Genomic DNA, 57,671 nt, shown 5'->3' on the forward strand with positions numbered 1-57,671 from the left:
ATTAGAAAACCGAATAAACAGGAGTGGTTCTGGCCGTAAATTTGTAAAATATAGAAAGGTAATTACCGTTAGACCGTTTCAGTGCATAGAAATGGATTTAAAGATGGTTTGGATTCCTAGTGTGGGTAAATTTTAGGCTACTTTTGACTGCAAAACATAAAAAAACCCCAACATCTGTTGGGGTTTTGTGACCTTGACTGGATTCAAACCAGTAACCTCTTGAGCCGTAATCAAGTGCGCTATTCAGTTGCGCCACAAGGCCTTTTGCTAATCGTTATAATAACCTGATTGCGGGTGCAAATATAGGGATAAATGTGTAATTTGCAACTGTAAAATTGTAAAAAAATAAAAAAAAATGTCATTAGAAAAGTATATCCGTGATATTCAGGGTTTTCCTAAGGAAGGGATTTTGTTTAAAGACATCACTCCCTTGTTAATTGACACTGTTGCAAGGAAAAAATGTCTTGAAATATTGGTTTTATCGCTGAAAGATAAAAAAATTGATAAGGTAATAGGGGTGGAGAGTCGCGGTTTTTTCTTCGGAATGCTGCTCGCTCAAGAATTAAATGTAGGTTTTATTCCAGTTCGAAAACCACACAAGCTGCCGTATGAAACTATTTCAGCAACGTATGATTTAGAATACGGAACCGATACGTTAGAAATTCATACTGATGCGATTCAAAAAGGAGACCGAGTCCTGATTCACGATGATGTTTTGGCAACTGGAGGTACAGCAAAAGCAGTTTGCGAATTGGTAGAACGGTTGGGTGGCGAAATCGTGCAATGCAATTTTCTAATGGAATTAACTTTCTTAAATGGAAGGGCAAAAATTAAAGGGAACGAGATTTTTGCGGCAATAACGTATTAATTTAACGCACGTGCAGTGACGAAATATCTAAATCCAATAATGGCCATTTGCCATTTTGATGCTTTAGCCAAATCCAAGCGTTGTTTGGTAAAGCTGGGTAAGATCATTTTGTTGATTTGCGCTAGAATTTTGTACATACTTTTTTTTCAAAGATATAAAAAAAGACGGTCTTGTTACAGACCGTCTTTTTTGGGGATTACTATCTATTTCTCTTTCATTTTGGCGTGGTAGTCTTCGAGTTGCTTTTCATAGATTTTCATGTTTTTTTCAAAAAGTTCCATTTTAGCAGTAAAAGGTTTGATTTGTTGATCAAATTCAGCCATTTTCTGATCAAAAGCCTCTATTTGAGGGGCCATCGCCTCCATTTTTTTATTGAAATCTTCCATTCTTTCGTTAAAGCTTGCCCATGCTTTTTTATCACCGTTTATTGGCGAACCTTTTGGTGCTATTGGCGCCTTTGGAAAATTAAGTGCTTTGGGTGCTTTGAAGTTAAAAGTCGGAGGTGTTGGTGGCGTTGGTGGTTCTTGCATATTGCCTTTACTTGCAACATAGCTTTTAGTAACGATGCGGATTGAATTTTTATTTGAATTAGCCTCTTTTTTTACATCCACGCTACTGATGCGATCCGGACTCATACTTTCAGCTTCAAGTGGAGATACCCGTTTCCCATCAATATAAACTTCGGTATCCTCTGGAATTCCATTTTTCTCTCTTGTTACAATTTTGACAGTAGTAGTGCTTTTCGTTTTTTGCTGTCCATTTAAGTAGGATGGATCTGTTTTTTCTAATTCTAATTGGGTAGCGTTTCTATTTTGACCAAATACCATCACTTTGCTCTCATTTGGTATTTCGCTTAGTTTATCATTAATCCATACACGGCTTTCTGGACTAAGACTATTTTTATTAGTTTTAATAGTTATAGTAGATTGATCATTATTTTTACTAACATCCATTGTTTTAATATCATTTGGATCTAATTTATCTAAATCTTTTTGACTTGCTTTTACCCCATTGATAAAAATTTCTTTGGTTGTAGACAAAGGTGCGTTAGGAGAAATTAAAACACTTTTTTTATTCAATTGAATATCATCTTCAGCAAAATCTATGGTAAGGATCCCGTTTTCATTTTTAGAAATTATGATTCTAAATGTATTGATAGCTTCAGTTCCTTTGATTGCCATTTCCTGATTCTTTTCCTCTCCTTTTTGTAAATTAACTTTAATAGCGATTAACTCATTTTTTGAGTTTCTTTCTAAACTAGAAAAAATAGCCTTTATTCCATAATTCTTGTTTAAAGCAGTAGTTTTTTCTTTAAGTTCTTCATCTGTAGTATTTTTATTTATTTTGTACACATCCACTGAATTTTCAATTGCTGTGGAAGATTCGATTACCTTTCCTTTCGAACTTTTTTCCTGTGCAATAGTTTCTATTTGGAAGAATAATACAAAAGCAACTAATGCAGGAAGTACGAGTGCATATTTCCAAGAATTCCTTTTGCTAGATTGATTTTTGTTTAACATAACGATTCGTTTTTTGATTAATGATTGATAAAAATGATTGGTAATGGCAACACAATTTTCGTGTGTTGTTATTTTTAAAAGTGTGCGTTGATACGCTTTTTTGTCGGATATTTTTTTTGTTGCTTCGCTATCAGCAATGAATTCTAAGTTTTGTAGAATTGCTTTTTTGTACATCCAAATGAATGGGTTGAACCAAAAAATAACGCAAAAAATTCTGGAAATCAACACATCTACGGTATGATTTTGTTCGCTATGTACCTTTTCATGTTCTAAAATATTCTGTAATTCAGAACTGCTGTATAAGGAAGAATTGTAAACGATAGTATTGAAGTACGAAAATGGAGCTAGGTTTTCTGAGGTATCTATAAATTTAAAATCAGCCTGACGTTCTATTGTTTTTCCTTTAAAAATCTTTCGCAGGCTATAAAAATCAAACCCAAATTTGGTCAACAAACCTAATGTGATTATGCAGTAAGTCAAAGCCAACCCTAAATAAATATACTCCTTGGTGTGATCTTCTTCAGACACGGTTCTTATCGGTAAGGAAGACCAATCATAATCTACAGGTGTAGGTTCTACCCAGATTATTTGGGTGAAAACTACTAATGGGAAAACAGTAGCAGTTAGTAATCCTGCTAAAAGGAACCAACGATTTGCAGTAAAAAAAGTTTCTTTGCGCAACAGAAAATGATACGCTATAAAAAACAAAAAAAGTAAACCGCAGGATTTAATTAGGTAGATTGCTACTGATTCCATAAATAATTATTTAAAAAAATGGTACTTATAAACATACAACTATTTTGCTTCTTGATTTTCAATCATGGCTAAAATCTCTCGTAATTCCGCAGCCGAAATTTTCTCTTCTTTTGCAAAATGCGATACCATATTTTTATAGGAACTATTGAAGTAATTATCGATTGCCGTGTGCATAAAGCGTTTTCTATAGTCCTCTAAACTCACGATTGGATAGTATTGGTGGGTGTTTCCAAAAGCATTATGGGATACAAAACCTTTTTCTTCCAGATGCCGCACAATAGTCGAAAGCGTGTTGTAATGCGGTTGCTCTTCCGTAATTTCTGCCAATACTTCTTTTACAAATGCTTTTTTAAGCTTCCATAAAATGTGCATGATTTCCTCTTCTTTGTTGGTCAGTTTTTGCATGATTTTTTTTATTTGAATCAAACATACAACTATATTTTTAGTTTGCAAACTACTTTTATAGTTATTTAACTAATTTTTTAGTTTTGGATACCATTTTACTATATTTCAGCAAACCTAGTTTTTTATATAAGCGTGTCCGCGTGAGGGATAGCAATGGAAATCCTTTTTACGGCGGTAGCTGGAAAAAGATTGAAATGTATAGCCCGACTCCATTTATAAAAGGGGCTAAGTAACCTACTTGTTGCTTAGCCCCTTTTTTAAATGGGGTCACGCCCAAAAAATAATTATTTGTGTTCTTCTTTAACTAATCGTTGCAGCCAGATACAACCCGCAACCGAAAGTATTCCTAATGTTCCCATGACAAACCAGTTGGTTTGATAGCCAAATGTGGCAATGATTTCCAGTCCAGTCTTTGAACTAGCAATGTGTGCTAAGCTGAAACTCATCGTAAACAAAGCCATATAGCGACCTTCATGGCCTTTTGGTGCCCGACTTAAAGCAAAAGAATTGGAAAAAGGGAAGATGAACATTTCGCCAAAAGTGATAAAAATAATACTTACAATTAGTATTCCTGCCCACATATTGATCATTAAGACATAAAAACTGAGGGACATCAGAAAGGAACCCCAAAGAATAATTTTAAGTGTATCAATGCCTTTTCTTTGGCTAAAACTGACAATTGGCATTTCCAGAAAGAAAATTAACAATCCATTTAAGGACAGTAAAAGTCCGCTTTGAAACTCTGTTAATCCAAATTTTTCATTATGATACAAAGGTAAAGTGGTGAAAAGTTGAAAGAAAAGCATGGCCGTTATAAAACAAATAAACAGGAAAATCCAGAATATCTTATCTTTGAAAACAGATGCTGGAATTTCGGTTTCGCTATTTGCAGCGTTTAAATCAGCTGGTTTTTTGCGTTCTTTTACCAGTAAAGTGAAAATTAAAATGGATACGATACAGGAGCTTCCGTCGACCCAAAATAAGCCACTATACCCTAAATTCATAATAATCAATCCGCCCAAAGCAGGTCCTGCGGTAAAACCTAAATTTACTGCTAATCTTACTAAAGTCAATGCTCTGGTGCGATTTTCAGGTTTAGCATACGTCGCCAGAGAAACAAACATGGCGGGACGAAACATGTCAGCAACGGTCATTATAACAAACATTCCAATACACAATCCCCAGAAAGTCCGAATGTATTGTACCAAAAACAGTAAAATTCCGCTGGTGAATAAACTGAAAACCATGATTTTATAAAAACCTATTTTGTCCGATAATTTACCGCCCAGCCACGAACCCAACATGGATCCAAAACCAAAAGCAACCATGATCCATCCTACTTGCGCATAGGAAAAACTCAAATCCTCCTTTAAATACTTGGATAAAAAGGGCAATACCATTGTACCCGCGCGATTGATAAAGGTGATTAGCGTTAGAATCCAAATTTCTCTGGTAAAGCCTTTGAAGTTATTGATGTAGCGGTGCAAGGCAGTTTTAAGCATAAGGTAAATTTCTATGCTGCAAATTTACAATGTTTTTTAGGAGCTTTATCCAGCTATTCGCTACAATCTTCTATTTTTTTAAAGAAAAAAAATAGAAGGATTTTCACTGCTATCTGGGCTAGGAATCAGAATCCAGCACTCATTTATTCCACATATTAACTTTGTCGCTACGTAACTTTAAACTATTTTTGCATAAAATGATACAAATAAAAATTCTTCTGCTTTTTATGCTTTTGGTACAAGCAAATATAGCGTTTGGCCAAGAAAAATTTGACGCTTCGGCGGTTGCTGAATTTCAAAAGGAATTAAATGCAGAGTATGCCGATGCTAAAACTAGTCCTTTGATGGCAAACGATTTAGCCGCATTCAAAAGCCTAGATTTTTATCCCGCAAATGAAATGTTTTTTGTAGTCGCACAATTTAGGAGAACAGAAGAGGAGAAGCCTTTTAAAATGGAAACATCAACGGATAGAAAACCTTTGTATGTAAAATATGGGGAGATTTCTTTTGCAATTCAAGGAATAAATTTAAAATTGAATGTATACAAGAATATGGAACTTTCAAAAAAAGCGGAATACAAAGACTATTTATTTTTACCATTTTCTGATTTGACTTGTGGAAAGGAAAGTTACATTGGAGGGAAATATATTGATTTGAAAATCCCAAAAGGCGAAACTATAAGCATTGACTTCAACAAAGCCTACAATCCCTATTGCGCGTACAATTCCAAGTATTCCTGCCCAAAAGTACCTTTAGAAAATGATTTGGGCATCGAAATCAAAGCGGGAGTTAAAAAATTCCACGACTAATGCATTTCTTTAATTTACATACTCATAAAGCAACTAATCAAGCCAATATTTTGGAATTAGTCAATCAATATCCACAGGAGTTTGATGCAACCATTCCGTTTTATTCTATTGGGATTCATCCTTGGTTTATAGTCGAGGAACGATTAGAATCTGATTTGGCACTACTAAAACGTAAAGCGCAACAACGCAATTGTCTCGCTATTGGTGAGTGTGGGCTGGACAAACGCATTGAAATTCCATTAACATTGCAGCAGTTCGTGTTTGAAAAGCAGTTGCTCTTGGCACAAAAATACAGTAAACCAGTTGTGATTCATTGCGTCGCTGCTTTTCAGGAATTAATCGCTATCAAGAAAAAAATGAATATTTCAGTACCACTGTTGATTCATGGATTTTCAAAAAACGAACAAGTAGCCAAGCAACTGATAGAAAATGGTTTTTATATTTCGTTTGGGAAATATTTATTATTGAATCCTGAATTAGAAACAGTTTTTAAAACCATACCAAACAATCGAATTTTCTTGGAAACAGACACCGTCGAAGCAGGAATAGAAGCTGTTTATGAATTGGCAGCAAAATACAAAGGAATTTCAGTGCAGGAATTGCAGGAAGTAGTTCATCGTAATTTTTTGGAAGTATTCAAGATTGAACTATAATAGATTTAAGAATGATGAGTAACAATTTTTGATTTCAGATTTTTCTGGAACAATTAATAAAAAAAGTGATTTAAGAAGTTTTATAACTTAAAAAAAAATAATAATGGCAGAATGGACAGAAAGAGCCGAACTTTTATTCAAAAAAGAAGGTTTAGATAATTTAAAAAAGGCAAATGTGCTGGTTGTAGGATTGGGTGGTGTAGGCTCTTTTGCAGCTGAATTTTTGGCACGAGCAGGAGTGGGAACGATGACTATTGTAGATGGTGACGTAGTTGATATTACCAATATTAACCGACAATTACCCGCTTTGCATTCTACGATCGGACAACCTAAAATTACGGTTGTTGGTGATCGATTGATGGATATTAATCCAGAACTGAAATTGACCCGCGTACAAGAATTCCTTTCGCCAGAGCGTGCTTTCGAAATTGTTTCAGAAGAATTTGATTATGTTTTAGATTGCATTGACAGTGTAACTCCAAAATTGAATTTAATCATTGGCGCTAAGCGAAAAAGAGTGAAAATCATAAGCAGTATGGGTGCTGGTGGTAAAATGGAAGCTTCCAAAGTGAAAGTAACGGACATTAGCAACACCGTGAATTGCTTTTTTGCCAAAACAATCCGAAGACGATTGAAAGAAGTGAAAATTGATAAATTGAAAGTCGTTTTCTCCTCTGAAATTCAAGATGAAGCAAGTCTTAAAATGACTGATGGATCTAATTTTAAAAAATCATTTTATGGAACAAACAGCTACATGCCCGGATTATTTGGTTTGTATGCTGCCGAAACTGTGATTCGGTATTTATTGAAAAAGTAGCATCAGATTTCTGTTAGCGGTTATAGGTTATAGGTTATCTGTTATCTGTTTTCTGTTATCTGTTATCTGTTATCGGTTATCTGTTATTGGTTATCTGTTTTCTGTTATTGGTTATCTGTTATTGGTTATCTGTTATTGGTTATCAGTTATCAGTTATCTGTTATTTGTTATCGGTTATCTGTTATGAGTTTATGCAATTTAAAATGGTGTGATCTTCGACTGTTACGTAAGTGAGTATTGGCTAAAAGCCTTTTAATTAAATAGCTACTATCTATAAATATAATTCAAAAAAAAAATGATAAAAACCGTAATTTTCGATATGGATGGTGTCATCGTTGATACAGAACCCGTACACCGTTATGCTTACTTCAAGCAATTTGAAGAATTAAATATTACTGTTACAAAGGAAATGTACACCTCTTTTACTGGGTTTTCAACTCGAAATACCTTTCAGAAATTGAAGGAAATTTTCGTAATTGAGCAAGACGTAGAAGATTTGATCCAAAGAAAACGAACTATTTTTAATGATGCTTTTGACAGTAAAGCCGATTTAGAATTACTAGAAGGTGTTGAAAATCTGATAAAAGAATTACATCAAAACGGAATGCAATTGATCTTGGCGTCTTCGGCTTCCAAAGGTACTATCGAACGCGTTTTTAGTCGGTTTAAGCTGCATGATTATTTTACACATTTAGTTAGCGGTGAGGATTTTCCTAAATCTAAACCACATCCTGCAATTTTTCTGCATGCTGCCAGTTTATCTATTGCTCAAAAGGAGAGCTGCATCGTTATTGAGGACAGCACCAATGGAATAAAAGCGGCAAAAGCAGCGGGAATCTTTTGTGTTGGTTACAACAGTATTCATTCAGAAGCGCAAAATTTAGCAGAAGCCGATGTCGTAATTAATCATTTCAATGAATTAAGCTTCAATACGGTACAGAATATTCATGCTAAATTAAGAAATAATTAACAATTAGAAATAACTGAATTTGTAAATTTGAATATAATAAAAAACGACTACTATGAAAAAAATACTTATTGTGTTTGCTATTATAATAGCAAATTTCACCATTGAGGCACAAGTTAAAACACCTCAATCCAGTCCAAAAGCGACAATTATGCAAGCCGTTGGTCTGACTGATGTCGAAATTGTTTATTCAAGACCAAGTGCAAGAGGAAGAGCAGTATTTGGTAATTTGATTCCATTTGAAAAAGTATGGAGATCGGGAGCCAATGAAAATACAACAATATCCTTTAGTGATGACGTAGTGATTAGCGGTAAAACATTGAAAAAAGGAAAATATTCTTTATACACTGTCCCGAAAATTGAAAGTTGGGATATAATTTTCTATAAAACCACGGATAACTGGGGTAATCCAGAAGAATGGAAAGAAGAAAATGTAGCCCTTAGAGCCACCGTTAAACCAGAAACTTTAAACAAAAGTGTCGAAACCTTTACGATTGGAATTAGTGGTTTGGACAATAATTTTGCCTTTTTAGAAATGTACTGGGAAAACTCGTATGCAGCGGTGAAATTTGAAGTGCCTACGCAACAAAAAGCAATTGCGAACATCGAAAAAGTATTAGCTGGACCGGCTGCTGGAGATTATTTTTCTGCTGCTCAGTTCTTGTTTCAATCCAATGGCGACAACGCAAAAGCATTGGTTTATGTAAACAAAGCATTGGATATGTCTAAAGACAAACCGTTTTGGTTTAACAGATTGAAATCATTAATTCAAGCAAAATTAGGTGATAAAAAAGGAGCAATCGAAACCGCTAAAGCATCACTTGCCGCAGCTGAAAGTGCTAAAAACCAAGATTATGTAAAGATGAATAAAGATAGCATTGCAGAGTGGAATAAAAACTAATGCACTGAATTATAATGCAAAATCCCGTCTCGGTAATTATCGAGACGGGATTTTTTTTTAAACTTCCGAACGGCGCATGTTCGTTATATTTTGGTTATGAATTTAAATAATTGCAGTCTTGCATGGTATCCGAAACCTGACAGGAAAATCACATTTAATTTGAAATCAACAAATTATACATAAATACAAGCCAATCAAAAATAACCGCAGATGCATATCTTTTATTTTAATACGCTGATAATCTGCGGTTTATTAATAACAGGTCTTAATTATTGGTTTTCCAAGAAAAACACTACTACTTTTCTTTACGCTAAAATTGCTTTCTGTTTCCTGAAAATCGTCCACTGCAACAGCAACGAAATTACAATAGTCAGCATCGCTCCAATGAAATTAAGCCATAAATAACCCAGTTTTTCTTCGCCACTTGGATAAATATAAATAGCATAATAGTAAATGATAAAAATAGTAATTTGACTTACGACTGCACTGTAAAAAATAGCTTTGGATTGTACTTGTTTTATATAGAAACCAACCAAGAAAATTCCCAATACTGTTCCGTAAAATATGGATCCAATAATGTTGACCAGTTGAATTAAATTTTCAAAAAGTGTTCCAATACACGCAAAAAGGATCGCAATAATACCCCATAATAACGTAAAAAATTTAGTAGCATAGAGGTAATGCCTTTCTGATTTTTCTTCTTTTAAATTTCGTTTGTAAATATCAATCGCCGTGGTCGATGCCAATGCATTCAATCCAGAAGCAGTAGATGACATCGCTGCTGAAATAATTACTGCTAATAATAAACCAATAAGTCCTTTGGGTAAATAATTAAGGATAAAGTGAAAAAACACATAATCTTTATCGTTTGTCTCACTGTTGCTATCCGCTTTCAGAATGATGTCTTTAGCTCGGTCTCTTAAATCTTTTTCTTTATTAGACAAAGCCACTAATTCCTTCCGAAGAATTGGATTGTCATAATCTTGGTTCAGTTGATCAATATACAATAGGTTAATCACTTTCTTATCTTCAGATAAATCGTCTAATTTATTCTCCAAAGCATTGTATTCGCCTTTGTATGCTGATTTTTCAATCATGGCTTTATTGTTTGGATTAAAATTCAACGGGACAGGGTTAAATTGGAAAAAAACAAAAACCATAACTCCGGTCAGTAAAATGAAGAACTGCATCGGTACTTTTAAAAGACCATTCATGATCAGTCCCATTTGACTTTCTCGAACGGATCTTCCTGATAAATAACGTCCAACCTGAGATTGATCCGTTCCAAAATAAGCCAATGCTAAGAAGAAACCTCCTGTTATTCCGCTCCAAAAAGTATATTTTTCTTCTGGGTCAAAAGAAAAATTGACAATGTTCATTTTATCATTTGCACCAGCAATATGCAACGCACTGGTAAAAGTCATATCATTAGGCAAATAATGTAATATGAGAAAAAAGGTGATGAACATACCCGACATAATAACAAACATTTGCTGTTTTTGAGTCACGTTTACCGCTTTTGTTCCTCCAGAAAAGGTATAGATGATAACCAGCACACCAATAACAATATTCATGTAGGTAAGATTCCAACCTAATATTGCTGACAAAATAATCGCGGGTGCATAAATAGTTAATCCCGTTCCTAGCCCTCTTTGGAACAAGAAAAGGATGGCCGCTAGGGAGCGCGTTTTTAAATCAAATCTTTTTTCTAAGTATTCATAAGCCGTATATACTTTATATTTATGGTACAAAGGAATAAACGTAACGCAAATCACCACCATCGCAATAGGCAGTCCAAAGTAGAATTGTACAAAACCCATTCCGTCGTGGTAGGCTTGTCCTGGTGTGGACAGAAAAGTAATCGCACTGGCTTGTGTAGCCATTACAGAAAGACCCACAACATGCCAAGGGGTTTCATTATTACCTAAAATAAAATCTTCTACATTTTTACTTCCTTTGGTCTTCCAAGCACCATAAATTACGATAAATAATAGAGTAAAAATGAGTATAACCCAATCAAATAGTTGCATAATTTAAGAGTATAATTTCATAATAAGACAAAAGATCAAAATATAAATGGCATTGGCTACGAGTACCCAGGTGTAGTTTTTCTTCCAGGTTTTTATTTTTTTTGTTTCCATTTTATTTCGGATTAGGGCTTGATTTTTTGAGTAGCAATGGTTTGTGAACTTTTCAGGGAAATAAGATTTGAAATTAATTTATAAGCTCCAGTAACTCCCTCAGGTAATTCTCTAAAAAAACTTAAACCAGTATAAATATAGTACCCTTTTCCGTAAGGAGCAATTAGCAAAGCTCCATTTTTTGGACTTTCACCTTTATCGTTTGAAGATAGAATAGGAATAAAGGCTTTATCGTACTCACTTGGGTAATACAACCCTTGCTCTTGTTTCCATCCCTCAAAATCCTTAGAAGTAATTTTGTTTGGAACATTCAAAACAGGATGGTTTGGTGCTAAAAACCGAACTTCAGCATTTTGTTCAGTTACACGGTCGCGGGATAGTTTCAATGGATACGGTGCTATGTTTCCAGTTATAAGATCTCCAGCCGTGTTGTATTGGACGAGCATCGTTTTTCCTGCCTTGACGAAGTCAAAAAGTATCGTTTGTTTATTCGCTAGTGCCGCTAACGTATTGTAAGCACGAACTCCTGTCATTACCACATCAAAATTTTCTAATTTTTCAGGTGTAATTTCTTCGGGTGTAATTAAAGTGACCGTGTAGCCTAGCTGGGTCAGGCTGCCTGGAACTTCATCTCCAGCACCCATAATGTAACCAATTCGCTCGTTATTTGTCTTTAAATCCGTTTTAATGAGTTTAGCTTCCGCTGGTTTCAAAACTTGTTGTTTTGTAATGTGATCGTAATTAATTATCACTTGTTCTTTGTCAAATCGTTTGTTGCCAATTAGGGCAATACTTTTGGCTACAGCCTCCTCAGACTTATTTGGCGCCGTTACTTCAAAATAAACAATTTGCTCCGTCCCTTTTTTATCGATACTAAAAGGAATAGTTTTCGGGCTTACATTCCAGTTTTGAGGAAGTTCCAATTGTAGATTTCCTTTTACACCCTCTTTTCCGGCTTTGATTTTTACGCCTACGTATTTAATTTTAGTGTCTTTAAAAAGTAATACTTTATCTAAAATAGAAGTCGTCACGTCAGGAACAATATCTAGATAATTATAAACTTCGCCTTTTACATCATCGTTGTATTTATAAATTACGGTGCGCTCAAAGGGGATCTCTATTCCACTGAATTGCAGCGTAAATAATACTTTAACGTCCCGAATAATATCAGGAATCCCTATGTTTTGCTGTTGATTTACCGCATACATACCATCGGTTCCCTTTTCTTCTAACCAATAAGGCTGTGTGTAGTTTATGGATTCGGGCAAGTGTAAATCTAGAGATAGGTTGTTTAGGATATTATTTTTTAAGTCTAAATTTTTAGTTGTTTTGACCTGTTCTGGTAAAGTGGTGATACTAACTAATTCAATAGATACAGCGCTTCTGTTAATAGCTTCGATTTTCAGTTTTACGGTGCTTCCCGGAGTACCTTCTTGATTTTGGGCAACAGCTTCAAGATATAAACCGGAACAGGCCGCTATGATTTCTTTTACTTCGAATAATTTTATGGGTGTCCACTGATTTTCGTCCAAATCTTTGATCATAGAATAGGCTTTCGCCAAATTTGGAATACTAGCCGATGGATTATTATGGTCAAATTCAGCTATAATTGCACTCATTAGTACGCCGATTGCTTTTCCTCCTTTTATACGGTTCCAAGTGGTATCAATTCCTTCAAAAAGAGTTTTCTTTTCTTTTAGGGCTTCTCCGTTTATGAATTCCAGATATTCTGTTTCTTCCCCTCTAACACCAGTGCTTCCAAAGCCTTGCGATTGATGGCGACTGCGACTTAAAGCTGCTATTTCCTGATTAGACTTTCCAAGATCAGAATAATAAACACCAGTTTGCATTGCAATAAAGTTGCTTTTATCAGCAGCATCAAATTTTTCGATAGTTCCATAAAACCACCAGGAGGTATTGAAAAATTGGCGTTTGGCTTGCCAAGGTTGGACAAATTTTAATTGTTCAGGAAAAATAGTTGGATCATTGGTTAAATCAAAACTCTCCACGCTTAACATGGCAGAGGCTGTGTGGTGTCCGTGCGTAGTTCCAGGAGATCTATGATCAAATCGATTAACAATTACATCCGGTTGAAATTTTCTTATGGCCCAAACTACATCAGCAAGTACTTTTTCTTTATCCCAAATTTCTAATGTTTCGGTTGGATTTTTGGAAAACCCAAAATCATTGGCACGCGAAAAAAACTGTTCTCCACCATCAATTTTTCGGGCTTCAATTAGTTCTTGCGTTCGTATCACTCCCAGTAATTCTCTTAATTGTGTACCTATTAGATTTTGTCCTCCATCCCCACGCGTCAAGGATAAGTACCCAGTTCTGGCCTTTTGCTCATTAGACAAATAAGAGATTAGACGGGTGTTTTCATCATCTGGGTGAGCAGCTATGTACAATACAGAACCTAAGAAATTCAGTTTTAGAATTTGATTATAAATTGCAACAGCATTGGGTTTTTTTGGATTTTGGGCAATGGTTATTAGACAACAAAAAAGGAATACTGTAATAGCTAAAAGGTGTTTTTTTTGCATTTTTTTTAATTTAATTTGCAATAGCTTCAAATGTAGGAATTAAATGTTTTTTCCTGAAATGTTTTTTACATTCTTTAAATATAAATTTGGCTTAACATAAAAAGAGAGAAAACTAGGTCTAGTTTTCTCTCTTTTTATTTTTTATCACTGTTGATTAGAAATTAGTCTCTGTCTTTTCCATGCCCGCGTCCGTGATCATTTCCTTTTCCTTTTCCATGTCCCTTATTCCCTTTTCCTCTGTCGTGTCCGTAATTTCTACTTTCCCTGTGATTATCAGATTGTCTGCGGTAATCATTTCTTCCATCATTAACATATACTTTTCGATGGTGGTTGTAGCCTATGTTTCTTTGTTCTCTACCATGATATCCTTTATAATATTTTACTTTATGATTTCTAAAGTTGCTGTAAGGTCTAGAGCCGTGATAATCATTAAGCACCACTTTGTAACCACCGTACAAATCATAGTTTCTATATTGTCCGGGAAGGTATCTTGAGCGCATCCATCTTCCGCTACCAAAATAAATAAATTGTGTAGCTCTTACATCATAATAGGCTTCAACATCTGGAAGGTAATAGTATTCTGCTTCAGCATATCCTACTGGACCCCATGAAGGCGCTCTGCCAATATTTACATTAACTGAAACTTGTGCGTGTATTGTACTTGATGCAAATAGGATAATTCCTATGGCGATTAGTTTTAATGCTTTCATCTTTTTTTAATTTAATTCTGAAATAAATTTATAGAGCTGTGTTTTTGATGGATCTTTTTAGACTTTTTCAACAACTGTGCCAAAACAAAAAAATTAACATTTAATTAAGGGTTGATGTCTCCCAAAAAAAAAGAGAGTTTCCGTATTGAAACTCTCTTTTAACATTAGTTGTGAACCTTATTAATGCTTTCCATTTCCATGACCATTATTTCCTTTTCCACCTTTATTTCCATTGCTTTTGTTTCCATTGCTTTTGTTTCCATTGCTTTTGTTTCCATTGCTTCTGTTTCCATTGCTTTTGTAGGCTTTGCTATTATGATTTCGATTAGATCCAATTGATTTTTGAGGTTTTCCTTTGTATCCTTTGTAATATTTTACTTTGTGATTTTTAAAGTTGCTGTAAGGTCTTGAGCCATGGTAATCATTTAGGACTACTTTATACCCATTGTATAAGTTATAATTTCTATATCGAGTGGGAAGGTTTCTGGAGCGTATCCATTTTCCTCCACCAAAATAAATAAATTGGGTGTTTCTAATATCATAATAGGATTCAACATCAGGTAAATAATAATAGTCTACAGCAGAATATCCTACTGGACCCCAAGCTGGAGGACTACCAATGTTTACATTTACTGAAACTTGCGCTTGTATAGCATTCGCACTTATTAGAAATACTATAGCGACTGCGATTAATTTTAATGTTTTCATGTTTTTCAATGTTTATTTAATAATTATTTGTGTTTTTTTATCTCTATTTTTTTAATAGAGCCAACAACTATGCCATTATTAAAAGATAAGATTTCTAACTAGCTGTAGTCATAAAAAAAAGGAAACGAACAATCGTTTCCTTTTTTTTCTTTTTTATTTTTGAATCGTTTACAACAAAAGAATCAACAAAAGAATAACAATAATAACAGCACCTACAGACAAATATACTCCATTTCCTGTAGATCTCAATTCAGTTTTAATTGCACGAACTTCTTTACGTAACTCTTTTTTCTCTACTGAATTCAAAGAAGATTTGTCCATTGCTTTTATCTCGTCCAGACGATTAAGCAACACTTTAACTTCTGCAGGCACTTCTTTTGGAGTGTTAGCAATTGCTGTTGGATTTTTTTCTGCCGCTAACATTTGAGTAGGAACAACACTTAATGACAATACCATCATCATTAAATAAAAGGTAACTTTTTTCATTTCTTTTGGTTTTAGTTATAAATTTCTATAATATAAAGGTAAACAATATTACTTTACTAAATTTTATACAATTATGGTATTTAATTGTATAATTTACGCTTTACTGTTCTGTTTAATACATTTAAGAGTCTACATAGTAATGCTTTACCTGTTTTTTGTACTTGAAAGTGTTAAATAGATTTGTATTTCGATCATCTGTAAATTACAGTCCGAGGTTTTGCAAGTTCAAAATCTTGAAAACCAAAATCGGTTGTTTCAAATGAATTCGTTTTGAAAATGTTTTCACCATTTCCAGGAATGGATGGATAATAGGAAAGTGAAATTTGGAAGGCGCTAAACACTAAAAAATCATTGTTTATGATTAGTCCAATACCAATTTTAGAATAGACCTTACTTTCAGTTAACCCTTTTGTAGCGTTTCCTAGCATAGCAATAGAATAATTAAAATAAGGATTTAGACGGAAACCCCAAAGATTCCAAGGGCTGTAAAATTGCGTTTGCAAGGTTAAAATAGCTTTTTCAGTTCCATATTCAGCCATCCTAAAGCCATTTAGGCCGTAATTTTCATTAATTGAAAGTTGATCCCCAATGGCATCTACCCGGTTGGAACCGATCATTAGTTGCGGTTTGATGAACTGACGTAGTTTCCATTTTCCAATCTGCATTAAATTCGTAAAATAGTTGGCCTGAAATGAAAATGCGGTTTGCTTAGTTGTTGATTTTTCAAAAAAAGAACCTAGTTCAAAATTAGCACTCAAAAATCCCCAACTGTAGAAATTTCCAAATGCAGCGCGACCGCCCAAATAATAACGTCCAGCGCTATTTTTATGCTGATAACCCGTTGTTATGCCATATATTTTTCCGATTGGCACATCTTCAATAATTCCGTTTTGGAAAATATAGCGGTCTCTGATAAATTTTCGGGATGTAACACCGATGCCTATCAATGCCAGTTTTTCATTGGAATAAAAATCACTACGATCGTAATCAAAAATTGGGCTTTCCAAGTACTGCAGATGTAAAAACCGCCCGGCTGTAATCAGATTTGTTGTTCGCTCCCTTTCCGAATTTCCATTAAAAATTCTAAAAGATCTTCCCACCCAAAAATCATGGGTATTGAATTTAAAGTTCTGAAAAGCAAAAACTAAGTTGGAGTCGGGTAGGGTGTCTTTTCTAAATTGCTGGTCTAAATAGATTCCACCAGCCCATTTTGTCAAAGGCGAGTAGAAAGGACGATCAATAGTGATACTTTTTCCATAATATCCTTCTAAATCAATAGTATAACTAACTTTTGTATTTATAAACGTATTTTTTATATTGGGTACTGTATAAGAAACAGCGTAAGCACTTTTGCCATCACTGAATCTATTTCTGAATTTATTTTCAAACTGATGACCAAATCCTAAGAAATTGCGGTCATTCAACTCAAAACTGGCTCTGGAGCTAGAAAGAGAACCTTTAGGAACAAGGCTCCAAGAGTCTAAAACCCGAATCGAGATGTCAACGGAATCCGAGCTGCTACTAATCAATTTTGGTGCAACATCGACGCGATTAATGAAGCGTTGCGTTCTTATTAAACGCTCAGATTCTCTTACTAATAAGGAATCAAATGGGGTGTTTTTTTTGATGAGCAATAAATTGAGTATGGCGAGCCGGTTTGTTTTAATATGGATTTTATTCCCGTTTCTTTCTGCCCAATTTTTTGGTTTTTTTAAAGTATCAATTTCAGAATATCCAAAGGGATCAAGAGTTACAATGGTAATTTTTCTAATAATTTTACCTTCAAAGAATCCGTATTTTTTTTGAACTTCTTTAATTCCTTCCTTTTTTATTACTGGTGATCTAAAAACTAGCTTGTGCATCAAACGTGTAAACTTGTTCTTCTTGGAATAATTTTTAATATTTGTATAAGCGCCGGATGAATCTTTCTTTTTCGTTGTTTCTTGTGCCACAGAAGTTTGAAAACAACTGAACAATATAAGAAGCAAAATAAGATTTATTTTTTTATACATTGTTTGGATATCAACTGAAAAAAAATGAAAAGGCAATCTTAAGAAAATTTCGTGTCAATTGCATTGAGATTTTAATAAAAATAGAATTTTAAGCTATTTTTTTTACATTATACATCAGTTCGATTACTCGAATTTTCAGTGGTGGTTTCCGTAAACACGGGTAAAGGAAGATCCGTTTTTATTGTGTTTTTTTCAGGTGGTGCTTCTGAATCAAAAAGAGGTAATTTAATTTTTCGCCAAGTATAAGTTTTAGGTAAATGATCTCCCATCAAATAGCCCCATGCTTCTAGAGATTCTACTCGGTCAAAAATCACTTTTAAAACGGCCAGAATTGGAAGTGCTAAAAACATACCGGAAACTCCAGCAATTGCTCCCCCGATGATGATTCCAATAATCGAAACGAACGCATTTATTTCGACTTTAGAACTTACAATCATTGGCACAATAATGTTATTATCTATTAATTGAACGACGATGGTAATCACTATGACACCAATAATTATCGATAAATCCGGTGAGCCTGTTAGCGAAGCAACGATACTTAATAGTCCTGCAAAAAGAATTCCGATATAAGGAATCAGGTTTAGAATTCCTGTAATAATACCCAGTAAAACAGCATATTTAACGCCGATCAGCATAAAACCAAACGTTGTCATTGCTGAAATTAAAATCATTTCTATAATTAGTCCTACAATGTAGCTGTTGATTGCAACCCTAATATTCGTTAGAATATTTTTTAGTTGCTCATGGTTCTCTTTTTTAACTAATTTAGATAAAAACAGTAAAAAATGGGTTCTGTATAAAAGAATTAAAAAAGTATAGATGGGAATCAAAGTAAGATTTACCAGGGTATCCGTAAAAGACATTAAGGTTGTACCAATTATTTCTTTTCCTTTTTCCATGGAATCTTGAGTAGCCGTATCAATATATTTCTTTTGCTCTCTGGAACTTAAATGAAAATTATCTCTTACAAATCCTTGTATATTTCTAAGGTGAATGTTTATGTTTCTTTCGATTTTATCAAAATCGTCGGCAAAATCACTAATTTGGAAAGATAGAAATACAAAAAGGCCAATAAAAATTAAAACAAATAATAGCACAGCGATCATTACTGCCAGCACATGCGGGAAACGGAGTTTTAATTTAAAAAACTGAACCATAGGATACAGTAAGATCGCAAATAGAAAGGACATCATTACTGGAATCAATATGTTCTGGCCAATATAAAAAATGAACACAATTGCAATTAATCCCAACAAAGTCAGCGACAATTTAGCATAAAAGGGAACTTTTAGGATGTCATTCATATTTTCCGGGAGTTGTTTTAAAAGAAACTAATATTAGACTACTTGCAACTGACAAATATGTGGCTTTATAAAAAGTAATGTATTATACATTTTGTGTCAATAGTTATATAATTATCACTTTTTAATCACTAGTTTTATTGCCTAATTATAAACAAGGAGTTAGCATTTCCGACTTCACTACCGCTTTACTTGCTGACCAAAAATGCAAATAAAAATAGTAAAAACAAACTCTCAAGCATCAATAAAGCTCCGACACCAAGTTAACGGACTACTGAATTGAATCTGCTTTTTGTTGTAAGTAATGGAAATATTATACGATACGTTTATATTTTTAAAAATAATTTGAAATGCGTTTGCTCTTTAGATCATTAGACGAGCTATAAATTTATGAATTAATCTACGTATTCTTTATCATTGAATTGTTTTTCTAATATTGATATCCCTTTTTGCAAAAGAAGGTTGTTTGGATATATGATTATTTCTCCATCACTTGTTTTTAAGAAAACATGAAAAGCGCCAATATCTTCTATTTCAGCCATAACGGGAAAATCTTTATCATGTATTTTTATTACATCACCAATTTTAAATGGAAATGAAAAGAACAAAATTACACCCGCTGTAATATTGCTTAAAATGGACCATTGCGCAAATAAAGCCACACCTACAACAGTGGTAATGGAAGAAAGTGCTATGGTAATATCTTTAGTTTGAACTCCCCAAATAATTATTAAAGCAATTATCACTAAAATATTGATAAATAAATGCATGTATTTAATTACTAAATTCGTTCTGTGCTCTAAAGTTTGGTTTGTTTTTGCATAACGCCGCACTAGTTTTGTAGCAACAATTCTCAAAAAAATAAGCAAAATTCCCAAAATTCCAGTGGCAATTAATTCCTTTGTATATTCGTGTATTAATGACATTTCCATCCTTTAAATTAGACTAATTTACGTAAATATTCATATACTTTATCAGTTGGCATTCCCATCACATTAGCATACGAACCTTCAATTTTTGAAACACCTATAAACCCAATCCATTCTTGAATACCATACGCACCTGCTTTGTCATACGGTTTGTAATTTTCTAAGTAAAACCAAATCGATTCATCGCTCAACTCGTTGAAAGTGACTTTTGTTATTTCATACAATACATCTACTTTTTCATTGGTTTTAAAACAAACGGAAGTAATGACTTCATGAGTAGCATTCGACAATGATTTTAGGATTTCATAGGCCTCTTGTTCATTTTTTGGTTTACCCAAAGCTTTGTTGTTGTGCCAAACGATGGTGTCGCTAGTAATAAGAATTTCATGAGACTGTAATTCGCCTTCAAAAGCACTGGCTTTTAATTCGGCCAAATAAGTCGTAATTTCATGTCTACTTAATTCTGGTGGATAGATTTCTTCAATTTCTTTGAGTCGGATTTCAAAATCCAAATCTAAATCTTTAAAGAATTGTTGGCGTCTTGGCGATCCCGATGCTAAAATTAAGCGGTATTTTTTTAATTGATTTCTAAGCATTATATTTCATATTTAAACTAATAACTACAACAGATAAAATTCCAAAAAACAAGATTAATTTCAAAAGTGAACTCAAGTTACGGAATTCTTTTTTAGATGTGGCCGTCCAAATTTTTACGGTAAAAAACAGCAGTGGACCAACAACAAAAATCAACAAATAAATCGTAACAACTACTACTTCGATTAGGTATTTATTGATGTAATACAAAATGAATAAGAGCGGAATTAAACTCAAGACACAAACTATTTTTGCAGTTTTTGATTTTCCTATTGCAATAGGTAACGTATTCATTCCTTGATTGTAATCGCCATTTATATCTTCGATATCTTTAACTATTTCTCGAAGAAGGTTAATCATAAAAGCAAATATAGCATAATCCAATAATATAGAAAAAAAGATTCTCATTTGGTGCTGATTGTCTATTCCTGTAGCAGGATACAAATCAAAAAATCCAATAATAAGTACACTAAAGGAAAGTAAAAAGGCAACAATAATATTACCAATGAGCATCATTTGTTTCAAACTGCTGGCGTACAAATAAAGTGCAGCTGCAATCAGAATAAAAAGGGAGGCAAAGCCTGGTTTTTGTATCACATTCGAAAGGTAAAAACCAATAACCACGCCCGCAACAGTAAATATTCCGTATAAATTGTATGCTTGATTTTCGGAAATACTTTTGCCTACAATTACGGAATTGGGATTATTGCAGTTGTCCGTATCTTGATCATAAATATCATTGATGATATAGCCACCGCCAGCGAGCAAAACCGTAGATAAGACCAATAGCCAATACTGCCAATCGGCTAATGCCAAAGAAACATTTTGAATTTTGAAAAACCCATACCGGAAAATAAGCTGCATAAATGCGAGCATCAGCAGGTTTTGGTATCGGATAAGTTTTAGAAAGTTCATTAAAAAGTTATGAGTTATGAGTTATGCGTTACGAATTATGGGTTGGGAATCACGAGTTTTATCAAAATCTGAAATCTAATCGTGTTTCCCATCAAAATAAGCCATCCATTTTCCTTGCGTTTTCATGACTTGTTCAATGACATCTCTGACAGCGCCTTTCCCGCCGTTTTTATGTGAAATATATTTGGAAATAGCTTTAATTTCTGGGCTTGCATCTTGCGGACAAGTCGGTAATCCCGCCAATTTCATAACGTGATAATCTGGAATATCATCGCCCATGTACAAAACATGTTCTGGATTGATATTGTAAACATCAGTATATTCATCAAATGTTTCTACTTTATTTGATGTGCCTAGGTGGATATCTGTAATTCCAAGATTCCGCAGTCGGACCCGAACCCCTTCATTGCTTCCTCCTGAAATAATGCATACATTATAGCCACTTTCTACAGCGGCTTTCATGGCGTAACCATCACGAATATTCATCGTCCTCAGCATGTCACCTTCATTAGTTACAAAAACGGAACTATCGGTTAATACGCCATCCACATCAAAAATAAAAGTAGTGATGTCATTCATTATTTCTTTATAACTATTTGCCATTATGCTGTATAGATTGTGTTAGTATTTTATAAATATTGAGATGATTTTCATTTGATAAAAAAGCTTCATGCGCTTCAATAGTGACAGCATCAGCGCGCTTTGCAGGACCTGTTTGTGCATCCTGCGGCGAAAGCACCATTATTTTATTTGCAGTTTCAGTAATTAAAGGTTTTAAAATATCAAACGGGACCTGATGGTCCTGACAAATTTCTTCCCCTATTTGGTATAAATGATTTGTGAAATTATTGACAAATACTGCTGCAACATGTAAGGCTTTTCGTTGCTGTGAGTTTATGGCGAAAATGGAGTCTGATATTGATTTAGCTACTTTATTAAGTAATTGAAAATCAGTAGCATTCTCACTTTCTAAACATATAGGAATAGTCCTGAAATCGACCGCTTTGTTCTTGGTAAAGGTTTGTAAAGGATAGAAAACTCCTTTTCGGTTTTCATCATTTAATGCGTTCAACGGAACACTGCCAGAGGTATGTACCACCAATCTATTTTTAAAGGGAAGCGCAGCGTCAACAAGTGAAATAGCATCATCTGAAACGGCAATGATATACAAATCGGCTTCCATCAAGGCATCCCATTCAGTTGTGATTTTAGCCAATTCCACTAAATGAGAAACCGTTGCGATTTGCCTCGAATAGACCTGAACCAATTTGATTTCTGTTCCTGAATTTGGAGCGTTTTGAAATGCTGCAATCAAATGTTGCGCCACATTTCCAGAACCGATAATTACTACTTTAACCATGGGACAAAATTAGCAAAAAAAATATTAAGAGTTTTAGTCAAATTTTACGCTAATAAAAAATTGATATTGTCCCAAAAAAAAGAATACTTAGGCTTGGTCTGTCACACTTAATTTTGGATTAAATTAACAAATGTCCGAATATAGAAGTCAACATTTTTAAGTACTTTTGTGGCACTTTTACAAAACATAATCCCATAAAAATGGATAAAAAAATATTTTCTTTTTTGTTTTCAACACGATTAATGGCTTTTTTATTTATTGCTTACGCAGTGGCCATGGCAACCGGAACTTTTATTGAAAGTAAATACAATACCGATACCGCAAAAATTTTAATCTACAATGCATGGTGGTTTGAAGCCATTCACGTCTTTTTCTTAATCAATTTTATTGGGAATATTAAGCGTTACCAGCTGTTAAAAAAGGAAAAATGGGCTACTTTATTACTCCATTTGTCTTTTATATTGATTATTGCTGGCGCGTTCGTAACCCGTTATATAAGTTATGAAGGAATGATGCCCATTCGCGAAGGCGCAGCTGAAAATCAAATTTTTTCAGATAAAACCTTTTTAACTGTTTTTGTAGATGGTGAATATAAGGGCGAAATGAAACGCAGGATTTTTGAAAAGAAAGTATTGCTTTCCCCAGCGACCAATAATAGTTTTAGTATTTCCGAAAAATTTGCTGATACACCATTTGAAGTAGAATATGAAAACTTCATTATGGGAGCCAAAGAATATATAAAACCCGATCCAAACGGAATTGTATATTTGAAAATAGTGGAAGCAGGAGATGGAGGGCGCCACGAGCATTTCTTGAAAGAAGGCGAAGTGCAAAACATTCATAATGTATTATTTTCATTAAATAAATATACAGATGGTGCCATAAATATTACAACCACAGGAAGTGCTTATACAATTCAAACCCCTTTTGAGGGAAACTTCATGAGGATGGCTGATAAACTGCAAGGCAAAGTCACAAAAGACAATGTACAGCCGCTAATGATGCGTTCTTTATACAGCATTGGCGAAATGCGTTTTGTATTTCCGGATCCAGCGGTTAAGGGCGTCGTAGATTATGAATCTGAAAATGATTTTAAAGCGAAAACCCATGAAGACGCATTGGTACTTAAAGTTAAAGCAGATGGACAAGAAAAAACAGTCACCCTTTTAGGCTCCAAAGGTAAAATAGGAGAGTCTAAAACAGTGAAGATTGGCACTATTGATTATACTTTTTTCTACGGTAGTAAAGCATATATTTTGCCATTCAAGATAAAACTGAATGATTTTATTGCACAGAAATACCCTGGGACAGAGAAAAGTTATTCCTCGTTTGAAAGTAAAGTAACCGTGATGGACAAAGAAACATTTGATGCCAGAATATATATGAATAATGTGTTAGATCATGAAGGATACCGCTTTTTTCAATCTAGTTTTGATCCTGATGAAAAAGGAACAGTATTGTCTGTAAACCATGATTTTTGGGGAACAGCGCTAACCTACGCTGGTTATTTTATGTTGTATTTTGCCATGATGGCCATTATGTTTACTAAATATTCTCGTTTTGCAGATATTAAACGCAAGCTAGAAGTAGTGAAAATGAAAAAAGCAAAATTGTTGACTATTTTAATGCTGTTATTTGGTTTCAATAGTTTTGCGCAGGAACAAGAACATGACCATGCAGATCACGAAGGACATGCGCATACGCAAGCTGAAGCAGCACCTGCAACGCACTCAAACCATATTAAAGAAGTTTTAAGTCAGGACGAGCTTAATGCTCTAATAACTAAATACAAAGTGCCGGAAGGACACGCAGCCAAATTTGGCCGACTTGTGATCCAAGATGGTGGTGGTAGAATGAAACCTATTAATACGTTTTCATCAGAGTTACTGCGTAAAGTGAGTCATGATGATTCTTATAAGGGAATGAATTCCGACCAAGTATTTTTGTCCATGACACAATACGCAAGCTACTGGATCGAAATTCCAATCATTTATATCAAAAGTGGGAATGACAGCATTAGAAAAATTATCGGAATTGATAAAAAGGCTGAATTTGCTCCTTTTGTCTCTTTCTTTGATAAAAAGGGAAATTATAAGCTTACTAAATATTTAGAAGAAGCCTTCAAAGCTGCTAATCCCAACCAGTTTGAAAAAGATTTTATAGAAACCGACAAGAAAGTCAATTTAATGGAATCTGCTTTGAGTGGACGAATTTTAAAGATTTTCCCTATTCCCGAGGATAAAAATAATAAATGGGTTTCCTACTTAGAACTCAATGAGTCTGGTTTCAAAGGAATGGAAGCAACATACACTAAAAATGTACTGCCTTTGTATTTCGGCTCGTTAGCGAATGCTTCCAGTTCCAATGATTTCAAAACTGCCGATGAATTGCTGGAAAGTATCAATGGTTTTCAAAAACGTTTTGGTAGTAAAGTGATACCAAGCGAGGAAAAAATCACTTCAGAAGTACTGTACAACAAATATGATGTGTTCAAAAAATTACCTTATTGGTATATTTTCGCCGCTATTTTGATGTTGATGTTTACCATTATGAACATCTTCAAGGAAAGGAAAGTGTTGCATTATTTGGTAAACTTCATGCACATTGTAGTTATTGCTTTATTTGCCTTGCACACCTTTGGATTAATCGCCAGATGGTATATTTCTGGTCACGCACCTTGGAGTAATGCGTACGAATCAATTATTTATGTCGCTTGGGCAACGATGTTTTTTGGTTTAGCTTTCGACAGAAAATCGAAACTTACTGTGGCTTCATCCGCATTTGTGACCGCTATGATTTTGGCAGCAGCCTACATGAATTGGATTGATCCTGAAATTGCAAATTTGCAACCTGTTCTGAATTCCTACTGGTTAATGATACACGTTGCAGTAATTGTGGCTAGTTATGGTCCCTTTGCTTTAGGATTTATTTTAGGAGCAGTTTCATTATTGTTGATTTTATTTACCAATGAAAAAAACAAAGCCAAAATGGATTTGAATATTCAGGAAATTACCTATATCAATGAATTAGCGTTAACAATTGGTTTGATAATGTTGACTATAGGAAACTTCCTTGGAGGACAATGGGCCAATGAAAGTTGGGGACGTTATTGGGGTTGGGATCCAAAAGAAACTTGGGCCTTAATCAGTATTATGGTATATGCTTTTGTCATTCATGCTCGTTTTGTTCCTTCTTTAAGAGGAAAATGGATTTTCAATTTGATGAGTATGTTTGCTTTTATATCCATTTTATTCACCTATTATGGGGTAAACTTTCACTTGGTAGGACTACATTCTTATGCTAGTGGTGAAGCACATTCCTTAAGTTGGATTTGGTATTCATTAGGAGGAATTGCTTTATTTGGTGCCGTTTCCTATCCAAAGTATAAGAAGTATTATAAGAAATAAAAACTAAATATTTTCCATAAAAAAAGGTTCAACTTTGTGGTTGAACCTTTTTTAGTGGTAGAGAAAAGAAGATTATTTTACACTTTTCCTAAAGCATACAATTGCTCCATTGTAGGAGTTAAACTTCCTCCTGCAGGTTCTAATGTAATTCCAAAAGCTTCAGCTTCATTAGCAGTATTCACTGCAAATAATTTTTGCTCATTCACGTTAAAATTTTCTAATAATCCAATGCTAGTAGGAGTCAACGGGCTTAATTTTAATGCCCAAACCTGATAAACCATTCCTTCAGGAGGTGTTGGTAAATTGGCAGCATCAATGTAAACAGCTTTTGTCTCTTGATTCCAATATACTTTTGCAGAGGATTCAGGTGCCACGGTTTGTCCGCCAAGAGCAACAACCGTATTCTTAGTATCCCTTACAACTGCTAAGCTTGTCTCGATAGCAGAATTTTTTAGTTTCAAGACATTAAATTCTTTTTCTAATGTAGCTTTTTCAACTTCGGCAGTAGCTACTTGAGTTGTAATTTGGTTTAATTGATTGTATTGGTATCCAATACCTACTAATAAGAGCACGGCAGCTGCCCAGCCAATGTATTGAGACCTATTTCTGCTAGGTTCTAATTGTATGACTTCTGTATGCTTAAGTTCTAGTTTTTCTTTGATTTTTTCAAAATTAGCTACAGAATGAAATGGTGAAAAGCTGGATGATAGCGCCACAATTGATTTCTCAATAGCAATAATTTCAGCATGTATTTCCGGGTTATTTTTTGCCATTTTGGCAACCTCCTCGCTTTCAGTTTCACTTAGTGAACCGTAAACATAGAGTTCTAGGATTCCTGATTCAATATATTCTTTTGTTTCCATTATACTTTCAAATAATTTCGTAGATCGTTAATACAGTTTCTATTTTGCGTTTTTACTGTCCCCAAGGGTATTGCCAGTTCATCTGAAGCTTCTTGCTGGGTATATCCTTTAAAAAACAGTAAATCAATTATTTGAATACATTTTGGTTTTAGTCTTTTTACAAATTCCTGTAAACCTATAGTATCCATTTTTTCAGACAATTTAGAACTGTCTTCAAAGTGATTTACGAAATTATCAGTAGAAAGGTTTTTTTGACTGTTATTAAAGTTTTTGGAACGCAATTTATCTATCGATGTATTTCTGGCAATATTAAGAATCCAAGTGTAGAATCTTCCTTTACTCTCATGATATGAATCTATGTTTTTCCAAATTTTAACAAATACTTCCTGAAGTACGTCTTCAGCTTCTTCTCTATTTTTTACAAGAACATTGATAACCGAAAATAAACTTTTGGAATACATATCATATAAATGCGTAAATGCCCTTTCGTCTTTCTTGTAAATTAGTACTAATAACTCTTCTTGACTCATATCTTATTGTTTTTCTTCTACAAACTTATACATTCTTATTTAAAAATACTCGATTTTATGGAATTCAAGACAGTAAATAAAATAAAGTTAAAATAATTGTCTTTTTTTTAAGGATGTAAAGTATTGATTTAATGTGACTTAAAAATTAAATTGATTTTTTTTTATGATTTAGAAAACCAAATCGGAAACCATTCCGTAAATGACTTTATAACCTTTTAAATTTAAACAAAATGAAAAAAACAAAAATGATTTTAGGTCTATCGCTAGTGGCGATTTCGGGCTTGATTTTAGTTGCGGCAGATCACATCGATGCTCCAGGAACAATGTCAGGAGATGCAAGTGATATTACGGATGTATATGCTTTCCAAGGACAAAACACGAGTAATTTAGTATTTGCAGTTAACACACAAGGCTTGCTAAGTCCTAATGCTACAGGCGCTGCTACATTTAAAGACAATGTTATGGTAGAAATTAATATCGATAACAATGGGGATAATGTTGAAGATCTAGTGATTCAGGCAATTAAGAGAGACGACAAGATGTACTTCTTTGGTCCTGTTGCACCAGGAACAACGGGAACGTCTAGTACAATTAAAACTGCTGCTGCTTCAGGAAGTGTTTCCATATCTAAATATGGAGCAACTGCTTTGACTGCTGAGCAAAACGGAATGAAATTTTTCGCAGGACCAAGAGATGATCCCTTCTTTTTTGATTTAGGTCAATTTCAAGCGATTCTTGGAGGAACAGCTACAGGATTTAAAAATCCGGGAACAGATACTTTTGCTGGCACAAATGTGATGTCAATTGTTATCGAAGTTCCAAAATCAATGTTGGGTTCATCAAGCACAGTTGGTGTTTGGGCTGAAACTAAGAAAAAACAATAATTATTTTATTAAAAAAAAGTAAAAACAGGAAATCGAAGAGTTGCGATTTCTAAATAAATTAAAACACAAACATCATGAGTAAAACAAATAAATTCAAAATTATAACAATCGCACTAGTAGCTGCCGTTGTTTCAGTAAATTGTGACAATGACGATTCAAACGGGGATTCTACTGTTGGATTAGATTTTTCAGGAACTTACGTTCAGCAAGATCAAATGGCTAGACCAGCAATCAATACCGTATTTGTTGCGTCAGGTCAACCTAAAGATGCATTCAATGCCGCAATTCCTTCCGCAATGGGAGCAACCTATCAATCTGTTTTTCAATCTAGATTATTAGCTTTAAATCCGGCGTATAGTACAAATGCTTTAGGTCAAACCGCTGCACAGCTTTCTGGTCTTTTGGCGACAGATGTATTAGGAGTATCTAAAACTGCACCAACCACTTTCTTTGATGGAACTAATGTATTAACTGGAAGAGCTTTGGCAGATGACGTTATAGATGTTGAGTTGCTATTGATTTTTGGTGGACCTACAGGAGGATCTAATCCAGGACTTACTAAAGATAATGTGAATTCAAATGATAAAGCATTTGGAACTTCTTTCCCGTACCTAGCTTCTGCTTGGTAGTATTTATCAAAAAAAGCAGGGCGGCATCCATAAGAACTATTCGCTCTGCTTTTTTTAAACAAACAAACAAACAAACAAACAAACAAACAAACAAACAAACAAACAAACAAACAAACCAATTAGAGTATGAAAACTTTAAAAACAATATCATTTTTGGTTTTTACGATCGGTTTCCTATTCGGTTGCGAAACTAAATCAGAACAAATTACAAAGGCAGATGACTATAGTAAATACTTGAATTTAAAGGGAAATAAAGCATTGACTTTTGCGCAGAAGGAAATAGAGTATTGGCAAACAAAATACGATGCTGCTCCAAATCAAATGAGTTACTTAAGCCAGCTTGCAGCGAACTATCATACGCTTTTTGAACATACAGGTGATGTCAAAAATTTATATAAATCCGAAGAATTATTGACAAAATACAATGAATCGAATCAGTATTCAAGAGTATCAACCATTCGTTCCTTATCTAGAAATTATATTTCACAACACCGTTTTAAAGAAGCTTTAGTTTTAGCAAACAAAGCATTAGCAATAGGTGAAGGAAAAAAAGAAACTCAAAAATTATTGTTTGACGTTCAAATGGAATTAGGTAATTATACTGAAGCGGTAAAAAATTTAAATGCTATAAGAGATATGAGTAGTTTTGATTATTTAATCCGTCTGGCAAAATGGAACGACCATAAAGGAGATATAAATACGGCAATCACTTTCATGGAAAAAGCAAGAGATATTGCTGAAAAAGAGGGGGAGAAGGTTCTTAAAATTTGGTCTTATTCTAATTTAGGAGATTTTTATGGACATGCAGGAAGAATCCAAGAATCTTATGATAGTTTTTTAAAAACCTTATCCTTGGAGCCTAACTATTCCTATGCTTTAAAAGGAATTGCTTGGATTGTCTTCTCTAAAGAAAGAAATACAGTTGAGGCTAAGCGAATTATTGACGTTATTGCTGCAACTCACAACACACCTGATTTTTATCTGCTAAAAACTCAAATTGCTCAATTTGAGGGAAATAAAGTGGAAGAAATGAAAAATAGAAAAGCCTATTTTTCTATGATGGAGCAAAATAATTATGGAGCGATGTACAATAAATACAATGCCTTACTATTTGCTGATGATAAAAAAACGGCCCAAAAAGCATTAGATATTGCTAAAATCGAAGTGGAGCATAGACCTACTGCTGATTCCTATGATTTACTGGCGTGGTCCTATTTAAATGTAGGTGAAAATAAAAAAGCCTTAGAAATAGCTCAAAATCATGTGATTGGAAAATCCTTTGAACCAAAGGTACAATACCATTTGGCCATGATTTATAAGTCAAATAATTTAGCGCTTAAAGCGAAACCTATTAAGGAAGAATTACTGACTAGTTTATATGAATTAGGTCCTAATTTCGAGCAAAAGGTAAACAAATTATAACGGATGAAAAGTTTTATTTTAGTGTTGATTGCCCTCGTTGGGCTGTCTTCGTATGGCCAAATCCAAAAAGGAAAAGTCGTAGATCGTGATGGAAATCCTGTTGAAAACGCCTATTTAGTGAATACAAATTCCGAAAGTCATGCACACACGAACGAATTTGGATTGTTTAGTTTGGATAAAACAGTGATTGGAGATGCGATTAAAATAACCGCGTTAGGATATAAAAAATCAACTTTTACTATAGTTTCTTCAGACGATACAATTATAATGGAAGATGATATTTTTAGATTAAATGAAATTGTTATTCAGCCCAAACTTTCAGCTATGAATGTAATTTCTAAAATAGATTTGCAAACGACACCCGTAAATTCTTCACAAGAAATTCTGCGAAAAGTACCAGGATTATTCATTGGTCAACATGCGGGCGGTGGGAAAGCGGAGCAGATATTTCTGAGAGGTTTTGATATAGATCACGGTACTGATATTGCTATTTCGGTCGATGGAATGCCAGTCAATATGGTTTCGCATGCGCACGGGCAAGGTTATGCGGATTTACATTTTGTGATTCCAGAAACGGTAGAGAAAATAGATTTTGGAAAAGGCACGTATTATGCCAACAAAGGGGATTTTGCTACGGCAGGATACGTTGCCTTCCAAACTAAAGATAAAATAGAAAAAAGTAGTATAGGTGTCGAAGCAGGGCAATTCAATACGCTTAGAACGGTGGGGCTTTTTAATCTTTTGGGCAACCAAAAAACACAAAGTGCTTATCTTGCTACAGAATACATTTTAACTGATGGTCCATTTGATTCTCCTCAAAATTTTAATAGGATTAATTTGTTAGGTAAATATGCTGCTATTTTAAATGATAACAGTAAGTTTTCTATTTTAGCTTCTCGCTTTTCAAGCAAATGGGATGCCTCAGGTCAAATTCCACAACGTTTAGTCGATAATGGATCGATTTCTAGATTTGGTTCTGTTGATGACACCGAAGGCGGAACTACTTCTCGTACTAACTTTAATGCGAGTTTAAGCAAGCCAATAGATGAGAATACGTTTTTGAAAGCGAACGCTTTTTATTCCAATTACCAATTTGAATTGTACTCTAATTTCACTTTCTTTTTGAATGACCCCATAAATGGGGACCAAATTAAGCAGAAAGAAAATCGAGATATTTATGGAATGAATGCGGAGTTGAATAAGAAAACAAAATTAAATGATATTGCTGTTGTATTGCAATATGGTGTCGGTTTTCGCGCTGATGCTACAAAAGACTCGGAACTTTCAAGTACACTAAATAGAAGAACAGTCATATCAAATAATAAGTTAGGCGATATTGATCAATCCAATTTGTTTTCCTATTTGAATGGAGAGTTTACTTTTGGAAAATTAATGATTAATCCGGCGCTGCGATTGGATTATTTCAAATTCAATTATCAAGATAAATTGATGGAGAATTATAAAACACAATCGGAATCGAAAGTGAAGTTTTCTCCAAAACTAAATTTCATTTATTCTGAAAACAACAATTTGCAGTTTTTTGTAAAATCAGGAATGGGTTTTCACTCTAACGATGCGCGAGTTGTGGTTCAAAATAATGGAAAACAGATTTTGCCAACAGCTATAGGAACGGACATAGGAACGATTTGGAAACCATTTCCGAAGCTAATAGTAAATTCAGCTTTATGGTATTTGTTTTTAGAACAAGAGTTTGTTTACGTAGGAGATGCTGGGATTATTGAGCCCAGCGGAAAATCAAGACGTATGGGAGCAGAACTTGGATTGCGGTATCAGTTGAACGATTGGTTGTATTTTGATGCTGATGCAAATTATACCTATGCACGCAGTATAGACGAACCAAAAGGACAAGATTATATTCCTTTGGCACCTGATTTTACCACAACAGGCGGATTAAGTTTCCAAAAAATACATGGTTTTTCCGGTGGTATTCGCTATCGTTATCTAAAGAATCGCCCGGCAAATGAAGATAATTCGATTGTTGCTAAGGGTTATTTTATATCCGACTTAAATGTTAATTACCAATATAAAAATATAAATTTTGGGTTAGCGGTAGAAAATATATTTGACACTGCTTGGAATGAGACGCAGTTTGCCACTGAATCTAGGCTACAAAATGAACCTGAAAGTGTCGAAGAAATTCATTTTACTCCCGGAACGCCTTTCTTTATGAAAGGAAAGATTACCTACACGTTTTAAATACCACAGTAAGATTTGTTGTTTATTTGTTTGGAAGCCTGGCAATTCATAGTGTCAGGCTTCTTTTTTATTTAACTACTGTTTAACTAAAAAACACTTTTTTAAAACAAATATTTTTTTAATTTTATAAAAAATTTCAATTATGAAAAAACTTGTATTTGTAGCCACCTGTACTTTACTATTATTTAGCTGCCAAAATCAGGCGCAACCTAAAAAATCTGAAACTACCATGAAAACACCAGCAATAGCAAAAGAAACCATTTATCAATTTAAAGTAGAAGATTTATCAGGCAAGAGTTTTGATTTTGCGTCTCTAAAAGGCAAGAAAATAATTATTGTAAATACTGCTTCAAAATGTGGTCTAACGCCACAATATAAAGATTTAGAAGCTACCTACAAAGAATATAAGGACAAAGGGTTGGTAATTGTGGGTTTTCCAGCTAATAATTTTGCTTCACAGGAGCCAGGAACTAACGAAGAAATTGCTACTTTCTGTCAAATGAATTACGGGGTTTCTTTTCCTATGATGGATAAAGTATCTGTCAAGGGCGATGATATGGCAGCAATTTATCAGTTTTTGACTCAAAAATCTAAAAACGGTCTACAAGACTCTGCCGTAGAATGGAATTTTCAAAAATACCTAATCAACGAAAAAGGAGAATTGGAAAAAGTAATTTCGCCACAAACTTTAGTAACTGACTCTGAAGTAATGAACTGGATCAAAGCATAATTACGTTCCAATAGTTTTATAAAAAAAAGTGAGATTTTCAGTCAAATGAAAATCTCATTTTTTTTAAATTTGATTCAGAAATTGCAACTATTTATCCAATCTAAATGAACCTTAATTCCTTGATGGTTAATTTATTTTTTAATTATATTTTTTCATTTTTGAAAATCTCTGCGACAGCTGCTTCATAATTGCGAATACTTTGCGCTTTTTTGATTTTTTTCAAAACCTTATGTGGATTTGAAAATGTGATAGAGAAATATTCCCATAAATGGTACATTTTTAATAAAATGTGAGTTGATCCAGAAAGTGATTCGCTGTAAATGGCATATAACGTATCGTGAAACGTACTGAACAATTCCAGTTTGTTCGCAGGATATTCCGTAGTGTTATTCTTTATCATACTCGGCAAGAATGGATCTGAAATTAATCCTCGCCCAATCATCCAATGGTCAATACTAGGAAAACGCTCCTGCATTTCATGAAACTTGGCCACTGATGTGATGTCGCCATTGTAATATAGTTTATGCTTGGTATTGTCGACGCACTGCTGAAACGCATCTAGATTTACGCCACCTTTGTACAATTGCTTTCCAATGCGGGCATGAATGGCAATATTCTTAATGGGGTACGTATCCAAAAAAGGTAAAACGTCAAGAATTTCTTCACTGTTGTCATAACCCAAACGCATTTTCATAGACACAATAATATCTGATTCGGTGTGCGCTCTATGGAGAATATTATTAATTTTCTCTGGATTACTGATCAAACCGGAACCCATACCAGATTTAGTCACCATAGGATACGGACACCCTAAATTCCAATTTAGTTCTTTATAACCCAATTGTCGAACATAGTTAGCTACAAATAAAAATTCATCGGCATCATTGGTTATCACTTGCGGGATGACCTCCAAATCAAGATTGTTCTCAGGAAGTAGGTCTCGTTCGTAAGAGGGTTTGATGACCATTTTACCATTCAACCGAATGTAGGGCGAGTAAAAAGTGTCTATTCCGCCAAAAAGCTTGTTTTGAGCATTTCTAAAACGAAAATCTGTAAATCCTTGTAAAGGCGATGAAAGTAGGGTATGGTCCATGAAATTTTTAGTTGTGCAAATATACTATAAAGTCTCAGGTCTTAAAGTCATAAAGTTTTTAAAGTCAAACAGAGTGAAATAAAAAAACCAGATTGTAGTACAAATAAATTTATTCTAGAATTAATTGCATGAAAACGGAACTCAGCCAGCGATCAAATTTATACCCAGATTCTTTAATAACGCCTACAGTTTCAAAACCATATTTTTTATGAAAAGCAATACTTCCTTCATTTTCCGAGTCAATAACGCCAATCATGGTGTGGTACTTTTGTTTTTTTGCCACTTGGATAAGTTCAGCCAATAATAATTTTCCAATACCTTTTCCTAAAAATTGATCCGCAACATAAACAGAATGTTCCACAGTAAAACGGTAGCCTATTTTATGCCGAAAATTTCCATAAGTGGCATATCCAATAGTTCCATTTTCAGTTTCAGCAACAAGTACGGGTAAGTCATGAGTCACTTTGTCTTCAAACCACAATTTATGGGTTTCAAAATCACGGGGCTCATAATCATAAATTGAAGTGCTGTGCAGTATTTGGTGATTTATGATTTCCAATATTGTATCTAAATCGGCAAAAACGGCCGGTCTTATTTTGATTTCCATATAGAATTTATTTTACTCCAAATTTAAGAAAACTATTTAAGATTAAAGAAAAACCTTTACAACTTTGTATCTTTGTTTCTTTCAAACTAAAAAAATGATTTACCCCAAAATACCTTTAGCACAAAGCATTATTGAAATTTTTTTGTCAAAAGGAATAACTACTATAATTATTTCTCCAGGTTCTAGAAACGCACCGTTAACAATAGGTTTTGTGAGCAATCCAGCCTTTCAATGTTTCAGCATTGCTGACGAGCGTGCGGCAGCTTTTTTTGGATTGGGAATAGCACAACAAACGAGGCAGCCCGTGGTTTTAGTTTGTACTTCCGGTTCCGCTTTGTTGAATTATTATCCAGCTTTTGCGGAAGCATTTTACAGCCAGATTCCGCTTATTGTGCTCTCCGCGGATCGACCACAAAGTAAAATCGATATTGGTGATGGACAAACCATTCGACAGGAAAATGTATTCGAAAATCATTCCTTGTACAATGCTAATTTACAGGAGGAGGTTTCGGCCGATACCGATTTAAAAATCAACGAAGCCATCCAAACGGCAATTCATAAAAAGGGCCCCGTTCACATTAATGCGCCTTTCGAGGAGCCTTTATATGAGACTGTTTCGCAGCTTTCAGTTACTGCCAATACAATCGCTTTTGCAAATGTTACTCAGACAATTTCCAGCGATAACCTTTTGGAATTTGCAACTATTTGGAATAACTCCTCAAAAAAAATGGTTTTGGTTGGCGTGAACGATCCCAATGTCATCAATGATAAAATAACACAAAATTTTGCTGATGATGATTCGGTTGTGGTGCTGACAGAAACGACGTCTAATTTGCACCACGATACTTTTATCAACAATATCGATACCATAATTACGCCTTTTACTAGTGAAGATTTTGAGCATTTTCGTCCCGATATTTTAGTAACTTTTGGAGGAATGGTGGTTTCTAAACGCATCAAGGCATTTTTAAGGAAATACAAACCCCAACACCACTGGCATATTGACACGCTTAGAGCCTATGATACTTTTGGCGCTTTGACCGAACATTTTGAAGTAGATCCAAATTTGTTTTTTGATGCCTTTTTACCAGTAACACACGCAGTGAAAAGTACCTATTTCAAAGATTTAGATGCTGTAAAAAAATTGCGAAAGTTAAAGAGCGCTATTTATTTAGCTAAAATTCCGTTTTCGGATTTCAAAGTATTTGAAAAAGTGATTCAAGAATTGCCTACGAACAGCAAATTGCAAATTAGCAATAGTTCAGCTATTCGTTATGCGCAATTAATAGATATTGATCCTTCCATTGAAGTGTATTGTAATCGGGGCACTAGTGGAATTGACGGTAGTACCTCTACGGCTATTGGTGCGGCTGTTGCCAATGAAAAACCAACCGTTTTTATAACAGGAGATGTCGGATTTTTGTACGATAGCAATGCGTTATGGAACAATTACATTCCAAAAAACTTCAAAATTATTTTGATAAATAACGGCGGTGGTGGCATTTTTAGAATATTACCGGGACACGAGGAAAGTCCTGTTTTTAATACCTTTTTTGAAACTGCCCACTGTTTGACTGCTGAACATTTGGCAAAAATGTATGGATTTGAATATAGTATTGCCAGCGATGAAATTAGTTTACAAACCAGTCTAACTGCTTTGTATGCTCAAAATGATAAACCAAGTATTCTAGAAGTTTTTACACCAACATTAAAAAACGACAGTATTTTGCTGCAATTTTTTAGGGAGTTGGTTTAATAATTTTAAACTTTTATAAAATGGATAATTAGATATTTAATAATAAAAAATAATACGAAATTGTAAAAAAAGCGTTCGCCGCAGCGAACGCTTTTTGGTTTATAAAACAAATCGTTATTAACGAATTGGTATTGGGAAAACGGGTAAACTGGAATGACCTAATGCATCAATTGCTTGTACAGCAAATAAAAAGTTATCTTTCGAATACGGAATTTCAGCTTTGGTATCTTTTACAAAAATTGTTTTTTCCCAGTGTTGAGATGATGTTTCTCTAATAAGAATATTATAGCCGTAAACTGATTTTCCTTCGGGAGCGGTCCATACTAAAGTAGAGAAATTAGTAAGGTCTTTTACTTCAATTCCAACATTTGTTGGAGCTTTTGGAGACCAAGCTAAATTACTAAAGGTAGCCAAGTTAGAACACGTTACTTTCTTCATGTATTCAAAGTCCATGAATTCAGTAAGATCACCATATTGGATGTTGTTTTCTTTTCGTACGTCTTGGTGCTGGTGATCGTAGTTTTCGTTCATTTCGCAAAAACGAATCGCTGTAAATCCATTTTGACTGAAAGGCGTATGGTCACCGCCACGCAAAAAACGGTCGTTGCGATACACTAAATTAATGTCTAATTGTTCTACATATTGATTGGTTACCGTTTTAATATATCGGGCTAATTGTCTCGATGGACTGTCATTATCACGATTGGTTGCCTTGCGCATTTTTGATTCGGCTTCCGTTTCTAAATAGGGTATTGCTTCACTAAAAACACGAACTCTGGTGTTGTCTCTTAATAAAGTGCCGCTAGACAAACTGTTTCCAATCATATCATTGTTGATCATGGCAACTACATTCCATTTTGCATCTTTGGCAACATCGGCTAAATGTTTGGCTCCGTATAATCCTTGTTCTTCACCTACGACAGCTACAAAAATTAAAGTAAAAGGAAATTCTCTTTGGCTCATTATTCGGGCCAATTCCATCATGGCGGCTACTCCGGACGCATCATCATTCGCACCAGGTGCATCTGATTTAGCATCCATAACATCTGAAGCGCGGGAATCTAAGTGACCGCTAATGATCATGACACGGTCATCTGTAGGATCAGTTCCTTTTAACGTTGCCATTACATTACCTAACTGGCTGTCCATTGCAATGCGTTTTCCATCGGCTTTGATTGTGAAAAAATCAATAACAGAAGTCAGCCTTCCACCAGATTTCAAAGCATATTTATCAAATTCCGATTTTACCCAGCGTTGCGCCGCGCCGATACCACGGGTGTTACTTTTAGTGTCACTTAAAGTGTGTCGGGTACCAAAGGAAACCAATTTTCTAACGGTAGCTTCCATATTTTCCGATTTTACTTCGGCTACCATTTTTTTTATTTCAGGATCATCGACTGTCGATTGAGCGTAATTGGTATGCGAAAAGAATACTAATAATAATAAGTAAAGAATTGAAGTAGTTTTCATTGGGTTGTTTTTTTTTAGTTTTTCAAAGTTAGTAAAAAAGAAAAGAAAGTATAAGCGAAATCATATTTTAGTATTTGTTTAATTTACGATAGACACGCTTAGTATTTTATTTAGAAATAGCGTTAATTTTTAGTGCCTGACAACAAAAGTTAATTAAAAATCAGATTTATTATACACCTATTCTTCAAACCAAAAAGGAAGATTTTCCGTGTAAAATTTGAATGCTTTTCCTTGATATACTTCGGCTAGTAAATTCATTTTTTTTCCTGAATTATCAAATAAAAAGGCTCTGTCAACAGTTTTTATAACATCAGCAGTGTTTTCTAATGTTTTAAAATATCTTTTTCTAATTTTATCAGCATCAACATTATGTCCACCTTTTGCGACTTTTAGTTTAACTCGGTGACTATTTTTTTTACAATCATCAGTGCAAATGAAATAGAGGCGTGTTTTGAATCCTATTTTTTTAGCTGTTTCTAATTCTCGAAGTTTAGAATTATTACTCTTTACAGTCTCGTAAGAAAAAGATTTTTGTTGCTTTACACGTAAATATCGTATGAACGCTGCGGTAAAAGCGGCTTCGTAACTGTTGGTTTTTTTGGGTTTATTAACAATGAAGTTTTCAGCTACTATACTGTCTATTGTGTAGCTTTCTTGTTTAGCTTTATCAAATAATGACTGACTGTCATTTAAAGAGTTGAATATTTCTAAATCTTTTGTGGTGACGTTCAATCCAAATTCAAACAAATCAATTAATCCTTTTGTTTGAATAATTTTTTCAATTTCATCTGCATTTATAAAAATGCCGAAAGTGTAGGTTTTACTTATTACTGAATATAGCGATGTTTTTCCTGAGCCATTTGGACCCGCAAAAACTCGAATTCTACTTTGACTTGACTTACAAAATAGTTCCTTTTTTTATTTTTAGAGAAGATTGCAAAGGAATATTTTTTAAGTTTTCGATATCGCCATTTGCGTTTTCACGAACTACCTTGTTTCCTCTTGTATAAGTGAAAGATAATCCTAATGCTCTGTTTTCTCTTATGGCCTTAGCTACTGCCTGTTTGCCTGGTAAAATCAAATTAGAGACTTCTTTAGTATCAGGTCTAAAAACAATTTTTTTATCCTACTTTTCTTGCGACATGGTGTGTAATTAAATTATACTAACAAAAATTATGATTTTTATTGGCTGAGCAAAGAATACGATGCAAAGGGAATTGACGATTAAGATTTTTACTGCGATTCCTTCTTGGCGGAAATGTAAAAATGAGTGCTATAACATCTGAAAAACAAAATATTTTAATTTAGCCCCGATGGAAGCAAGTATCCTTTTTTATAAACGCTTTTAACCCTTTCAGAGTTTTGAACTCTGAAAGGGTTGCGTTTAAAAAAAGATACTGCGGACAGCGGGACAACTCGTGATGAAACAGCGTAAATTTTTGCTCCTAAAAAAGAAAATAACCATCAAATTTGGGCTTTGTTTTTTTGTGGACCGTTTCTTAATTTACTATTTTCAAACTTCGTACCTTTGCGCTTTAGAAATTGAAAGAAAATGATTGAAATAGGAAAATACAATACGCTTACCATTTTACGCGATACCAAAGTAGGTTTGTTTCTGGGAAATCCAGAGCAAGATCCAGAAGGAATTCATGACATTCTACTGCCTAACAAATACGTTCCAAACGACTTTGAAATAGGTGAGGAGTTGATTGTTTTTGTGTATTTAGACCATGAAGAAAGACCCGTTGCCACGACATTAGAACCCTACATTTTATTGAATGAATTTGCGCTGTTGCGTGTGAATTATACCAATCAAATAGGGGCTTTTATGGATTGGGGAATGGAAAAAGATATTTTGGTTCCGTTCAAAGAGCAAGCGCGTCCCATGGAAAAAGGGAAACGCTACTTGGTGTATCTCTATATGGATGAAAAAACCAATCGTTTAGTTGCTTCAAGCAAAACCAACCAATTTCTTAAAAACGAAGACCTAACAGTTGAAAAAGGCGAAGAAGTGGATTTGATTGTTTCGCACATTACAGAAATAGGGATTAACGTTATCATCAACGAGAAATACAAGGGTTTGATGTATAAAGACGAAGTGTATGATGATGCAATTCGTACTGGAGACCGCATGAGAGGCTATATTAAAACGATACGTCCCGATAATAAAATTGACGTCGCGTTACAAATCCAAGGCTACGAAAGTATTGAGCCAAATGCTGATAAAATTCTAGATGAGCTAAGAGCGAGTAGAGGATTTTTGCGTTTGACTGATAATTCACATCCAGAGGATATCAAAACGGTTTTAAAAATGAGTAAAAAAACGTTCAAGAAGGCCATTGGTGCTTTATATCGGGAGAAACTGATAGAAATTAAGGAAGACGGAATTTACCTGGTTAAGGAATAAAAAAAAAGAAAGACTAATCGGAAACGGTTAGTCTTTCTCTTTTTAATGCTGTTTTAGAATATTAAATTCTAGCATCATTAAAATAAATCGAAGTTTAAAGTCGCTTTATCCGCTCGCAAACCAATAGTATTCAGGATACTGTTTTTAAAATAGTAGCTTAAGCGCAAAGTACTTTAAAGAGGTGTTTGTCTTTTAAATGCACAAAAACTTGCGTTAGAGTTTATAAATAAGTTCACGATAAACCTTTGGTTTTCTATATATTGGAAGATGATTTTCTAAATAATTTTATTAATGTCTCACTTTCGCAAGAACAAGAAAAACAAATCTTTAATTTAACCGTAGGTGTTACTTTTTATTTTTTACTGTTGAGGCAAATGTTTTGTTCATTAACTCGTTTAATAAGGCTTTTATACTTGTATAATAAGTTATTACCGTAAAAAAAGGAGTGACAACATTTTTAATTGCATTCAATACATTCTTTTTTTAGGTTAATAAATCAGTGAAGAATAAATAATTAATCAAGGTGAATAGTGTGTATTCGTCTGATTAGCTTATCCTAAATTTAAAAATAATTTGAATGAGGCTCTGTTAAAATGCTTTTTATTTACTGTTTTTTAACATCTTGAAACCTTTCATCAGAGAAGGATTACCATAAGCTTATGTAAATAGAATAGATAAAATGTAAAAAATGATTTATTTTTACACTGAAATAATTTAAATCATTGACAATGGATTGGATCACTGCTAAAGAATACGAAGATATCACTTATAAAAAATGCAATGGCGTTGCTAGAATCGCTTTCAACAGGCCGGATGTGCGCAATGCCTTCCGTCCAAAAACAACTGCAGAACTCTACAATGCATTTTATGATGCGCAAGAGGACACCTCCATTGGTGTCGTTTTATTGTCTGCTGAAGGGCCATCGTCTAAAGATGGTATCTATTCTTTTTGCAGCGGTGGCGATCAAAACGCACGCGGTCATCAAGGATATGTGGGCGATGATGGACAGCACCGATTGAATATTCTTGAAGTGCAACGCTTGATTCGCTTTATGCCAAAAGTAGTTATCGCTGTGGTTCCTGGTTGGGCTGTAGGTGGTGGACATAGTTTGCATGTAGTTTGCGATTTGACTTTGGCGAGTAAAGAACACGCAATTTTTAAACAAACAGATGCTGATGTAACTAGTTTTGACGGTGGTTACGGATCGGCTTATTTGGCCAAGATGGTCGGGCAGAAAAAAGCAAGAGAAATTTTCTTTTTGGGACGTAATTATTCTGCACAAGACGCAATGGATATGGGAATGGTAAATGCTGTTATTCCGCACGCTGAATTAGAAAACACAGCTTTTGAGTGGGCCCAGGAAATTTTGCAAAAATCGCCAATGGCCATTAAAATGTTGAAATTTGCTATGAATCTTACTGACGATGGAATGGTGGGACAGCAAGTATTTGCTGGTGAAGCCACTCGGTTAGCTTATATGACTGAAGAGGCGAAAGAGGGTAGAAATGCATTCCTTGAAAAAAGAAAGCCGAATTTTGAGAAAAAATGGTTGCCGTAATTCAATAAGCAGAACTAGGTCCCAAAATATGGATCAAAAGTTTGATTTTTAAAGTTTAAAGTTGTTTTGCCAAGAACTTTAAACTTTTTAAGCCTTAAACTTTAAACTAAACTTTATAAATGGAAAATTTTACAAACGATACAATCGATACCAGCCAACTGCCAAAATTTGAAGAAGTTGCTTTTACGGGTTTACATCCTAAATATTTTAAAGTGGTATTGATTAATTTATTGATCGTCATTGGCCTACTTATTTTAGTTCCTTCACTGGTTTCTATCTTGAAACCGGAATTATTTTCGGGAAGAATTTGGATGATTTTAGGCATTGTGATTCCTATTGTTTCAACTTTGATTGTCGCCTTTTCCATTATTGGATTTAAGAAAAAAGGATTTGCTTTTAGAAATCATGATGTTTTATTCCGACATGGTATTATTGCGACAAACACAATCGTAATTCCTTATAATAGAGTACAGCATGTGGCATTACATGAAGGATTAGTATCGCGTTATTTTGGTCTGGCCAAAATTGAAATTTTTACCGCTGGAGGAAGTTCGAGTGATATTGAAATTCCTGGAATAGAGAAAGAGCAAGCGGAAAATATCAAACAATTGTTGATGGGTAAAATACAAAAGCAATTGTAATGGGATCCGATTTTAGTCAACCACAAAGGCAATCCATAGTTGGAATATGGATTATGTTTTTTTATACGCTTCAGCAATATGGTCGGGCGCTATGGCCTATTATTTTAATTTGGGCCTTTAAATTTGATGAAATTAACAAAGTGTATTTAGTAATGGGAATGCTTCTCGTATTCACAAGTATTGGTGTTGTTTCTTATTTGAAATATCTAAATTTTACTTTTTCATTAGATTCAGAAAACAAGGAATTTGTTATTACAGAAGGTGTTTTTAATAAAACCAAAACTGCAATTCAGTTGCATAAAATTCAGCAAGTAAATATTAATCAGTCTTTTATTCAAAAGCTGATTGGTGTTTATGAATTGGACGTGGATACCGCTGGCACCAATAAAAAAGAAGGAGTAATAAAAGCGATTTCGCATCAATTGGCTTTGGATTTAAAATCTCGTTTGTTAGAAAACGAAGGACTAAAGAGTCTTAGCGAAAATGAAGCTATATCAATGGAGGAAACGGAACAAAAACTCTTTGAAGTAGCGCATCCTTTCATTAAAATAAGCTTTTTGAGTTTGCTAAAAGTTGGAATTACTTCTAATTATCAAAAAACCGTCGCTTTACTTATTATTTTCTTTAGTACAATTTATGAGAATTTTCAAAATTTTGGGGAGAAGAATTCTATTTATAAAGAGAAAGTAGGAACTTTTATTGATCAAAACTTAGTATCACAAACCATTTTACTAGGCGTAATTGTCTTGTTTGTAGCAGTTTTGGTTTTAAATGTGATTCGGACCGTGTTTAAGTATTACGATTATAACATAGCGAGACAGAAAGGTTCTCTGCTATTGTCTTTTGGATTGTTGAACTCAAAAAGCACTATTATTAAGCCTGAAAAGGTTCAGATCACGACTGTTACCAGAAATTATTTCCAAAAGAAGATGGGCATTCTTGAACTAAAAATTAAACAAGCCACCAGTGGAGAAAAAGAAGAAAGAAAATCAGCGATAGAAATTCCAGGTTGCAGCGAGTCGGAGCGTGACGCCGTTTTAAAACTGTTGTTTTATAAGATACCTGAAAAAGGATTGATGCTCAAACCTAATTTTCGCAAACTTATTTTTTCCGTTTTCCTTACAATTGGATTACCTTTGTTTGCTTTTATGACAATTGGGCATTGGCTTGCCCCTTCTATATTTGACTATAGTTATTTGGTTCCTATTGGTGTCCTTTTTATTGGGCTGATCCAGTACTTTAAATTTATAAATAACCGATTATTCATAAATGAGAATTTTATAATAAAGCAAAGTGGTGCTTGGGATGTAAGCGATGCTATTATTGAACCTAATAAAATACAAGCAATTACCACTTCGCAGCTTTTCTGGCATAAAAAGTTGAATATTGGTTCGATAACAGTGCACACCGCAGGAGGAAATGTTACGTTTCAGTTAGGGAATTATACACTAATAAAGGAGAATGTTAACCGCTGGTTGTATGAAATTGAAACTTCTGACAGCAATTGGATGTGATTTTTTAAAACCAGACTACCTGTATTACTAGTAAACTTAGAGGCTTAGTGTCTCAGTGGCAAAACAAAACTTAAATTTGACTTAATGGTCAAAAACTAAAATAAAAAAATATGAAACATTGGATTGAAGCCGCACGTTTACGAACACTACCGTTGTCCGTTTCTGGAATAATCGTAGGAAGTATGTACGCTTTAGCGCATCCAACCGATGCAATATTGACGCCAACTGAGGTTTTTAATTGGCGACTTTTTGGATTTGCGATAGTAACCACTTTGGGATTGCAAATCCTGTCTAATTTTGCAAATGACTATGGTGACGGCATGAAAGGAACAGATAATGAAGATCGTGTAGGTCCAAAACGGGCCATACAAAGTGGTGTGATTACTCCAAAAGCCATGAAACGCGCGATTATAATTACATCTGCATTGACGTTACTGTCAGCGATGTTACTGATTTATTATGCTTTTACAGATACCAACTTATGGTTTTCGCTATTTTATTTGGTATTGGGAATTCTTTCCATTGTGTCTGCCATTCGCTATACCGTTGGAAATACGGCCTATGGGTACCGAGGATTTGGTGATCTCTTTGTATTTGTATTTTTCGGATTAGTGAGTACTTTAGGAGTGAATTTCTTGTACTCTAAGCAATTGGATTTATTATTGGTGCTGCCTGCCGTTGCTATTGGGTTATTGAGTGTTGGTGTTTTGAATTTGAATAATATGCGAGACGAAGCATCCGATAGAAAATCAAATAAAAATACCATTGTAGTAAAAATTGGTGGAGCTAAAGCTAAAATATACCATTACAGTCTGATTCTAACAGCGATGGTTTTAGTAGTTGTTTTTGCTCTTCTTGACAATTTTTACTTTGATCAATATCTGTTTTTAATCGCTTATATCCCTTTGACGAAACATTTGATTACAGTTTATAAAAATCAAATTCCTAAGGAATTAGACCCCGAATTAAAAAAGCTAGCATTGAGTACTTTTGCGCTTTCGGTGTTGCTCGCTTTGTGTATGATTTTCTTTTTTTCGGATTTGATCGTGAATACATTAATGGGTGGAAGATAACGGTGAGCATAGTTTCAATTTCAAAAATCATTCAAAAAAATAATTTTTACAACAAGTACACATTCAGTTTCAGATTCCAAATTGCAGCGAAGGTTGGGAATATAATTTTAAATAAAAAAATATGAAAATAACATTTTATGGTCATGCATCTTTAGGAATAGCAGTGGGTGGAAAACATCTTCTCGTAGATCCTTATATTTCTGCTAATCCAAAAGCGGCACATATTGACATGGAGACAGTAAAAGCCGATTATATTCTTTTAACGCATGCGCACGGCGATCATATTCTGGATGTTGAGGCCATTGCCAAAAGAACCAACGCCGTAATTGTTTCTAATGCGGAAATTGCGGGTTATTATGCTGCAAAAGGTTTCCAATCGCATCCGATGAATCACGGTGGGAGTTGGAATTTCGATTTTGGTAAATTAAAATTTGTAAATGCCATTCATTCCAGTTCGTTTCCTGATGGTAGTTACGGGGGAAATCCAGGTGGTTTTGTCATCGAAGGCGAGCATAAAAACATCTACATTGCTGGCGACACTGCATTGAGTATGGATATGAAACTAATTCCGATGCGTACTAAATTGGATTTAGCGATTTTACCAATTGGCGATAATTTCACCATGGATGTTGAAGATGCTATTATTGCTTCTGATTTCTTGGATTGCGATAAAATTCTAGGCTACCACTATGATACTTTCGGATTTATAGAAATCGACCACGAGGAATCCATTCGTAAATTCTTTAACAAAGGAAAAGATTTGATGTTATTGGAGATTGGAAGTTCAATCGAATTATAAAACAAGCTAGTCCTTAATCTTAGTTGTATTTGGAGCTGTTTCCTGCTATTCGCTTGTATCTTTACGCGTCACCTCTCGTCTCAAGAGACGACATGAGACACGTAAAGGATACCGCTGCTATCAGGGCTATAAAATCACGTTAATGAAGAACATGAATATTAAAAAATTACTATTTCTACTATTTACCGCAATTGTTTTTCAGTCAAGTTTTTCACAAAAAGACGGGTACTGGGACAAAGCACGCGCTACGACTGAAGAAATTTCAGTTTCTGCCAGAGACCGTATAATTATAAAAACCCAAGATTTTCCAGAAGGAACCACTGAAGTTGTTTTCAGAATAACACTTTTGGATAAAAACCAGCAATTGGCGGGTAGTTTGGTTTCAGTGTTAAAAGCCATCCCAGACCCTACAGGAATTAGCCAAGGTTCAGCAGGAGCAGTTTTTATACTGTCTAAAATCTCAGGTGAAGATAAATGCAAATATGCTATTTTTTCTAGCGCCAACGTAGCAACGCAATATAAAGAAACTGGAAAAACTGATGCCGCTTGTTTGGTTCAAGAGACACCCGTTAGTAAAGATGCTAAACTACTTTCTGCAGACAAATCAGCTTGTATGCAATCAAATGTTGGAAATCTATGGTTTGGTGTCGAAAGTAAAAACTGGATCATGAATCAGAAAATCATTCTCGAAGTCGTGCCGTGGGTGGATAACAAACTCAGTCGTGGCTGGACGCTAGATAACAGAAAAGCAATCATCGATCAATGTAAAACTTCTAATTTGGCTCAAAAAATGAGCAGTTCAGATGATTTTTGCGTCTGTATTCTCGATAAAATCCAAGCCAAGTATAAATTTAAGGAATTCCAAAAATTGTTACCCATGGAGCGTGCAAAAGCCTTTAAGGATTTTGGAAACAGTTGTTTTGGCGAAAGCAATCTTTCTAATACCGTTTACAACGATTTGCGAAAACAAGCCGCTGGATTAGCAAAGCAAGGAAAGCACGGCGAAGCTATCATTAAATTGACAACCGTTATCAATGATGGAAAAGCAACGGCTTTGGATTATAATGCCATTGGAAATAGTTATCTGTTGACAAAGCAGTACGGAAAAGCGATAAAATTCCTGAAAGAAGGCGAGAAGCAAGACGAAACCGAATTATTGATACAATTAAATTTAGCGCATGCTTATTTATTAAATGATAATTATACTTTGGCAAAAGCAATTTACAAAGAATACCAAGCACAAAACGTAACGGATAGCTTGAGCTGGACACAAAAAATGAAGCAAGATTTTGAGAACTTCAAAAAAGTGGGAATTCAAAGTAAAGATTTTGAGCGAGTTTTGAGGTTGATTAATTAAAAGTATTGTGTTAGCACCCTAAGTTTTGAATATTAAGTGATAATCGTAGACCTGAAAATCGCAAGCTGTAGTTTTTAATTTTGCATTCTATACCGATAACAGATAACCTAAAACGGATAACCCAAAACGGATAACCCAAAACGGTTAACAGAAAACAGATAACCCAAAACGGATAACCGAAAACGGATAACCGAAAACAGATAACCTAAAACGGATAACCTAAAACGGATAACCGAAAACGGATAACCCAAAACAGATAACCCAAAACGCATAACCGAAAACAGATAACCCAAAACGCATAACCGAAAACAGAATACAGAAAACGGATAACCGAAAACAGATAACCCAAAACGGATAACCGAAAACAGATAACCCAAAACGGATAACCGAAAACAGATAACCCAAAACGGATAACCGAAAACGGATAACCGAAAACAGAAAACCGAAAACAGATAACCCAAAACGGATAACCGAAAACAGAAAACAGAAAACGGATAACCGAAAACCTAAACTATTTTGAAAGCAACCTACCACAAATACGTACTTAATTTTAAACGCGCTTCCGGAACTTCCCGTGGCGTAATGATTGAAAAAGAAACTTGGTTTATTGTTTTAGAAAAAGATGGTAAAAAAGGAATAGGCGAGTGCGGCATCTTGCGAGGATTGAGTGTTGATGACCGTCCAGATTATGAAGAAAAACTGCACTGGACTTGCCACAATATTCATCTTGGGAAGGACCAACTTTGGGATGCTTTGTTGGCGTTTCCATCGATACAATTTGGTATTGAAATGGCATTCCAATCTTTGGAGAGTGAAAGTCCTTTTTTGTTGTTTCCCTCCGACTTTACAAACGGGACAAAATCGATGGAAATAAACGGTCTAGTTTGGATGGGTGAAGAGGCCTTTATGAAGCAGCAAATCGAAGAGAAATTAGCCGAGGGTTTCCAGTGTATAAAACTCAAAATTGGAGCGATTGATTTCAATACAGAACTACAATTATTGCGGTTTATACGAGAACATTTTACTCCAGAGCAAGTCGAAATTCGGGTAGATGCTAACGGCGCTTTTAGCTCAGAAATGGCTTTAGATAAATTAATTCAACTATCTGAATTTAAACTACATAGTATTGAGCAACCGATACAAAAAAACAATACTGACAGGATGGCAGAACTGTGTAAAACCACTCCTTTTCCCATTGCTTTGGATGAAGAGTTAATTGGCGTGTTTACTGAGGAAGAAAAAGAGCAATTACTAGAAAAAATTAAGCCGCAATACATCATTTTGAAGCCTAGTTTTGTTGGTGGTTTTCGGGGTACACAGGAATGGATTTCAGTGGCTGAAAAGCACAAAGTGGGGTGGTGGATTACCTCTGCTTTGGAGAGTAATATTGGACTTAACGCCATTGCACAATGGACGTTTTTACAACAGAATACAATGCCGCAAGGGTTAGGAACTGGCGGACTTTATACGAATAATTTTGATTGTCCATTAACAGTTTCTGAAGGACAATTATGGTATAAAAAAGAAGTAGAATGGGCGTTTGATTTTAATCTTTTGAAATAGGCTGTTCGGACAGTTTCTGTACCTCTCCATCTCCCAGTAATACTGATAATGTCTTTAAACTGGGTGTACGGTCTGCAATTAATTTTATGATGCTGGTGAATGGAATAAACAGTATCATTCCTGCAGCGCCCCATAAAATACCGCCTACTATTACCACAATTATAATAACGAGTGTGTTTATTTTTAAACGGCTTCCCACTGCAAAAGGAAATATAATATAGGCTTCCAGTAATTGTACAATTGAAAAAACCACAATTACAGCTAGAGGATACCAAAGCGAATTGTAAGTTATCCAAGAAACGGCAATAGGCAACAGCGACGATATCATGATTCCTACATACGGTATAAAAGTGAGGATAGAAGCAATAAATCCAAAAAGGAAAGGATTTGGTACCCCAATAATCCATAGCCCAATACTGTTTAACAATCCTACTATTAAATAGACCAATAGCATTCCTTTTATGAAATTATAATATTCATGAATAGTTTCGATCAAAATTTCATGAACGATATTTTTTTGCTCCGCAGGAAACAGTTGGTACAAAGCATTGGACAACAATTGTCTGTGGTACAATAGTAACGCGGAGAAAATAGGAATCATCAATAAAAAAAATACAGATTCAGAAACGGAATAAGCAGTGCTTCGTAGGATTGAAAATACCTGTGAACCCGAATTATTGAGCATATTACCAATAAAGTCGGATTGTTTTTCTAGACTAATATTAAATCGTTCCGAAAGTAACAGACTTAATTCCTTTACTGCTTCTGCTAATTTAACTCTTAAAGATTGCCATTCATTTAGAAATTCTGTGAACTGTGCAAATAATAAATAAAGCACGGCCCCTGCCAAAAGCGTTACTCCTAAAATAGAAATAAATATGGCTATTCCTTTGCCAATTCCTTTTCCTTGCATCCATTTACAGATAGGATAGAGAATAAAACTAATGAGTAATGAAAAACTTAAAGGAATAAAAAGTGTTTTACCAAAATATAAAACTAAAGAAGCCAGTACAATAAACTGGAGAATTTCGAAAACAGTATAGTTTCTGCTGGTTAGAAATGGACCCGGTGTTTTAGAAGATTGCATCATACCCAAAGTGTCTTATCGTTGTTGTTTCGTTTTCTTCGTTCCAGTAGTAAATATTTTTTTAAGATTCTACGAATCGCCTATGGTAATTGATTTGACCCAAATGATAGGCGAGGTGTGTGGTCAAATGTATTAGCCTATATTACATGGTACATTTTTATCGAATACTACAAGTGGAAATTCCATTTTCAAATCCTATTGTCCTAGACTATCCAACGCATTTCCTGCTGCAACTTGAGTTGCATCTATTTTTGTTAGCAGGAAGGCTCTTGGAATATCTTTAAGGGAAAATTCAAGTGCTCGATTTCTACTACAGTTTGTTTTTCCTAACGCAGGAGTAATATAAGTATTTAGATTTCCTATTAAATGCAAACAAAGATTACCAGCGAAATTGGCGATTCCTTTTTGGATTTCCCAAATCGTACTTTCGTTTTTGTATGATTCAATTTTAATTTTAAGCTTTTTGAAAAGGACTTTTAAAGTATTAGTTAGCATGTTTAGTTTCTTTATACTTTCGTAATGATGCCAATGCTTTTTGTTGTATTTTTTTTTGAAAAAATCCAGTCCAGCCCAAAAGCTGTCCTGTAAATCCAAAAGCTTGTTTGGACCATTTCCAAATGTCAAAATCATCCGTATGCTTTATAATTAAACCGTCTTTAAATTGAAATTGCGACTGAATGTGATTGCTTACTTTTCTATTGTTTTTGCTGAAATTATAGGTGGCAATCCAGTGGGCAGTGCCTGTGTATTCGTTGGCTTTTACATTTGAGAATTCAATTTTTATTGTTCCTTTGCCTTTCTCAATAAGCATCTTCCACATTTGGAATACGTCATGTCCTTTTAATAATCCGAATGCAGGATCCCGAAATTGAATGTTTGAATCGTAACATTCGCACATCGTAACTGCATCAGCATTTGCAAAAGCAGTATAGAATTTGATAATGGTTTTCTCGTTCGAAGACATGCTTTTAAATAAAGTGAATAGTAAAAATACTAATTTTTTTTGAGGAAATTTAGTGTTTAAAGTCTAAATTGAAAGAAACGCAGTTCCGTAATTTTATATTAGATGAAAGATAGTGTTTGGAATTAGTTTAGAATTAAAGGATTGTACTGAATTTATGCTTTCAATTAGTACCAAAAAAAAAGGATAGACTTTTAAGTTTCTATCCTTTTTTTGCATTCATAAAATTTTATTCTCCCTACAACGGTATTATCTAGTAGCAGGAATAATGTCAATAATTACGGTACGATTATAAAAACGTTCCTCTGGAGTTTTATTTTCAAAAGGAGATTTATTTTCATCTTCTCCAAATCCGTTAACTTCAAATTGAACATCGTTTCTTCCTGATTTTGCTAAAGCTTTTTCGATAATCATCTTTACATCATTTGCACGTGAGGCAGATAAATTAAGGTTGTATGCTTCACCACCAATAATATCAGTATGTCCGTGAATCATCACTTTTGCACCAACAGGAATTTTAGGAGTTACAATATCAGTAAGGTATTTTTCATACATTGTAATGGCTACTGCTTTATTGAATTCATAAAGAATACTGTATCTCATTCCTTCCATTGTTTTTGCAGGAGTCCAAAGCACCACATGTATTGGCGTTTCTTTTTCTATAATTTTACCACTTTTGGTTTGACCAATCATTTTTACTTTGTAATCTCCTTCTGGACGACTACCTAAAATTGATTTTCCTGAAATCTTAACTTCGTCCTCCATGTACGGTCCAAAAGACTGTACTTTACCTTGCTCGTCCGTCATTTGCAATGACCAAGAAGATAATGCTTCTCCAGCTCCTTTATTATTAAAGGTTACATAGCTTTCCATAGGTGCTTCTTGTGAGGCAACAATCTGTACTGGTTTCAATTGTGCATCAGTACCACTTTGAAATTCCATTAATAAATCAGGAGAGTTACTTTCGATAGAAACTCTGCGATCTCCTTCACGTAACAATACTAATTCTAATGTTGCACCTGGTTGCTCAGAAGGGATATTTGGCTTTTCTTGACCTTTGGTTGCAATTCTAGAAGCATTGATGGCAAATACATTAACCAAATACGTTTTAACCGATTCAGCCATTGCAAGTCCATCCGCATTTCCTTTGTTAGAAGAACCCACTAACGAAATAGTAGCTGAAGGATTTTTTTGCATGCGATCCCCTAGGATGTTCAATACATTGTAATATACGGTCATTTGACGCTTAGAACGGTCAGATAAGTTTTTTGGAGCAAATACTTCCAATTGATCTTCTTTAAAGTCTTTCACCTGATTTTTCGTTAATAAAACATAACGGTTTGGAATTTCATTCGAATCTTCATTAAAGAAAACATAGTTTCTTAGTGGGAAAATTTCAGTCATTCTGTTTTCTCCAGGAACATTACTAGGAGAATTTACAGAAAAAGAAACTTCACGATCTTGAACCATGTCAGTTGCTTCTTGAATGTTTTTTCCTTGTCCAAATTTAAGTGCGACACCGGCTCTGATGGTTGTAATATTCCAAGTTTCTGTTGCACGTGGATTTTGACCAAAATAAGGTTGGAAAGAAACAAAAGGAGACAATACAAATTGTGTCTTATTGCTATCTGAAGATAATGGAATATCATATCCTGCACCAATTTGCATTGATAAAATAGTTTCTTCAATTTCACTAAACTCGCCCGAAACTGCTGGAGTAGCTGCTTGATTTGGAAATGCTGGATTAATACCTAATTCATACGTAAATGATTTATCTAGGTTGAAAGCCAAACGAGGACCTCCATAAAGATAGAAATTAGATTTAAATGGAGCAAAACGCACGCTTGGTTCTACAGTAATGTAACTAAGATCCGTAGATAAGTCAGCAGGACAATCACAAGCAGTTCGTACTTGGTCAAAAGCACCTTTACGGCTATCATAACCTGCTTGTAGCATTACTCCCCATCTAGAGTCAGCAGGGCGATATTCTAAAAGAGGGGCAATAAATAGTCCCACACCATCACCATCATGAAATGTTGCAGGAGGTGTAAAACTCGCACTTAACTGATTAGTAGAACCACGGTAAAAGTTAAAATTAGCTCCACCAGCAACACCAAAGAACCAAGAAGGTTTAGCGTACTTTACCTCTTGTGCTTGCTGTGCCAATAGGGGAGTTTGAACACTTAACCACGTCAATGAGGCTACTAAAAGACTCTTGATTGGTAAGTTATTTGGTGACCAAGCTTGGCGAGATCCCTTTTTTAAATGAGTTGTATTGTTCATGTTTTTTATTTTTGTTGCGTTATATTTAATAAATCCCGCCCTAAGACGGGATGAAATATTTCTTAAACTTAATTACCAGGAACATTTATGGTTGTATTAACCATTGTTACAGAAGCTATTAAAGAAATAGCTCTACCATTAAGCACTGTTTGGGCAGCATTTCCTGGAGTTGAGAATGTAACTCCTGCATTGGCGATTATTGTTCCTACCATAATTCCTCCACCAGCACCGTTGATTGTTGCTGCAGAACCCACATACCAGAATACATTTTTAGGTAACGCTCCATTTTTCATTATAACACTTTTTGCACCGTTTGGTCCTGCTACTCCTACTGTAAGTCCAGATGCTGTTTGAAAAATCCAAGTTGCATTAGGATCTCCTTGAGCGTCCAAAGTAAGGTTACCATTGCTAATTTTGAAAGTACCACTAGCTGATTTATAAACTCCTGGGGCTAATGTCAATCCTCCTAGTTCACCTGCGCCTGGATCAGTTCCACCTGGTTTTGAAGCGGGAGAAATACTTAGGTAAGCTGCATTTGCATCAAGTAATCCTTGTTTAGCTATATCAAATGATGTTTGCGTACCTGGAGCAGGTGGAGCAGTGTATATTTTACCTTTCACATCTCCTACATTTAAAGGAGTTTCTGTATATATGGCTGTAGCGTCATGAAATCCTGTTACTAAAGTTGAGGCAGCTGTAGTTCCAATACTACCGTTAATCACAGTATTTAACCCCTGATTTGTTATTCCAGCGTTTCCACCAAAAGCACCAAACATTGCAGCAGATCCAAGATTTACTTGAGAAGGCTGAACTACTACTGGAGGATTTACTGTAGTGGTAAAATTCCAAACATAATTATTAGCTAATGGAATTCCTATGGTGCTTTTAGCATTTGTTGTTATCGTGGCCGTATAAACCAATCCCGGTTGTAATGATGCCGTAGGATCAAAAGAAGCAGTTAATCCTGAGTAAGAAACGATACCGGCGATTGATGTTGTACCTTGTCGTAAAGTAAAAGTTGTAGCATTTATACTTGAAGGATCCATTGGTATGTTAAAATCTGCCGTTACTGTTTTTAATAGATTAACTCCAGTTGCGTTATTCACCGGATCAGTTGCAGTTACGATAGGGTTAACTCCTGTTTTAAAAGTCCATACATAATTGGCACCTAAAGCTGTACCAAGTGTATTTTTAGCATCAGTTGTAATTGTTACCGTGTAGGTAGTGTTTGCCTGTAATGGGTTAGTGGGTGTAAAAGAAACCATTGATCCAGTATAAGCGATAGTTCCAGCTACGGGATTTGCTCCTTGTTTTACTGTATAACTAGTACCATTTAATGTTGAAGGATTCATTGGCATGCTGAAAGTAGCTGTGATTATTTTGTTCAAGGCTACGTCAGTTGCGTTGTTGATTGGATCTGTGCTAATTACAATAGGTCTTAAAATCAAACCAGTAGTAAAAGCCCAAACGTAATCTGTTTGTAAAGCATTACCCATCACGTCTTTTACTAAAGTTTTTACTCTTCCCGTGTAGGTGGTGTTTTCTAAAAGGGGCGAAGAGGGTGTAAATGAAGCTGTTTTACCTGAATAGGTTACCGTTCCTGCAACAGAATTTGTACCTGTTAAAGTAATTGAACTTTGGGTAATTGTTGCTGGATCCATCTCTGTATTAAAAGTTACTGTAATAACTTTATCTACTGATACTCCTACAGCATTAGATATTGGACTTGTCGATTCTACAACTGGACATACACCAATGGTTTCCTGAAAGTCATCGCTTGCGCATCCAGAAATTAATGCAATAAGTAGTATTGCAAATGTGAATAGTAAATTTTTTGTTTTCATTTTTTATCAATTTAGGGGATTATGAATTTTGTTCTCCAAAGGTCAGTTTGTTAACAACTAAAAGTCTTATACTATTAAAATTATTAGTTGTAAGATTCACTTATTTTATTTGTTAAAATTTTTTTAGTAATACATTTGAAATCAGTAATTTGATTTTTTTTAATGTGTTAACATAACGTTATTTTCATGATTTTTAATAAAGAAGTTAGTACATAAAGAGATATCTAAAAATACATGCAACACTTGTGGTTACTACAATTATTTTACAATTAGTTTCTAAAATAAATCATTTTAGAATGAAAGTCCATAGTGATTTTGATTTAGTAGATTACAAGATGGATGGTTTGAAGCAGTAATTTTTGCCACGGATTTGCAAATTTAAAAATTTTATCATCTGCCAATTTCCGGTGATAAAAAGTTTTTTAGAAGTTAAAGCGAGATGCATTAAAGAGTATAGTTTCAACGCTATCTGAAACCGATAAACGTCGTATTAACTATAATCTGGAGTGTGTTTAAAAACAATAGTACTGAACACCAATTTTTGTTATTAATCAAAGGTGCAAGGGAAAAATAGCAATAAGTGCGTTCTTGATTTTAAAATGGTTAGAAAAAAATTGAACCATTAGCTACACTCAATTTTTTTCCTTTTGTTTTAATGTGTGAATAAAAAAGGTTAGTTCTGTAGTAAAGGTATCAAGTGTTATGGCAGACTGCTTTATATATTCTAAATAATCTTTAATTTCTTGTTTAGAATTAGACGACTGGTCGAGTAAGAAGGATATTCCTAGAATGTTAGTCACTGGCTGTCTCAGTTTATGCGAAGTCATAAACATGAGTTTTTCTAAACCTATTATGTATTCTTTTTGATATTCTTCAGCGCTATTGAGTTCAGAAATAGCATTCAAAAGCTGTATGGCACGCTTTTCCTTTTCTTCATTTTGGTTTTCAAGATTTTTATTGGCAATAATGAGTTCTCTTGCTCTTTTTTCTTTTTCTTTATTTTGAAAAGCGAGTTCTTTATTGGCAATAATCAGTTCTGCCGCTCGTTTTTCCTTTTCTTTATTTTGAAAAGCGAGTTCTTTATTAGCAATAATTAGTTCTGCTGCTCGTTTTTCTTTTTCTTGGTTTTGAAAAGCAAGTTCTTTATTAGCAATAATCAATTCTGCTGCTCGTTTTTCTTTTTCTTTGTTTTGGAATACAAGGTTTTTGTTGGCTAAGATCAATTCTGCTGCTCGTTTTTCTTTTTCTTGGTTTTGAAATACAAGGTTTTTATTAGCAATAATTAATTCGGTCGCACGCTTTTCTTTTTCTAGATTTTGGAAAGCGAGTTCTTTGTTTGCTATAAGCAGTTCTGAAGCCCGTTTTTGCTTTTCTTTATTTTGAAAGGCTAGTTCTTTTTCAACAATAACAAGTTCAGCCGCACGTTTTTGTTTTTCGAGGTCTTGAAAAGCCATTTCTAAATTGACAAGAATTAATTCTGCAGCTCGTTTATCTTTTTCTTGGGTCTGAAATGCTAGTTTTTCATTCGCAAGAAGTAATGCTGTTGTTTTATTTAGTTTTTCGCTATTTTGAGAAACAAATAGAATGTTTTGAATTTCTGAGTCTTCTTTATTAGTTCTTTTGACCATCCTACTTTCAAATTAAATTTTATAAACGAAAATAACTTTCAAAAGTAGTGTAAAAGCACTGATTTTGGACTGCTAAAAAGAAAGAATGATTTTAAATACAAAAGTAATTTGCCTACAATTTACTGTTTATAAAACATAATCAGCTGTTTTGTAAATCGTTTTCTTTTACCTTTTCAGATTGTTTGGTGACCACATTTGTGATTACAAATTGTAACAGTGTTCCTAAAATTCTTTTTATTGGATTGTGAGTGGACCCTAATAAAACTTTTTTAGTTAAGTAACCCGTAGTTATTCCGATGACATTGCTCAATATGTTGCCTTTAAATTCAGACGTTGTGGCCATTTGACCAAAAGCCTTTTTAATCAAATTTACTGGTTTTAAACTTTCATAAGTATAATAATACTGATCTTTTAGTTGTAATAAATCCTCGGCTTGTTTCAGTTTCA

Annotated in this window: 51 protein-coding genes and 1 tRNA gene (1 of these 52 running past the window's edge); 21 read left to right on the plus strand and 31 right to left on the minus strand. The window is 34.5% G+C overall.

The window, feature by feature from the left end:
- Positions 1-188: 188 nt before the first annotated feature.
- A tRNA-Arg gene (locus BUA03_RS09950) sits at positions 189-262 on the minus strand.
- A gap of 93 nt (positions 263-355) precedes the next feature.
- Here BUA03_RS09950 and BUA03_RS09955 point away from each other — a divergent pair.
- A complete protein-coding gene (locus BUA03_RS09955; RefSeq protein WP_066077276.1) occupies positions 356-868 on the plus strand; it encodes an adenine phosphoribosyltransferase in 513 nt (170 codons plus the stop codon).
- Here BUA03_RS09955 and BUA03_RS09960 read toward each other — a convergent pair.
- The 4 genes from BUA03_RS09960 to BUA03_RS09975 all read right to left on the minus strand — a co-directional run bounded on the left by BUA03_RS09960 (position 865) and on the right by BUA03_RS09975 (position 5,051).
- The gene (locus BUA03_RS09960; RefSeq protein ID WP_066077278.1) at positions 865-1,005 is read right to left on the minus strand and encodes an SsrA-binding protein; all 141 of its coding nucleotides are present in this window, start codon (positions 1,003-1,005) and stop codon (positions 865-867) included. The genes BUA03_RS09955 and BUA03_RS09960 overlap by 4 nt on opposite strands.
- Before the next feature lie 66 nt (positions 1,006-1,071).
- Complete coding sequence (locus BUA03_RS09965; RefSeq protein ID WP_066077281.1) at positions 1,072-3,144, minus strand: M56 family metallopeptidase; 2,073 nt, start codon at positions 3,142-3,144, stop codon at positions 1,072-1,074.
- A gap of 39 nt (positions 3,145-3,183) precedes the next feature.
- Entirely contained in the window at positions 3,184-3,549 is a 366-nt protein-coding gene (locus BUA03_RS09970; protein ID WP_066077639.1) for a BlaI/MecI/CopY family transcriptional regulator, read from the minus strand.
- A gap of 284 nt (positions 3,550-3,833) precedes the next feature.
- Positions 3,834-5,051, minus strand: coding sequence for an MDR family MFS transporter (locus tag BUA03_RS09975; protein ID WP_066077284.1), 1,218 nt, complete (start codon positions 5,049-5,051; stop codon positions 3,834-3,836).
- 197 nt (positions 5,052-5,248) lie between these two features.
- Between BUA03_RS09975 and BUA03_RS09980 the strand changes: the two genes are divergently transcribed.
- From BUA03_RS09980 to BUA03_RS10000, 5 genes are all read left to right on the plus strand, one after another.
- Entirely contained in the window at positions 5,249-5,860 is a 612-nt protein-coding gene (locus tag BUA03_RS09980) for a DUF1684 domain-containing protein (protein WP_066077286.1), read from the plus strand.
- On the plus strand, positions 5,860-6,513 hold the full coding sequence (locus tag BUA03_RS09985) for a TatD family hydrolase (RefSeq protein ID WP_066077288.1): 654 nt from the start codon (positions 5,860-5,862) through the stop codon (positions 6,511-6,513). The genes BUA03_RS09980 and BUA03_RS09985 overlap by 1 nt, the downstream gene beginning before the upstream one ends.
- A gap of 103 nt (positions 6,514-6,616) precedes the next feature.
- On the plus strand, positions 6,617-7,330 hold the full coding sequence (locus BUA03_RS09990; protein ID WP_066077291.1) for a tRNA threonylcarbamoyladenosine dehydratase: 714 nt from the start codon (positions 6,617-6,619) through the stop codon (positions 7,328-7,330).
- A gap of 295 nt (positions 7,331-7,625) precedes the next feature.
- Entirely contained in the window at positions 7,626-8,300 is a 675-nt protein-coding gene (locus tag BUA03_RS09995) for an HAD family hydrolase (protein WP_066077294.1), read from the plus strand.
- Between the two features lie 52 nt (positions 8,301-8,352).
- Positions 8,353-9,198, plus strand: a complete 846-nt coding sequence (locus BUA03_RS10000; protein WP_066077297.1) for a DUF2911 domain-containing protein — start codon at positions 8,353-8,355, stop codon at positions 9,196-9,198.
- A gap of 305 nt (positions 9,199-9,503) precedes the next feature.
- Here BUA03_RS10000 and BUA03_RS10005 read toward each other — a convergent pair whose 3' ends face one another.
- The 12 genes from BUA03_RS10005 to BUA03_RS10060 all read right to left on the minus strand — a co-directional run bounded on the left by BUA03_RS10005 (position 9,504) and on the right by BUA03_RS10060 (position 22,900).
- Complete coding sequence (locus tag BUA03_RS10005; RefSeq protein WP_066077299.1) at positions 9,504-11,228, minus strand: sodium:solute symporter family protein; 1,725 nt, start codon at positions 11,226-11,228, stop codon at positions 9,504-9,506.
- Positions 11,229-11,350: 122 nt separating this feature from the next.
- Complete coding sequence (locus BUA03_RS10010; RefSeq protein WP_066077301.1) at positions 11,351-13,882, minus strand: PIG-L family deacetylase; 2,532 nt, start codon at positions 13,880-13,882, stop codon at positions 11,351-11,353.
- 161 nt (positions 13,883-14,043) lie between these two features.
- Positions 14,044-14,592 carry a hypothetical protein gene (locus BUA03_RS10015; protein ID WP_066077304.1) on the minus strand — a complete coding sequence of 183 codons (549 nt, stop codon included), beginning with the start codon at positions 14,590-14,592 and terminating at the stop codon, positions 14,044-14,046.
- A gap of 180 nt (positions 14,593-14,772) precedes the next feature.
- A complete protein-coding gene (locus BUA03_RS10020) occupies positions 14,773-15,300 on the minus strand; it encodes a hypothetical protein (protein ID WP_066077308.1) in 528 nt (175 codons plus the stop codon).
- A 168-nt stretch (positions 15,301-15,468) separates the two neighbouring features.
- Complete coding sequence (locus BUA03_RS10025) at positions 15,469-15,786, minus strand: hypothetical protein (RefSeq protein WP_066077311.1); 318 nt, start codon at positions 15,784-15,786, stop codon at positions 15,469-15,471.
- Positions 15,787-15,977: 191 nt separating this feature from the next.
- Complete coding sequence (locus tag BUA03_RS10030) at positions 15,978-17,738, minus strand: BamA/TamA family outer membrane protein (protein WP_317041096.1); 1,761 nt, start codon at positions 17,736-17,738, stop codon at positions 15,978-15,980.
- Between the two features lie 167 nt (positions 17,739-17,905).
- Entirely contained in the window at positions 17,906-19,105 is a 1,200-nt protein-coding gene (locus BUA03_RS10035; protein WP_066077317.1) for an AI-2E family transporter, read from the minus strand.
- 392 nt (positions 19,106-19,497) lie between these two features.
- Complete coding sequence (locus tag BUA03_RS10040) at positions 19,498-20,028, minus strand: mechanosensitive ion channel domain-containing protein (protein WP_066077642.1); 531 nt, start codon at positions 20,026-20,028, stop codon at positions 19,498-19,500.
- A 14-nt stretch (positions 20,029-20,042) separates the two neighbouring features.
- On the minus strand, positions 20,043-20,627 hold the full coding sequence (locus tag BUA03_RS10045) for a Maf-like protein (protein ID WP_066077320.1): 585 nt from the start codon (positions 20,625-20,627) through the stop codon (positions 20,043-20,045).
- Positions 20,620-21,540, minus strand: coding sequence for a geranylgeranylglycerol-phosphate geranylgeranyltransferase (locus tag BUA03_RS10050; protein WP_072675734.1), 921 nt, complete (start codon positions 21,538-21,540; stop codon positions 20,620-20,622). The genes BUA03_RS10045 and BUA03_RS10050 overlap by 8 nt, the downstream gene beginning before the upstream one ends.
- Positions 21,541-21,615: 75 nt before the next feature.
- Positions 21,616-22,143, minus strand: coding sequence for a KdsC family phosphatase (locus BUA03_RS10055; RefSeq protein WP_066077325.1), 528 nt, complete (start codon positions 22,141-22,143; stop codon positions 21,616-21,618).
- Positions 22,133-22,900, minus strand: coding sequence for a Rossmann-like and DUF2520 domain-containing protein (locus BUA03_RS10060; RefSeq protein WP_066077328.1), 768 nt, complete (start codon positions 22,898-22,900; stop codon positions 22,133-22,135). Before BUA03_RS10060 ends, BUA03_RS10055 begins: the two co-directional genes overlap by 11 nt.
- 200 nt (positions 22,901-23,100) lie before the next feature.
- On the opposite strand from BUA03_RS10060, the gene ccsA reads away from it, so the two are divergent.
- A complete protein-coding gene (gene ccsA / locus BUA03_RS10065; protein WP_066077331.1) occupies positions 23,101-26,307 on the plus strand; it encodes a cytochrome c biogenesis protein CcsA in 3,207 nt (1,068 codons plus the stop codon).
- A gap of 77 nt (positions 26,308-26,384) precedes the next feature.
- Here the strand turns inward: ccsA and BUA03_RS10070 are convergent, their stop codons facing one another.
- Together BUA03_RS10070 and BUA03_RS10075 are read right to left on the minus strand one after the other, a co-directional pair.
- Entirely contained in the window at positions 26,385-27,170 is a 786-nt protein-coding gene (locus tag BUA03_RS10070; RefSeq protein ID WP_066077334.1) for an anti-sigma factor, read from the minus strand.
- On the minus strand, positions 27,170-27,700 hold the full coding sequence (locus BUA03_RS10075; RefSeq protein WP_066077337.1) for an RNA polymerase sigma factor: 531 nt from the start codon (positions 27,698-27,700) through the stop codon (positions 27,170-27,172). The genes BUA03_RS10070 and BUA03_RS10075 overlap by 1 nt, the downstream gene beginning before the upstream one ends.
- 230 nt (positions 27,701-27,930) lie before the next feature.
- On the opposite strand from BUA03_RS10075, the gene BUA03_RS10080 reads away from it, so the two are divergent.
- From BUA03_RS10080 to BUA03_RS10100, 5 genes are all read left to right on the plus strand, one after another.
- Entirely contained in the window at positions 27,931-28,584 is a 654-nt protein-coding gene (locus BUA03_RS10080; RefSeq protein WP_066077340.1) for a DUF4331 family protein, read from the plus strand.
- 74 nt (positions 28,585-28,658) lie between these two features.
- A complete protein-coding gene (locus BUA03_RS10085; RefSeq protein WP_066077343.1) occupies positions 28,659-29,213 on the plus strand; it encodes a DUF4331 family protein in 555 nt (184 codons plus the stop codon).
- A 126-nt stretch (positions 29,214-29,339) separates the two neighbouring features.
- Entirely contained in the window at positions 29,340-30,635 is a 1,296-nt protein-coding gene (locus tag BUA03_RS10090) for a tetratricopeptide repeat protein (protein WP_066077346.1), read from the plus strand.
- A 3-nt stretch (positions 30,636-30,638) separates the two neighbouring features.
- Positions 30,639-32,852 carry a TonB-dependent receptor gene (locus BUA03_RS10095; RefSeq protein ID WP_066077349.1) on the plus strand — a complete coding sequence of 738 codons (2,214 nt, stop codon included), beginning with the start codon at positions 30,639-30,641 and terminating at the stop codon, positions 32,850-32,852.
- A 142-nt stretch (positions 32,853-32,994) separates the two neighbouring features.
- Entirely contained in the window at positions 32,995-33,582 is a 588-nt protein-coding gene (locus tag BUA03_RS10100; protein WP_066077352.1) for a glutathione peroxidase, read from the plus strand.
- A 142-nt stretch (positions 33,583-33,724) separates the two neighbouring features.
- On the opposite strand, the gene BUA03_RS10105 is transcribed toward BUA03_RS10100, so the two are convergent.
- Positions 33,725-34,675, minus strand: a complete 951-nt coding sequence (locus tag BUA03_RS10105; protein WP_066077355.1) for a tRNA dihydrouridine synthase — start codon at positions 34,673-34,675, stop codon at positions 33,725-33,727.
- Between the two features lie 109 nt (positions 34,676-34,784).
- Entirely contained in the window at positions 34,785-35,282 is a 498-nt protein-coding gene (locus tag BUA03_RS10110; RefSeq protein WP_066077358.1) for a GNAT family N-acetyltransferase, read from the minus strand.
- A 94-nt stretch (positions 35,283-35,376) separates the two neighbouring features.
- On the opposite strand from BUA03_RS10110, the gene menD reads away from it, so the two are divergent.
- The gene (gene menD / locus BUA03_RS10115) at positions 35,377-37,038 is read left to right on the plus strand and encodes a 2-succinyl-5-enolpyruvyl-6-hydroxy-3-cyclohexene-1-carboxylic-acid synthase (protein ID WP_066077361.1); all 1,662 of its coding nucleotides are present in this window, start codon (positions 35,377-35,379) and stop codon (positions 37,036-37,038) included.
- Between the two features lie 117 nt (positions 37,039-37,155).
- Here menD and BUA03_RS10120 read toward each other — a convergent pair whose 3' ends face one another.
- The 3 genes from BUA03_RS10120 to BUA03_RS10130 all read right to left on the minus strand — a co-directional run bounded on the left by BUA03_RS10120 (position 37,156) and on the right by BUA03_RS10130 (position 39,589).
- Entirely contained in the window at positions 37,156-38,508 is a 1,353-nt protein-coding gene (locus BUA03_RS10120; RefSeq protein WP_066077363.1) for a M28 family metallopeptidase, read from the minus strand.
- Between the two features lie 177 nt (positions 38,509-38,685).
- A complete protein-coding gene (locus tag BUA03_RS10125; protein WP_082854284.1) occupies positions 38,686-39,255 on the minus strand; it encodes an ATPase in 570 nt (189 codons plus the stop codon).
- A 151-nt stretch (positions 39,256-39,406) separates the two neighbouring features.
- Positions 39,407-39,589, minus strand: coding sequence for a hypothetical protein (locus BUA03_RS10130; RefSeq protein WP_066077370.1), 183 nt, complete (start codon positions 39,587-39,589; stop codon positions 39,407-39,409).
- Between the two features lie 471 nt (positions 39,590-40,060).
- Here BUA03_RS10130 and BUA03_RS10135 point away from each other — a divergent pair, with 471 nt between their 5' ends.
- The 8 genes from BUA03_RS10135 (at position 40,061) to BUA03_RS10170 (ending at position 49,421) form a co-directional block, all read left to right on the plus strand.
- On the plus strand, positions 40,061-40,915 hold the full coding sequence (locus BUA03_RS10135) for a CvfB family protein (RefSeq protein ID WP_066077373.1): 855 nt from the start codon (positions 40,061-40,063) through the stop codon (positions 40,913-40,915).
- Between the two features lie 728 nt (positions 40,916-41,643).
- A complete protein-coding gene (locus BUA03_RS10140; protein ID WP_066077376.1) occupies positions 41,644-42,474 on the plus strand; it encodes a 1,4-dihydroxy-2-naphthoyl-CoA synthase in 831 nt (276 codons plus the stop codon).
- A 119-nt stretch (positions 42,475-42,593) separates the two neighbouring features.
- Positions 42,594-43,115, plus strand: a complete 522-nt coding sequence (locus tag BUA03_RS10145) for a PH domain-containing protein (protein WP_066077378.1) — start codon at positions 42,594-42,596, stop codon at positions 43,113-43,115.
- Positions 43,115-44,629, plus strand: a complete 1,515-nt coding sequence (locus BUA03_RS10150; protein ID WP_066077380.1) for a PH domain-containing protein — start codon at positions 43,115-43,117, stop codon at positions 44,627-44,629. Before BUA03_RS10145 ends, BUA03_RS10150 begins: the two co-directional genes overlap by 1 nt.
- 110 nt (positions 44,630-44,739) lie before the next feature.
- On the plus strand, positions 44,740-45,702 hold the full coding sequence (gene menA / locus BUA03_RS10155) for a 1,4-dihydroxy-2-naphthoate octaprenyltransferase (protein ID WP_066077382.1): 963 nt from the start codon (positions 44,740-44,742) through the stop codon (positions 45,700-45,702).
- A gap of 121 nt (positions 45,703-45,823) precedes the next feature.
- The gene (locus BUA03_RS10160; RefSeq protein WP_066077385.1) at positions 45,824-46,501 is read left to right on the plus strand and encodes a metal-dependent hydrolase; all 678 of its coding nucleotides are present in this window, start codon (positions 45,824-45,826) and stop codon (positions 46,499-46,501) included.
- 142 nt (positions 46,502-46,643) lie between these two features.
- Positions 46,644-47,858, plus strand: coding sequence for a tetratricopeptide repeat protein (locus BUA03_RS10165; RefSeq protein WP_317041098.1), 1,215 nt, complete (start codon positions 46,644-46,646; stop codon positions 47,856-47,858).
- A 516-nt stretch (positions 47,859-48,374) separates the two neighbouring features.
- Positions 48,375-49,421: an o-succinylbenzoate synthase gene (locus tag BUA03_RS10170; RefSeq protein WP_066077391.1), complete on the plus strand. Its 1,047-nt coding sequence runs from the start codon at positions 48,375-48,377 to the stop codon at positions 49,419-49,421.
- On the opposite strand, the gene BUA03_RS10175 is transcribed toward BUA03_RS10170, so the two are convergent.
- The 7 genes from BUA03_RS10175 to BUA03_RS10205 all read right to left on the minus strand — a co-directional run.
- Complete coding sequence (locus BUA03_RS10175) at positions 49,405-50,511, minus strand: AI-2E family transporter (RefSeq protein WP_066077394.1); 1,107 nt, start codon at positions 50,509-50,511, stop codon at positions 49,405-49,407. The two genes, BUA03_RS10170 and BUA03_RS10175, sit on opposite strands and share 17 nt — an antisense overlap.
- 192 nt (positions 50,512-50,703) lie before the next feature.
- Positions 50,704-51,003, minus strand: a complete 300-nt coding sequence (locus BUA03_RS10180) for a hypothetical protein (protein ID WP_317041099.1) — start codon at positions 51,001-51,003, stop codon at positions 50,704-50,706.
- The gene (locus tag BUA03_RS10185) at positions 50,993-51,472 is read right to left on the minus strand and encodes a nuclear transport factor 2 family protein (protein WP_066077396.1); all 480 of its coding nucleotides are present in this window, start codon (positions 51,470-51,472) and stop codon (positions 50,993-50,995) included. Before BUA03_RS10185 ends, BUA03_RS10180 begins: the two co-directional genes overlap by 11 nt.
- Before the next feature lie 246 nt (positions 51,473-51,718).
- A complete protein-coding gene (locus BUA03_RS10190) occupies positions 51,719-53,752 on the minus strand; it encodes an OmpA family protein (protein ID WP_066077398.1) in 2,034 nt (677 codons plus the stop codon).
- A gap of 68 nt (positions 53,753-53,820) precedes the next feature.
- Positions 53,821-55,596, minus strand: a complete 1,776-nt coding sequence (locus BUA03_RS10195; RefSeq protein WP_066077399.1) for an Ig-like domain-containing protein — start codon at positions 55,594-55,596, stop codon at positions 53,821-53,823.
- Between the two features lie 632 nt (positions 55,597-56,228).
- Positions 56,229-57,224: a diguanylate cyclase gene (locus BUA03_RS10200; RefSeq protein ID WP_245792609.1), complete on the minus strand. Its 996-nt coding sequence runs from the start codon at positions 57,222-57,224 to the stop codon at positions 56,229-56,231.
- A 139-nt stretch (positions 57,225-57,363) separates the two neighbouring features.
- Positions 57,364-57,671, minus strand: the 3' portion of a protein-coding gene (locus tag BUA03_RS10205) for a hypothetical protein (RefSeq protein ID WP_066077401.1). The gene runs 49 nt beyond the window's last position; only the last 308 of its 357 coding nucleotides appear in the window; the start codon falls outside the window, past its right edge — the gene reads right to left on this strand; the stop codon is at positions 57,364-57,366.

Origin of the sequence: Flavobacterium fryxellicola, assembly GCF_900143245.1 — a bacterium.
Taxonomy (GTDB): Bacteria; Bacteroidota; Bacteroidia; order Flavobacteriales; family Flavobacteriaceae; genus Flavobacterium; species Flavobacterium fryxellicola.

What these genes read in the sequence shown, in the direction of transcription:
- BUA03_RS09975 (WP_066077284.1), bottom strand. Translation starts at nt 5,051, where the DNA reads ATGCTTAAAACTGCCTTGCACCGCTACATCAATAACTTCAAAGGCTTT.
- BUA03_RS10010 (WP_066077301.1), bottom strand. Translation starts at nt 13,882, where the DNA reads ATGCAAAAAAAACACCTTTTAGCTATTACAGTATTCCTTTTTTGTTGT.
- BUA03_RS10020 (WP_066077308.1), bottom strand. Translation starts at nt 15,300, where the DNA reads ATGAAAACATTAAAATTAATCGCAGTCGCTATAGTATTTCTAATAAGT.
- BUA03_RS10005 (WP_066077299.1), bottom strand. Translation starts at nt 11,228, where the DNA reads ATGCAACTATTTGATTGGGTTATACTCATTTTTACTCTATTATTTATC.
- BUA03_RS10120 (WP_066077363.1), bottom strand. Translation starts at nt 38,508, where the DNA reads ATGAAAACTACTTCAATTCTTTACTTATTATTATTAGTATTCTTTTCG.
- BUA03_RS10100 (WP_066077352.1), top strand. Translation starts at nt 32,995, where the DNA reads ATGAAAAAACTTGTATTTGTAGCCACCTGTACTTTACTATTATTTAGC.
- BUA03_RS10200 (WP_245792609.1), bottom strand. Translation starts at nt 57,224, where the DNA reads ATGGTCAAAAGAACTAATAAAGAAGACTCAGAAATTCAAAACATTCTA.
- BUA03_RS10055 (WP_066077325.1), bottom strand. Translation starts at nt 22,143, where the DNA reads ATGGCAAATAGTTATAAAGAAATAATGAATGACATCACTACTTTTATT.
- BUA03_RS10140 (WP_066077376.1), top strand. Translation starts at nt 41,644, where the DNA reads ATGGATTGGATCACTGCTAAAGAATACGAAGATATCACTTATAAAAAA.
- BUA03_RS09960 (WP_066077278.1), bottom strand. Translation starts at nt 1,005, where the DNA reads ATGTACAAAATTCTAGCGCAAATCAACAAAATGATCTTACCCAGCTTT.
- BUA03_RS10165 (WP_317041098.1), top strand. Translation starts at nt 46,644, where the DNA reads ATGAAGAACATGAATATTAAAAAATTACTATTTCTACTATTTACCGCA.
- BUA03_RS10070 (WP_066077334.1), bottom strand. Translation starts at nt 27,170, where the DNA reads ATGGAAACAAAAGAATATATTGAATCAGGAATCCTAGAACTCTATGTT.
- BUA03_RS09985 (WP_066077288.1), top strand. Translation starts at nt 5,860, where the DNA reads ATGCATTTCTTTAATTTACATACTCATAAAGCAACTAATCAAGCCAAT.
- BUA03_RS10075 (WP_066077337.1), bottom strand. Translation starts at nt 27,700, where the DNA reads ATGAGTCAAGAAGAGTTATTAGTACTAATTTACAAGAAAGACGAAAGG.
- BUA03_RS10095 (WP_066077349.1), top strand. Translation starts at nt 30,639, where the DNA reads ATGAAAAGTTTTATTTTAGTGTTGATTGCCCTCGTTGGGCTGTCTTCG.
- BUA03_RS10085 (WP_066077343.1), top strand. Translation starts at nt 28,659, where the DNA reads ATGAGTAAAACAAATAAATTCAAAATTATAACAATCGCACTAGTAGCT.
- BUA03_RS09990 (WP_066077291.1), top strand. Translation starts at nt 6,617, where the DNA reads ATGGCAGAATGGACAGAAAGAGCCGAACTTTTATTCAAAAAAGAAGGT.
- BUA03_RS10060 (WP_066077328.1), bottom strand. Translation starts at nt 22,900, where the DNA reads ATGGTTAAAGTAGTAATTATCGGTTCTGGAAATGTGGCGCAACATTTG.
- BUA03_RS10035 (WP_066077317.1), bottom strand. Translation starts at nt 19,105, where the DNA reads ATGAATGACATCCTAAAAGTTCCCTTTTATGCTAAATTGTCGCTGACT.
- menD (WP_066077361.1), top strand. Translation starts at nt 35,377, where the DNA reads ATGATTTACCCCAAAATACCTTTAGCACAAAGCATTATTGAAATTTTT.
- BUA03_RS10080 (WP_066077340.1), top strand. Translation starts at nt 27,931, where the DNA reads ATGAAAAAAACAAAAATGATTTTAGGTCTATCGCTAGTGGCGATTTCG.
- BUA03_RS10105 (WP_066077355.1), bottom strand. Translation starts at nt 34,675, where the DNA reads ATGGACCATACCCTACTTTCATCGCCTTTACAAGGATTTACAGATTTT.
- BUA03_RS10015 (WP_066077304.1), bottom strand. Translation starts at nt 14,592, where the DNA reads ATGAAAGCATTAAAACTAATCGCCATAGGAATTATCCTATTTGCATCA.
- BUA03_RS09955 (WP_066077276.1), top strand. Translation starts at nt 356, where the DNA reads ATGTCATTAGAAAAGTATATCCGTGATATTCAGGGTTTTCCTAAGGAA.
- BUA03_RS10135 (WP_066077373.1), top strand. Translation starts at nt 40,061, where the DNA reads ATGATTGAAATAGGAAAATACAATACGCTTACCATTTTACGCGATACC.
- ccsA (WP_066077331.1), top strand. Translation starts at nt 23,101, where the DNA reads ATGGATAAAAAAATATTTTCTTTTTTGTTTTCAACACGATTAATGGCT.
- BUA03_RS10160 (WP_066077385.1), top strand. Translation starts at nt 45,824, where the DNA reads ATGAAAATAACATTTTATGGTCATGCATCTTTAGGAATAGCAGTGGGT.
- menA (WP_066077382.1), top strand. Translation starts at nt 44,740, where the DNA reads ATGAAACATTGGATTGAAGCCGCACGTTTACGAACACTACCGTTGTCC.
- BUA03_RS09995 (WP_066077294.1), top strand. Translation starts at nt 7,626, where the DNA reads ATGATAAAAACCGTAATTTTCGATATGGATGGTGTCATCGTTGATACA.
- BUA03_RS09970 (WP_066077639.1), bottom strand. Translation starts at nt 3,549, where the DNA reads ATGCAAAAACTGACCAACAAAGAAGAGGAAATCATGCACATTTTATGG.
- BUA03_RS10045 (WP_066077320.1), bottom strand. Translation starts at nt 20,627, where the DNA reads ATGCTTAGAAATCAATTAAAAAAATACCGCTTAATTTTAGCATCGGGA.
- BUA03_RS10025 (WP_066077311.1), bottom strand. Translation starts at nt 15,786, where the DNA reads ATGAAAAAAGTTACCTTTTATTTAATGATGATGGTATTGTCATTAAGT.
- BUA03_RS10040 (WP_066077642.1), bottom strand. Translation starts at nt 20,028, where the DNA reads ATGTCATTAATACACGAATATACAAAGGAATTAATTGCCACTGGAATT.
- BUA03_RS10195 (WP_066077399.1), bottom strand. Translation starts at nt 55,596, where the DNA reads ATGAAAACAAAAAATTTACTATTCACATTTGCAATACTACTTATTGCA.
- BUA03_RS10090 (WP_066077346.1), top strand. Translation starts at nt 29,340, where the DNA reads ATGAAAACTTTAAAAACAATATCATTTTTGGTTTTTACGATCGGTTTC.
- BUA03_RS10185 (WP_066077396.1), bottom strand. Translation starts at nt 51,472, where the DNA reads ATGTCTTCGAACGAGAAAACCATTATCAAATTCTATACTGCTTTTGCA.
- BUA03_RS10175 (WP_066077394.1), bottom strand. Translation starts at nt 50,511, where the DNA reads ATGATGCAATCTTCTAAAACACCGGGTCCATTTCTAACCAGCAGAAAC.
- BUA03_RS09980 (WP_066077286.1), top strand. Translation starts at nt 5,249, where the DNA reads ATGATACAAATAAAAATTCTTCTGCTTTTTATGCTTTTGGTACAAGCA.
- BUA03_RS10110 (WP_066077358.1), bottom strand. Translation starts at nt 35,282, where the DNA reads ATGGAAATCAAAATAAGACCGGCCGTTTTTGCCGATTTAGATACAATA.
- BUA03_RS10145 (WP_066077378.1), top strand. Translation starts at nt 42,594, where the DNA reads ATGGAAAATTTTACAAACGATACAATCGATACCAGCCAACTGCCAAAA.
- BUA03_RS10180 (WP_317041099.1), bottom strand. Translation starts at nt 51,003, where the DNA reads ATGCTAACTAATACTTTAAAAGTCCTTTTCAAAAAGCTTAAAATTAAA.
- BUA03_RS09965 (WP_066077281.1), bottom strand. Translation starts at nt 3,144, where the DNA reads ATGGAATCAGTAGCAATCTACCTAATTAAATCCTGCGGTTTACTTTTT.
- BUA03_RS10150 (WP_066077380.1), top strand. Translation starts at nt 43,115, where the DNA reads ATGGGATCCGATTTTAGTCAACCACAAAGGCAATCCATAGTTGGAATA.
- BUA03_RS10050 (WP_072675734.1), bottom strand. Translation starts at nt 21,540, where the DNA reads ATGAACTTTCTAAAACTTATCCGATACCAAAACCTGCTGATGCTCGCA.
- BUA03_RS10190 (WP_066077398.1), bottom strand. Translation starts at nt 53,752, where the DNA reads ATGAACAATACAACTCATTTAAAAAAGGGATCTCGCCAAGCTTGGTCA.
- BUA03_RS10000 (WP_066077297.1), top strand. Translation starts at nt 8,353, where the DNA reads ATGAAAAAAATACTTATTGTGTTTGCTATTATAATAGCAAATTTCACC.